The organism is Anaeromassilibacillus sp. Marseille-P3371 (assembly GCF_900169665.1).
GTDB lineage: Bacteria > Bacillota > Clostridia > Oscillospirales > Acutalibacteraceae > Anaeromassilibacillus.
The window spans coordinates 1,572,424-1,619,412 of record NZ_LT835157.1; the positions used below are offsets into that span (position 1 = coordinate 1,572,424).

41 protein-coding genes and 1 other RNA gene (1 of these 42 only partly in view) are annotated in these 46,989 nt (G+C 47.6%); 30 read left to right on the plus strand and 12 right to left on the minus strand.

Annotated elements, in window-relative coordinates:
- The 6 genes from cbiB to B9Y59_RS05990 all read left to right on the plus strand — a co-directional run.
- On the plus strand, window positions 1-834 hold the 3' portion of the coding sequence (cbiB, locus tag B9Y59_RS05965) for an adenosylcobinamide-phosphate synthase CbiB (RefSeq protein WP_085532361.1). It extends 150 nt beyond the left edge of the window; the window shows 834 of its 984 coding nt (coding positions 151-984); its start codon lies beyond the left edge, outside the window; its stop codon occupies window positions 832-834.
- Window positions 831-1,892, plus strand: coding sequence for a threonine-phosphate decarboxylase CobD (gene cobD, locus B9Y59_RS05970; protein WP_085532363.1), 1,062 nt, complete (start codon window positions 831-833; stop codon window positions 1,890-1,892). The genes cbiB and cobD overlap by 4 nt, the downstream gene beginning before the upstream one ends.
- A 2-nt stretch (window positions 1,893-1,894) precedes the next feature.
- Window positions 1,895-3,421 carry a cobyric acid synthase gene (locus B9Y59_RS05975; RefSeq protein ID WP_085532365.1) on the plus strand — a complete coding sequence of 509 codons (1,527 nt, stop codon included), beginning with the start codon at window positions 1,895-1,897 and terminating at the stop codon, window positions 3,419-3,421.
- A complete protein-coding gene (locus B9Y59_RS05980) occupies window positions 3,414-4,046 on the plus strand; it encodes a precorrin-8X methylmutase (RefSeq protein ID WP_085532367.1) in 633 nt (210 codons plus the stop codon). The genes B9Y59_RS05975 and B9Y59_RS05980 overlap by 8 nt, the downstream gene beginning before the upstream one ends.
- Window positions 4,043-4,885 (plus strand): sirohydrochlorin cobaltochelatase, encoded by an 843-nt coding sequence (locus tag B9Y59_RS05985; RefSeq protein ID WP_242967265.1) that lies wholly within the window; start codon window positions 4,043-4,045, stop codon window positions 4,883-4,885. Before B9Y59_RS05980 ends, B9Y59_RS05985 begins: the two co-directional genes overlap by 4 nt.
- Window positions 4,886-5,026: 141 nt before the next feature.
- Window positions 5,027-5,809: an alpha/beta hydrolase gene (locus tag B9Y59_RS05990; RefSeq protein ID WP_085532369.1), complete on the plus strand. Its 783-nt coding sequence runs from the start codon at window positions 5,027-5,029 to the stop codon at window positions 5,807-5,809.
- A gap of 267 nt (window positions 5,810-6,076) precedes the next feature.
- Here the strand turns inward: B9Y59_RS05990 and B9Y59_RS05995 are convergent, their stop codons facing one another.
- Window positions 6,077-6,799, minus strand: coding sequence for an MBL fold metallo-hydrolase (locus tag B9Y59_RS05995; protein ID WP_085532371.1), 723 nt, complete (start codon window positions 6,797-6,799; stop codon window positions 6,077-6,079).
- A 139-nt stretch (window positions 6,800-6,938) separates the two neighbouring features.
- Here B9Y59_RS05995 and B9Y59_RS06000 point away from each other — a divergent pair, with 139 nt between their 5' ends.
- On the plus strand, window positions 6,939-7,667 hold the full coding sequence (locus tag B9Y59_RS06000; protein ID WP_158088957.1) for a M48 family metallopeptidase: 729 nt from the start codon (window positions 6,939-6,941) through the stop codon (window positions 7,665-7,667).
- Here the strand turns inward: B9Y59_RS06000 and B9Y59_RS06005 are convergent.
- From B9Y59_RS06005 to B9Y59_RS06020, 4 genes are all read right to left on the minus strand, one after another.
- Window positions 7,645-8,970, minus strand: a complete 1,326-nt coding sequence (locus tag B9Y59_RS06005; protein WP_085532375.1) for an MATE family efflux transporter — start codon at window positions 8,968-8,970, stop codon at window positions 7,645-7,647. The genes B9Y59_RS06000 and B9Y59_RS06005 overlap by 23 nt on opposite strands.
- The gene (locus B9Y59_RS06010; RefSeq protein WP_054323171.1) at window positions 8,957-9,406 is read right to left on the minus strand and encodes a MarR family winged helix-turn-helix transcriptional regulator; all 450 of its coding nucleotides are present in this window, start codon (window positions 9,404-9,406) and stop codon (window positions 8,957-8,959) included. The genes B9Y59_RS06005 and B9Y59_RS06010 overlap by 14 nt, the downstream gene beginning before the upstream one ends.
- 177 nt (window positions 9,407-9,583) lie before the next feature.
- Window positions 9,584-10,918 carry a H2O-forming NADH oxidase gene (nox, locus tag B9Y59_RS06015; protein ID WP_085532377.1) on the minus strand — a complete coding sequence of 445 codons (1,335 nt, stop codon included), beginning with the start codon at window positions 10,916-10,918 and terminating at the stop codon, window positions 9,584-9,586.
- Window positions 10,919-11,007: 89 nt separating this feature from the next.
- Window positions 11,008-11,418 carry a hypothetical protein gene (locus B9Y59_RS06020; RefSeq protein ID WP_085532379.1) on the minus strand — a complete coding sequence of 137 codons (411 nt, stop codon included), beginning with the start codon at window positions 11,416-11,418 and terminating at the stop codon, window positions 11,008-11,010.
- A 394-nt stretch (window positions 11,419-11,812) separates the two neighbouring features.
- Between B9Y59_RS06020 and B9Y59_RS06030 the strand changes: the two genes are divergently transcribed.
- The 4 genes from B9Y59_RS06030 (at window position 11,813) to B9Y59_RS06045 (ending at window position 13,680) form a co-directional block, all read left to right on the plus strand.
- Window positions 11,813-12,475, plus strand: a complete 663-nt coding sequence (locus tag B9Y59_RS06030) for a polysaccharide deacetylase family protein (protein ID WP_158088958.1) — start codon at window positions 11,813-11,815, stop codon at window positions 12,473-12,475.
- A 16-nt stretch (window positions 12,476-12,491) separates the two neighbouring features.
- Window positions 12,492-12,728: a hypothetical protein gene (locus B9Y59_RS06035; protein WP_085532385.1), complete on the plus strand. Its 237-nt coding sequence runs from the start codon at window positions 12,492-12,494 to the stop codon at window positions 12,726-12,728.
- Between the two features lie 106 nt (window positions 12,729-12,834).
- On the plus strand, window positions 12,835-13,377 hold the full coding sequence (locus B9Y59_RS06040) for a hypothetical protein (protein WP_085532387.1): 543 nt from the start codon (window positions 12,835-12,837) through the stop codon (window positions 13,375-13,377).
- Window positions 13,378-13,482: 105 nt separating this feature from the next.
- Window positions 13,483-13,680: an alpha/beta-type small acid-soluble spore protein gene (locus B9Y59_RS06045; RefSeq protein ID WP_054323039.1), complete on the plus strand. Its 198-nt coding sequence runs from the start codon at window positions 13,483-13,485 to the stop codon at window positions 13,678-13,680.
- An 82-nt stretch (window positions 13,681-13,762) separates the two neighbouring features.
- On the opposite strand, the gene B9Y59_RS06050 is transcribed toward B9Y59_RS06045, so the two are convergent.
- Window positions 13,763-14,143: a hypothetical protein gene (locus B9Y59_RS06050; RefSeq protein WP_054323038.1), complete on the minus strand. Its 381-nt coding sequence runs from the start codon at window positions 14,141-14,143 to the stop codon at window positions 13,763-13,765.
- 108 nt (window positions 14,144-14,251) lie between these two features.
- Here B9Y59_RS06050 and B9Y59_RS06055 point away from each other — a divergent pair, with 108 nt between their 5' ends.
- The 5 genes from B9Y59_RS06055 to glgB all read left to right on the plus strand — a co-directional run bounded on the left by B9Y59_RS06055 (window position 14,252) and on the right by glgB (window position 22,601).
- Window positions 14,252-16,624: a PBP1A family penicillin-binding protein gene (locus B9Y59_RS06055; protein WP_054323037.1), complete on the plus strand. Its 2,373-nt coding sequence runs from the start codon at window positions 14,252-14,254 to the stop codon at window positions 16,622-16,624.
- 332 nt (window positions 16,625-16,956) lie between these two features.
- Window positions 16,957-18,201, plus strand: a complete 1,245-nt coding sequence (locus B9Y59_RS06060; protein ID WP_085532389.1) for a homoserine dehydrogenase — start codon at window positions 16,957-16,959, stop codon at window positions 18,199-18,201.
- Window positions 18,202-18,230: 29 nt separating this feature from the next.
- Window positions 18,231-19,127: a homoserine kinase gene (thrB, locus tag B9Y59_RS06065; RefSeq protein ID WP_085532391.1), complete on the plus strand. Its 897-nt coding sequence runs from the start codon at window positions 18,231-18,233 to the stop codon at window positions 19,125-19,127.
- A 127-nt stretch (window positions 19,128-19,254) separates the two neighbouring features.
- Complete coding sequence (locus tag B9Y59_RS06070) at window positions 19,255-20,475, plus strand: aspartate kinase (RefSeq protein WP_054323036.1); 1,221 nt, start codon at window positions 19,255-19,257, stop codon at window positions 20,473-20,475.
- Window positions 20,476-20,672: 197 nt separating this feature from the next.
- Window positions 20,673-22,601 carry a 1,4-alpha-glucan branching protein GlgB gene (gene glgB, locus B9Y59_RS06075; protein ID WP_085532393.1) on the plus strand — a complete coding sequence of 643 codons (1,929 nt, stop codon included), beginning with the start codon at window positions 20,673-20,675 and terminating at the stop codon, window positions 22,599-22,601.
- 172 nt (window positions 22,602-22,773) lie between these two features.
- Here the strand turns inward: glgB and asnA are convergent, their stop codons facing one another.
- Window positions 22,774-23,781 carry an aspartate--ammonia ligase gene (gene asnA / locus B9Y59_RS06080; protein WP_442856177.1) on the minus strand — a complete coding sequence of 336 codons (1,008 nt, stop codon included), beginning with the start codon at window positions 23,779-23,781 and terminating at the stop codon, window positions 22,774-22,776.
- A 137-nt stretch (window positions 23,782-23,918) separates the two neighbouring features.
- Window positions 23,919-24,086, minus strand: coding sequence for a hypothetical protein (locus tag B9Y59_RS15675; protein WP_153802338.1), 168 nt, complete (start codon window positions 24,084-24,086; stop codon window positions 23,919-23,921).
- A 338-nt stretch (window positions 24,087-24,424) separates the two neighbouring features.
- Between B9Y59_RS15675 and B9Y59_RS06085 the strand changes: the two genes are divergently transcribed.
- The 7 genes from B9Y59_RS06085 to B9Y59_RS06115 all read left to right on the plus strand — a co-directional run bounded on the left by B9Y59_RS06085 (window position 24,425) and on the right by B9Y59_RS06115 (window position 31,305).
- Window positions 24,425-25,612: an acetyl-CoA C-acetyltransferase gene (locus tag B9Y59_RS06085; protein ID WP_054323035.1), complete on the plus strand. Its 1,188-nt coding sequence runs from the start codon at window positions 24,425-24,427 to the stop codon at window positions 25,610-25,612.
- A gap of 21 nt (window positions 25,613-25,633) precedes the next feature.
- Window positions 25,634-26,410 carry an enoyl-CoA hydratase-related protein gene (locus B9Y59_RS06090; protein WP_085532397.1) on the plus strand — a complete coding sequence of 259 codons (777 nt, stop codon included), beginning with the start codon at window positions 25,634-25,636 and terminating at the stop codon, window positions 26,408-26,410.
- Window positions 26,411-26,503: 93 nt separating this feature from the next.
- Window positions 26,504-27,343 carry a 3-hydroxyacyl-CoA dehydrogenase family protein gene (locus B9Y59_RS06095; protein ID WP_054323034.1) on the plus strand — a complete coding sequence of 280 codons (840 nt, stop codon included), beginning with the start codon at window positions 26,504-26,506 and terminating at the stop codon, window positions 27,341-27,343.
- 39 nt (window positions 27,344-27,382) lie between these two features.
- On the plus strand, window positions 27,383-28,522 hold the full coding sequence (locus B9Y59_RS06100; RefSeq protein WP_054323033.1) for an acyl-CoA dehydrogenase: 1,140 nt from the start codon (window positions 27,383-27,385) through the stop codon (window positions 28,520-28,522).
- Between the two features lie 29 nt (window positions 28,523-28,551).
- Entirely contained in the window at window positions 28,552-29,334 is a 783-nt protein-coding gene (locus B9Y59_RS06105) for an electron transfer flavoprotein subunit beta/FixA family protein (RefSeq protein WP_085532399.1), read from the plus strand.
- Window positions 29,335-29,384: 50 nt separating this feature from the next.
- Window positions 29,385-30,401 (plus strand): electron transfer flavoprotein subunit alpha/FixB family protein, encoded by a 1,017-nt coding sequence (locus B9Y59_RS06110; RefSeq protein ID WP_054323170.1) that lies wholly within the window; start codon window positions 29,385-29,387, stop codon window positions 30,399-30,401.
- A 313-nt stretch (window positions 30,402-30,714) separates the two neighbouring features.
- Window positions 30,715-31,305, plus strand: a complete 591-nt coding sequence (locus tag B9Y59_RS06115; RefSeq protein ID WP_158088959.1) for a GNAT family N-acetyltransferase — start codon at window positions 30,715-30,717, stop codon at window positions 31,303-31,305.
- On the opposite strand, the gene B9Y59_RS06120 is transcribed toward B9Y59_RS06115, so the two are convergent.
- Together B9Y59_RS06120 and B9Y59_RS06125 are read right to left on the minus strand one after the other, a co-directional pair.
- Window positions 31,302-33,032, minus strand: coding sequence for a sensor histidine kinase (locus B9Y59_RS06120; protein ID WP_158088960.1), 1,731 nt, complete (start codon window positions 33,030-33,032; stop codon window positions 31,302-31,304). The genes B9Y59_RS06115 and B9Y59_RS06120 overlap by 4 nt on opposite strands.
- A gap of 1 nt (window position 33,033) precedes the next feature.
- Window positions 33,034-34,542, minus strand: coding sequence for a response regulator (locus tag B9Y59_RS06125; RefSeq protein WP_085532403.1), 1,509 nt, complete (start codon window positions 34,540-34,542; stop codon window positions 33,034-33,036).
- A 180-nt stretch (window positions 34,543-34,722) separates the two neighbouring features.
- On the opposite strand from B9Y59_RS06125, the gene B9Y59_RS06130 reads away from it, so the two are divergent.
- The gene (locus B9Y59_RS06130; RefSeq protein ID WP_158088961.1) at window positions 34,723-36,411 is read left to right on the plus strand and encodes an extracellular solute-binding protein; all 1,689 of its coding nucleotides are present in this window, start codon (window positions 34,723-34,725) and stop codon (window positions 36,409-36,411) included.
- A gap of 322 nt (window positions 36,412-36,733) precedes the next feature.
- The gene (locus B9Y59_RS06135) at window positions 36,734-40,120 is read left to right on the plus strand and encodes an alpha-amylase family glycosyl hydrolase (protein ID WP_085532407.1); all 3,387 of its coding nucleotides are present in this window, start codon (window positions 36,734-36,736) and stop codon (window positions 40,118-40,120) included.
- A gap of 277 nt (window positions 40,121-40,397) precedes the next feature.
- Here B9Y59_RS06135 and B9Y59_RS06140 read toward each other — a convergent pair whose 3' ends face one another.
- Window positions 40,398-40,649: an AbrB/MazE/SpoVT family DNA-binding domain-containing protein gene (locus B9Y59_RS06140; RefSeq protein ID WP_054323025.1), complete on the minus strand. Its 252-nt coding sequence runs from the start codon at window positions 40,647-40,649 to the stop codon at window positions 40,398-40,400.
- A 167-nt stretch (window positions 40,650-40,816) separates the two neighbouring features.
- Between B9Y59_RS06140 and B9Y59_RS06145 the strand changes: the two genes are divergently transcribed.
- From B9Y59_RS06145 to feoB, 3 genes are read left to right on the plus strand one after another with little or no spacing between them, the layout of a single operon-like run.
- Complete coding sequence (locus B9Y59_RS06145; protein WP_054323024.1) at window positions 40,817-41,398, plus strand: nucleoside recognition domain-containing protein; 582 nt, start codon at window positions 40,817-40,819, stop codon at window positions 41,396-41,398.
- The gene (locus B9Y59_RS06150; RefSeq protein WP_143255245.1) at window positions 41,391-41,915 is read left to right on the plus strand and encodes a spore maturation protein; all 525 of its coding nucleotides are present in this window, start codon (window positions 41,391-41,393) and stop codon (window positions 41,913-41,915) included. The genes B9Y59_RS06145 and B9Y59_RS06150 overlap by 8 nt, the downstream gene beginning before the upstream one ends.
- A gap of 15 nt (window positions 41,916-41,930) precedes the next feature.
- The gene (gene feoB / locus B9Y59_RS06155; protein WP_085532409.1) at window positions 41,931-43,787 is read left to right on the plus strand and encodes a ferrous iron transport protein B; all 1,857 of its coding nucleotides are present in this window, start codon (window positions 41,931-41,933) and stop codon (window positions 43,785-43,787) included.
- A 60-nt stretch (window positions 43,788-43,847) separates the two neighbouring features.
- Here the strand turns inward: feoB and B9Y59_RS06160 are convergent, their stop codons facing one another.
- Window positions 43,848-44,633 carry a YhfC family intramembrane metalloprotease gene (locus tag B9Y59_RS06160; RefSeq protein ID WP_054323021.1) on the minus strand — a complete coding sequence of 262 codons (786 nt, stop codon included), beginning with the start codon at window positions 44,631-44,633 and terminating at the stop codon, window positions 43,848-43,850.
- Window positions 44,634-44,921: 288 nt separating this feature from the next.
- Here B9Y59_RS06160 and ffs point away from each other — a divergent pair.
- Window positions 44,922-45,020, plus strand: an RNA gene (ffs, locus tag B9Y59_RS06165) — signal recognition particle sRNA small type.
- A 197-nt stretch (window positions 45,021-45,217) separates the two neighbouring features.
- Complete coding sequence (gene dnaX, locus B9Y59_RS06170; protein ID WP_054323019.1) at window positions 45,218-46,852, plus strand: DNA polymerase III subunit gamma/tau; 1,635 nt, start codon at window positions 45,218-45,220, stop codon at window positions 46,850-46,852.
- The last annotated feature ends 137 nt before the right edge of the window (window positions 46,853-46,989 follow it).

The window sequence follows — 46,989 nt, forward strand, 5'->3', positions numbered from 1 at the left end:
ACGCCGCAGGGAGAACGAATAGCGGGAATATTTTTGGCGGTTGGAGTACCTCTTATATCCTGTGGAGTGGGCTGTTTGCTCTTATGGGGGGCCTATCTGTTGCATCCTGGCCTCTGGCTTGCGCTGGAAACGCTCTTGTGCTATCAGATGCTGGCGGCAAAGGCGCTTCGGGTAGAAAGCGGCAAGGTCTATGACCGTTTGTGTGCCCACGACTTAGCGGGAGCACGACGTGCCGTTTCGATGATTGTAGGGAGGGATACACAGGCGCTAACAGAGGAAGGGGTGACAAAAGCAGCGGTTGAGACAGTGGCGGAAAACACATCGGATGGCGAGATTGCTCCTCTTTTGTGTTTGGCCTTGGGGGGCGCGCCGCTGGGATTGTTTTATAAAGCGGTCAATACCATGGATTCTATGGTTGGATATAAAAACGACACGTATCTCTATTTTGGATGGGCAGCGGCCAAGTTGGATGATGTGCTTAATTGGATTCCCGCGCGTTTATCGGCCTGGCTGATGATTGTGTCCACCTTTTTTCTCGGCCTGGATGTACGAAATGCGGTCCGCATTTATAAAAGAGATTGCCGCAAGCACGCCAGCCCGAATAGTGCCCATACAGAGGCGGCTTGTGCCGGAGCGCTGCGCGTGGAACTGGCTGGCGATGCCTATTATTTTGGAAAACTGTATAAAAAACCGGCCATTGGTGATCGGTTGCGTCCGATTTGCCCGGAGGACATTCGGCGGGCAAATCGGATGCTTTATGCCTCATCCGTTTTGGCCTTGGCAATCGGTATGGGAATCCGCATAGGACTCGGCGGGCTGGGAGGTTGGATATGAATATCGTACACGGCGGGGACATCTACTCCGTCCGCCAGAAAGTGGGAGAAGAACCGCTTGACTTTTCTGCAAACATCAACCCTTTGGGAATGCCGCCGAAGGCCGTTCGGGCGGCGATGGATGCGATGCAGCAGTGTACGCATTATCCAGATCCTCTTTGCAGGGACTTGCGTAAGGCGCTTTCCCAGTATGAAGGGATTCCTGAAGGACAGATCGTCTGTGGGAATGGGGCCGCAGATCTCATTTTTCGAATTGTGACAGCTTTTAATCCGCAAAAGGCGCTACTTTTGGCGCCTACATTTGCAGAATATGAGCAAGCTCTCCGCGCGGGAAATTGTTCCATAGCGTTTTTTCCGTTGCAAGAAGAAGAGCAATTTGTTTTAAACAATACGTTTTTGCAGAGTTTGACGCCTGACATCGATCTACTGTTTCTCTGTAATCCCAACAATCCAACAGGACGTACGATCCCCCAAAGATTGCTGGATTCCATTTGGAGGCGCTGTGATGAATTGGGAATTCTTTTGGTTGTAGATGAATGCTTCAATGACTTTTTGGAATACCCAGAACAGCATACTCTCAAAGGAGCCGTTCGAGAAGGGGGAACTCTGATTTTGCTCAAAGCGTTTACAAAGAGTTTCGCTATGCCCGGATTGCGCTTGGGATATTGTTTGTGCGGTGACAGCCAGCTGGCAGAGCAGCTTTTTTCCAGTGGACAACCTTGGGGCGTATCCATTCCGGCGCAGGCGGCAGGGATCGCAGCCTTGCAGGAAACAGGATATTTGGAACGGACGCGTTCTGTGATCTGCAGGGAACGACAATGGCTTTCCCAACAGCTTGCCGCACGAGGATTGCAGGTGTTTCCAGGGGAGGCCAATTATCTGCTCTTTCGCACGAAAGGAGAATTGCCGTTACAGCAGCGTTTGGAGAGGCGGGGAGTACTTCTCCGTCCCTGCGGCAATTATCGGGGGCTGGACAACCGTTTTTATCGAATTGCAGTGCGCAGCCGTGAGGAAAATGGGCGGCTGCTTACCGCACTGACAGGTGCTTTGGAGGAATAGAGATGGCAAAAGCGATTATGATACAGGGGACCATGTCCAATGCGGGAAAGAGCTTTTTAGTGGCGGGGCTATGTCGGATTTTCCGGCAGGACGGCTACCGGGTAGCACCTTTTAAATCACAGAATATGGCGCTCAATTCCTATATTACAACCGAGGGATTGGAGATGGGACGGGCGCAGGTGATGCAGGCGGAAGCGGCCGGCACAGAACCAAGCGTGCGGATGAATCCCATTCTACTCAAGCCCACGAATGATACGGGCTCCCAGGTGATTGTCAACGGCGTACCCATTGGCAATATGGATGCATCGGTCTATTACCAATACAAAAGGCAGTTGGTTCGGCCCATCCTGGATGCCTACCATTCTCTGGAAAAAGAGAACGATATTATCGTATTGGAAGGGGCGGGAAGCCCTGCGGAGATCAACCTCAAACAGGAGGACATTGTCAACATGGGGATGGCAAAACTGGCGCATGCCCCCGTCCTTTTGGCAGGGGATATTGACCGCGGCGGCGTTTTTGCTTCTTTATATGGAACGATGGCACTGCTGGAAGAATCGGAGCGCGCAATGGTCAAGGGAATGATTATCAATAAGTTCCGCGGCGATGTAGAATTATTAAAACCTGGTCTCCGGATGCTGGAGGAAAAAACTCATGTGCCATTTGTAGGGGTGGTTCCCTACCTCTCTGTTGAACTGGATGATGAGGATAGCCTGTCGGAATCCTTATCCCGTACGCCGCGCGAAGGATTGTTGGATTTGGCAGTCATCCGTTGGCCCAAAGTTTCCAATTTTACCGATTTTCAGCCGCTGGCACGGGTTCCCGGCGTCACCTTGCGGTATGTGGGGCGGCCGGAGCAGTTTGGAAAGCCCGATCTGGTGTTGTTGCCCGGAACAAAGAATGTAATGGGCGATCTTGCTTGGATGCGAGACAATGGCTTGGAGGCGTGCATCCAGCGATATGCCGCGGAGGGTGGCCCTGTGTTGGGAATCTGTGGGGGCTATCAGATGCTTGGGATGACCATACGTGACCCAGAAGGGGTGGAGGGCGGTGGCGCCATGGAAGGCATGGGGCTGTTGCCGGTGGATACTGTATATGCTACAGAAAAGGTGCGGACTCGTGTTCGGGGGATGGTTCAACCCGTGGAAGGCGCTTTGAGAGAGCTAGCGGGGGTACCATTTATCGGATATGAGATTCATATGGGGCGCACCATCCGCCGGGATGGTATTTCCCCTTTTGCGGTTCTTACCGAGTTAAATGGCATGGAGAAAGAGGACGGTGCGGTATTCGGCAATATTTACGGTACATATGCGCACGGCTTTTTTGATGCAGAGCCGGCCAGCGCCTTGATACGGATTCTGCTCCGCCGAAAGGGAATCAAGGGGGATATTTTGCAATCAATCGATCTACATGCTTTTAAAGAGCAACAGTATAACCTCCTAGCGGATGCACTGCGAGAACATTTGGATATGAATCGAATCTACTCTATTTTGGAACAGGGTCTGTCGGAAGGAGGGCGAGCAGATGTTTGAGACGGTTTTACCAGAAGAAATCGAAAAGCGCAGTTTTTCGATCATAGAGAAGGAGCTGGGTACACGGCGCCTTGATCCAGAGCAAGCCCCGGTCATCAAACGAGTGATCCATACTACAGCGGACTTCGACTATGTAGATAATCTGTGTTTTTCGCCGGATGCGGTACAAAAGGGCGTCGAAGCTTTACAGAAAGGCGCCTATATTGTGACCGATACAGAAATGGTTCGTTCCGGCATTCATAAAAAAAGCCTCGCTCCTTTTGGCGGGGAGGCTATTTGTTTTATGTCGGATGAACTTGTCGCGCGTGAGGCTAAAGCGCGAGGAGTGACCCGGGCCTTTGTCAGTATGGAGCGTGCAGCTGCTTTGGATAGGCCGCTGTTGTTTGCTATTGGCAATGCGCCTACAGCTTTGGTTCGTTTGTATGAATTGATCGGCGAAGGAATTCTTCATCCAGAGTTGGTGATCGGCGTTCCGGTTGGATTTGTCAATGTGGTAGAGGCAAAAGAGTTGTTTTTGCACAGTGATATTCCCCATATTGTAGCGCACGGCCGAAAGGGCGGCAGCAATGTAGCTGCTGCAATTTGTAACGCTATGCTTTATTTGGCGGAGGGGCGAAGCTTATGAGCGTTTTCAATACAGTCACAACAATCGATGCAGCAACCGTTGAAAGGAGCGATACCATGAGCAGAAATGCGATTTTGGCAGTAAGCTTTGGTACTATTTATGCAGAAACCCGTGAGAAGACCATCGGTGCGATTGAACAGACGATGCGGGAAACATTTCCCGGATGGGACGTAAAACGCGCTCTTACAAGTCCAACAATTTTGCGAAAACTGGCAGCGGCAGGGGAACCGATGCAGAATGTCTGGCAAGCATTGGGGCAGCTTCGAGAGGAAGGGGTTTCTCGCGTAGTGTGTCAGTCTACCTATGTGGTTAATGGCGAAGAACAAGAGGCCATGGTACGTGAAACGGAAAAATATGCGCATTGGTTTGACCAGATTGTCTGTGGCGCCCCCCTTTTGACTGCGCAGGAAGACTTTGAGGCAGTCGCTGATGCCATTGAAACGGAGTTTACCACGCTTTCCCCCGAAGAAGTGTTGGTTTTGATGGGACATGGAACCAAGCACAGTGCCAATACTGCCTATGCGGCGTTGGATTATGTCTTTAAGGACCATGGTGCACACAATATTTTTGTAGGTACGGTGGATACTTATCCAAGTATTCTATCGGTACTCCGGCGAGTAGAGTCCATTCAGCCTAAGAAAATAATTCTTGCACCGCTGATGGTAGTAGCGGGCGATCATGCCCGGAACGACATGGCGGGGGATAAAAATTCCTGGAAGGCTGCATTTGAGGAGCGGGGATACCCTGTACAGACGGTTTTAAAAGGTTTGGGTGAGTATCCTGGAATTCGTGCTGTTTATGCAGCACATGCACAGCGTGCAGCGGAACGTCTCATTTAAAGAGAGCCATAAGCTGGACATTTCGCTAGGATGGACCGCGTCTTTTTCTACCGCTGGGCCGCTTTTATACCTGAAATACATTTTCAAATGAAAACATTTTTCTCCCTTCTTTGGTGAGAGTTCATGAAGGAGTGAGTTCCATTGATTTTACGGGGAACGGTTTTTTCCAAAACTCTGGAAAAGGATACAGGAATTACGATTGTAACCCCCAGTGATTTGAAACAGAATGGACCATATCGAGTGGCCTATCTTTTGCATGGACTGTGTGGAGATAGTGCGACCTGGGTGGACAATTCGATGCTTCCGGTCTATGCACGAGAAGGGCATACGATTTATATCCTTCCCGATGCAGTACGGAGTTTTTATACCGATATGCGGTATGGCTCGCGCTATTTTACATATGTGACAGAAGAATTGCCGGTGCTCTGCAAACAGGTTTTTCAGATTTCTGCCCGGCGAGAGGATACGGCGGTTCTAGGGGCTTCAATGGGCGGCTATGGCGCTTTAAAATGTGCATTGTCCCGCCCAGAACAGTATGGAATGTGCGGTGCATTTTCTTCCGCTTGTTTGGATATCAAAGAGGGGCTGGAAGAACTGCGGAAGAATGGAAAGACAAAATCGTTTGTCGACCACTATGGCGAACAGCTATTCCACGATTTTCTTTCCATTTTTGGAGAGGACTTGGAATGGAAGCCGGAGTATGATCTTTTGGAATTGGCGAGAGGCTTACAAAAGGCCACTGTCAAACCAGCAATCTATATGACTTGTGGCAGTTATGATGCGTTCCGTTCCTCCCACATCCAATTTCAGGAGCAAATCGAATCGTTCGGTTTTGCCTTCCAATATGAAGAGTGGCAGGGAGGGCATGACTTTTTCTTTTTTGATCGATCGCTACAACGTGCGATTCGCCATTTTAACCTGTGATAGAAAAAGGCCACTTCGTGTGGAATCCTTAGAGAACACAGACGGGAGGATTTATTCACCCGTTTGTGACGGTGCGCCATAGGGAAAATGGAATTGACACCGAAACTGTAAAAATGAGGAAGAGGATGTCCTAAAACTACGAATTTTTCGATTCATAGGAAAGGAGCATCCTCTTTCTATTTGGAAAAGTATTTGAGTTTCGAAAAAACAAGGGTATCCCTTCCGTCATTTTATGACTTTTGGGACACCCTCTTTATATTGGACGGTTTATTCAGAAATTTGTAAAAGCTGTCCACGGTGGGAAATATGCAAAACTCGGTTGCGATAGGGAAACGTGCGGGGATCGTGATCCATTCGGTCAAAAATGGTATACTGTGAACCGAAGTGCATGGGGACAATCCAACGAGCGCCTACTTTTTTCATAAAGTATTCCAATCCCAAAAGCGAATTCTCTTCTTGGCGTGGGTCCACAGGGATAAAAGCGCAGTCTATGGATTCTCCCTGCAAAGAATCAATCTGTTCTTGGTAACGGCGGGCCATATCTTGATTGGCCTGTTCCGGTTCATCGTTCCAATGCCACCAGTTGAGATCGCCTGCGTGATAAAGACAGAGTCCATCTGTTTTTATGAGAAACGCGACCCCCAGATCGGTAGAATCCAACGTGCGGACCTGAAGATCACCCAAATCATATGTCCGAGAGGGGGAAACCGAGAGAACCTCCTCTTTTGTTGGTATTTCCTCCGCAAGAATGTAGCGAATGTTCGAATGACCCTTACGCCACTCAAAAATGACGGGATTATAATGATCCGCATGGCTGTGGGATACAAAAACAACCACATTGCGCTTTTGCAGCATGGAGGGATCAATTACTCCTTGTTCGGGACTGCCACCATGCGGCGTGTCCAAATAATAATCAAAGATCAAAAAATGTGAGGCGGTTTCCACCGCAAAACCGCTGTTGTAAAGATACCGAATGGAAATGGGCTGCATGGACAATCTCTCCTATTCTTTTCTCAAATATATTCTGTATGCATTTCCTACGAATGTTCCGCTTTGATTGCATCTGCGAGTGCGTTTGATTATAATAGCTTCAAAAAGAACTGTCAATAAAAGGATGAGATATTGTAAAATGGAGCGAACTGTCCTATGGAACGGAGAATCCGTACCATATCAATTGCATTATAAGAAAGTAAAAAATGTGAATATTCGAATCACCGCAGGAGGAATCGTACATGTCTCTGCAAACCGCAGTGTAAAAGCAGAGGAAGTAGATCACATCATTCAAAAGAAAGCTGCCTGGATTGTTCGGGCAAAGGCGGCCTATATTGCATGTCAGAAGGAAACACAAATGCCCCGTATCTATGTTACAGGAGAACCCGTTTGCTTTTTAGGACACATCTATCATCTCTGTGTGGAAATGTCCGACCGAGAACAAGTTTCCATTCAGGAACAAAATGTTGTCCTTCAACTCAGGGATCCTGCAGATGAAACAAAGCGAAAGAAGCTGTTTGATACTTGGTACCATTCTCTATGTTATGACATGTTTGAAAGGATGATCAAACGGGTATTTCCACTTTTTAAAGCATATCGGATTCCTTTGCCGTCATTTCGAATTCGTAAAATGAAAACCCGCTGGGGAAGCTGCTCCCCACAAAAATGTGCCATTACCTTGAATCTATATTTGGCGCAAGCGCCTGCAGCTTGTGTCGAATATGTGATTGCACATGAATTGGCTCATCTGGTCCAACCCAACCACTCGTGGAAATTTTACAAAGTGCTGGACGACGTCATGCCAACCCATCGAGAGCGAAAACAACTTTTGCGAGAACAGAAAATCAATTGTTATGAGATTCCATAACGGGTGTGACCTGCGCCATTTGGTGATCCTTCCAAACCATAAAAAGGCCTAGGAGGGATAGGGCAATCTGAGAAATGGGGATGACAAGCCAAGTTCCTAGGATTCCGATGGTTTGTGGGAGGATCAGCAACAGAAGCAATAAGAGGAGAGGTTCTCCATAAATGAGCAGATATGCCTGTAGGTTTTCGCTGATGGCATAGAAAAAGGCAGTTGTGACTCTGGAAATGCTGATAAATAAATAGCCACAAAGGAAAATCGGCAGAATTTTTGCAACCTCTTGTGTGACTTGCGGAGAGGCCCCGAACAATTCTGCTGCATGTCCTCGTACAGCAAATAAGACAGCCACACAAATTGCCGATATTAGAACCGAAAACTGATAAGCGAAGTTGCGAATTGCCTTTGCACGTGGAATATTCCCTTCTCCATAGGCGAGACTGACCAGCGGTTGGCTGCCATCGCTGATTCCCTGTAGCAACAGTATTACCACAGAGGAAACATAACTGATGGATGCATAGCAGGTTACCGCCATTGTACCGCCAAACAACGCTGCGCTTTTGTTCACGAGAATCAATGTGATATTCGGAGAAAAGGTCAAGCCAAAGGGGGACAGGGCAACCCCTAAAATATGCTTTATGAAAAACCCCCTCTTCGCTTGAAATGCAAAGGACGGTTTTTGCTTTTTAGCGGCAAAGAAAGCAACACATACCAGAAAGGTCATCGCCTGACCAATTACGGTTGCGATGGCCGCGCCCATCATTCCCCAAGGTAAAACCCAAACAAACCAATAATCAAGGACAATATTTGTTAAGAATCCAGTGACCATAGCAACCATAGCGATGACAGAGCCGCCCATGTTTCGAATGAAGGGAACCAGGCCGGTACCCAACACTTGGAAAAGAGCTCCATAGCTGATATAGAGCAAATATTCTTCTCCCAACAGTTGAATTTTTCCGGAAGCGCCAAAAAGATGCAGGATGGACGGCGCTCCCCATAGAAACAGACCGGTCAAAAGAATACCAGAAAACATCAAAAGAAGGAGAGACATTCCAAAATACTGTTGTCCAAGGTGATCGTTTTGGTTTCCTTTACTGATTGCGTAACGGATAGCACCGCCCATGCCAATTCCGGTTCCAACCGCCTGTAAAAAAGCGGTCAAAGGATAGGCCACATTGATTGCGGCGAGGGCATTATCTCCCAGGGCGTTTCCTACAAAGAAACCATCCGCAATGGCGTAGATCCCGGATAGAGCAAACGCCAACATGGAAGGAATGACATAGTGAAAAAAGTCCTTATGTATTCTCATCAATTCCTGCCTCCCGGAAGAATTGATTATAGCGCTTGGTATTTTCGATCAGGGTATCGGCCCGATCTTTACCAAGTCGTTCCCAGACAATTTCTTCACAGTGCTGTAGTGCACTGGCAACCGCTTCAAAAGTTTCCTTGCCCGTTATGGTCAAATGAATCACCTTATTCCGATGATCTTCTTTGCAGGGGGCCAGTTCGACCCATCTATGTACAAGAAATTTTTTAAGAATGGTATTGACAGTTTGTTTTGGGAGTTGCCAGAGCTGGCAAATATCTTTTTGCTTACATGTATCCTGATTTTCAACTAAGGATAAAATCACAAGCAATTCGCAGTAAGACCAGCCACGCTGTTTTGCCCATTCCTCATAGATTGCGTTTGTTTCCCGCCAAAGGGCGTTATAAAGGGCATGGTATCGCTTTAATTGTTCGATCATTTCCAATAAGATTCTTCCTCTCTAAATTAGTCTGTTAACAGACTAATTTTACCATTGAAATATCGTCCCGTCAAGTGTGACTTGCGTGAATTCTACCTTTAAACAATCGAAGAATGGAAAAGGCGATCGGGGTATCTCTCAAAAAGAGAAGAAAACCCCGTCGCCTTTTCTGTTCTTTCATTCGGCTCCCAAAGCAGCCATTGTAATATAATTATAAGGTTGGTTAAAGTGTGGCAAAAAGAAAAGATCCAGCAGTTTGAGCCGGTCAATGGTTACCCGCTCCTGAATTGCCAAGGAGAACAGGTGGATTCCCATGGACATGTCGTAGCGAGAAGCCATCTGAGCGCCAACGATTACCCGATTATCCCGGCGGTAAACGATCCGAATTTTAACGGATTCATTATGCTTCATAAACTGGGGTTTCTGATAATCTTCAAAATCAGCGGAACAGACATCCATTCCATATCGCCGGGCTTTTTCGAGCGTAAGACCAGTAGAGACCATATTATATCCCCATATGCTGATGCCATTGGAGCCTTGGACACCTTCTGTCTCCATGTGACCGCCGCATGCGTTCATAGCAGCGACAATACCTGAGCGTACGGCATTGCTGGCGAGCGCTATATAATTGACCTCTCCAATCGCATTATCGAAGACAGTTGCACAATCACCGATGGCGTAAACATCCGGAAGGTTTGTACGCTGTTGCCGGTTGACCCGATAGGCGCCGTTGCGAAAGCGTTCTAAGTGTTCTTCACCAAGTTTTGCATTTGGCTGGAATCCAACCGCAAGAACCGCCATATCGGCCGCATATTCCTTTTTATCTGTAATGATTTTTTCGACCCTGCTTTTTCCGGCAATTTTGGTGACACGCTCACCAAAGGCCAGCTGGACTCCATTTTTTTCGAGTACATCCGACATATGATCTGTAAAATCACGATCATAGTAACCCGATAGACAGGTGGGGGCACAGTCGATTAAGACAACCTCTTTTCCGTTGCGTTTAAAAGCCTCTGCCAATTCTACGCCGATGTACCCAGCTCCAATAACAGCCACTTTTTGAACGCAGTTGGAGTGAAGTTTTTGGATGACCTCTTCCGCGTCTTGATAGCGTTTGACCAGCTGTACATTTTCGAGGTCTTTTCCTGGAATGTCCGGAACGATGGGTTGGGAACCGGTTGCTAAAATGAGTTTTTCATATGGTTCCTCATACCGTGTATGGTCGCCGCCCTCTGCATAGACGATCTTGCGGTCAAAATCGATCTTTGTTACAGTCGTCAACATGTGAACCATAGCACCCTTTTGCTGCAAAAGCTTTTGTGAGGAATAAAATAGTCCTTCTGGGCCGGAAATTTGGCCTCCAATCCAAAGGGCCATTCCGCAGCCCAGAAAACTGATGTTGGAATTAGCGTCAAATACAACCACTTGGTGTTGGTCGGGCGCTGTATCCAAAATAGTATTGACTGCGGCTGTTCCAGCATGATTGGCCCCGATCACAACGATTTTACTCATAACAGTATCCCTACTTTCCTGTTTGTCCCCTGAAATACAGGGAAGAATCACACTGTAGTATGTGCGAATTTTACAGGAAAATCCTCTGCTTATAGGGAAAGCTCCGTGTCGTCCTGTGTGACCAGAAGTCCAAAGCGGATCATCCCCGCAATTAGAACCAGAAGATTGGCGGTATGGTTAAGGGAACTGTTGTGTACTTGTCTAGGATTGCACTGCCGTTTGGCCTGTCGCAGGCTTTCTCCAGAGAGTCCTACATAAAAGAAGAGCGCTAAAAGGATCATAATGTTGGAGAGCGCTTGGATCGGCATCACTTTTGGTAGACACTGGCAGAGCTCTGGATCGGTTGCCGTACACACCAATTTTTGCTTAATAATTCCGACTGAATAATAGGACAACAGGATTGCACAGACTGTAACAATGATATACCATTGAGACTTTGATAAAATGCCCAGCTGCTGGCAGAGTTCTTTGGAAAAAGCGCCTGTTTTGTTTTCAGGCATCGCGTTTCACCTCCATTTTTGATAAAATAAGAGAGGTCTTTCCATCTTATGCGGCGTACAGAGAAGCGGCAGCATATTCCCACGTTCCCCTTGCATATCTATTGTTCAGGCATATGCAGAACCAATCCAATTTGGCCCTGCGGTGTGCTGAAAGCAATTGAAGGGGTGGCATGGATGATGAAGGACAGAATGGAAAAACCGGTGTCTAAAAAGGAACAGGAACGGAGAATATTCGTACGCCGGGCGGCATTGGGGATGGAACGTTTCTTCCAGAAAAAAGGACAAACTCCCACGCCATTTCGGTGAGAGAATCCGTTCTTAAAGTCCAGAAATGCGATTCATTGGTTTTTTACACAAACGGTTGCTTTCTCTATTTTGTATAGCAGCTGCTGTTTTGGCTGTCTTGTTTTGGATTGTGCCGCCAGTTGTTCTTTCGACACTGGCAGATACGCCGCGATTCCAGGAACCGGTCTGCCGTGTAGATACAAAAGAAAAACAGATTGCCCTTACATTTGACGTAGAATGGACGGACGTACAGACCGATGAATTGCTGAATATCTTAAAAAAGTATCAAGCGACCGCAACTTTTTTTGTTGTGGGACACTGGGCAGAAACCCATGATGAATCGGTGCTTCGGATTACCATGGCGGGATGTGAACTGGGGACCCACTCGATGACACATGTCCGCATGGATCAGCTTTCGCACGGGAAACAAAAGGAAGAACTACAAGCCAGCAGCCGGACTTTGGAGCAGATTACAGGAAAACAGCCCCGTCTCTTTCGTGCTCCATACGGGGCTTATAGCCCCGAACTACTATCCACAGTGCGAGAAGAAGGGATGGTTTCCATTCAGTGGGAGATCGACTCGCTCGACTGGAAAAACATTTCTCCAGAACGCATCTGTGATCATATTGTACAGCAGGTCCGGCCAGGGGCGATTGTGCGGTTTCAGAGTAGTGCCCTGAATACACCCACGGCATTGGAAAAAGTATTGGAGGTTCTTTGCGAGCAGGGATATACCTTTGTGACCGTTACAGAACTAATGGATAAAGGATAGGAGCGGAGGAAATAAAATGGCAAGAATTACCCATATCCGTAAATGTAGCCGGCCGATTCGGGTAGAAAGTCGTACAGTGATGGATATAAATACCAATCCGACGTATTTTTCCATGTGGGTACATGCAGCAGGACAGGAGATGGGCACAGAACTGCGGCCCCTGAGCATTCAGTTGGACCACAACATGGCACAGCAACTGAGGGATTATTTAGAGGACTTTCTATCAGAAGAGAAAAGGAAAGAGAATCCATAATTTTGCTCGCCTTTTTACATATTCTTTGAAGAAACGGTACATACTGCACTTGTGTCGTCCCGGTTTCAGAATGTTCGGCTATAGCCGGTTTGGAGCGTGCAAGTGAATGACCGATATTCTTCTCTGTGGAAAAAGTACGGATCAGTCCATTGTCAGGGCTTTGCTGCCAGCTTTGGCGAGATACGGTGGCGTCCGATATGTCCATCCGGATTTACTCCGGAAGATCGGAGAGGATGAACCTCGTTTTTTAGTCTGCGATTGTGAACGAATTCCGAAGGTAGAGGGAAACAGCGGCATTCTGTTTTTTAAAAACAGTTTTGATTCGGATTCTCCAATCTCTATTCCCGATGGCTTTCTGTGTGCTTTTGAACCGCAGAATCAGCGCGCTGCAGCGTTGTTGCGAGCTGCAGGGGCAGCGGCTGTGACTTGCGGCATGTGTGCTAAGGATACGCTTTCCATATCCAGCCTGGATTATGGCGCCGCAGCGCTCAGCCTCCAACGAAGCATTACAACGTTGGATGGCGACGTAGTAGAACCCCGCGATATTACGGTAGAACTCCATTCGACCGTCAGCCCACGTCAGATGCTTGCGGTCTGTATGGTCCTGTTAATGGCGGGAGTGGACTCTTCCCGCGGTTATGTTATTTAAAATGCTACAAAAAATTGACAATCATAAAACGACACCGGATACGCAAAATAGGAAAGCAAACGCAAAACAAATTCAAAAACAAAATTTTTTAAGGAGTGTTTTATGATGTCTAGATCTAATAACAAGAATGTTGTTCCGGAAGCACGTGCGGCCCTCGATAAGTTTAAGATGGAAGCAGCAGCAGAGGTTGGCGTGAACCTGAAGCAGGGTTACAACGGCGACTTGACTTCCCGTGAGGCCGGTTCCGTCGGTGGCCAGATGGTCAAGACGATGATTCAGCGTTATGAGGAAAACATGAAATAAAACCATTCCCATTTTATAAAAACGCCACGCCAAACGGTGTGGCGTTTTTGCATATAAAGAGTTAACGCCGTTTGATCCGGCGTCAACTCTCATAATCTTCAATTAAACGGTTCAAACGGTCTCGGTCCGTCACGCGAATGCCCTCTCGCAAAAGGATCTGATCGGCTTCCGGAAGAAGGTCAAGATCGACATCCAATTCTTCAAAAGGAGATTCACTTTCATTCAAAAAGATACCGATATGACCTTTGTATGCACGCACTGTATATACGGCGACATTGCTCGCCATAGCGTAGGTGCCGCTGCTTTCTTGACTTGACGGTGCCTCGGGGGTATAATACATTATATTTGAGCTGGATGATTCCTCCAATGGTTCCGTTTGGAACCACCGTTGCGGATACCCCATCAGGAGGAGTGCAAGGACAACAATGTCCAAGCAGGCCAGCACAAGTATCAGTTTTTTCACAGATCATCACCTCATGGGTATTATTTGGAAATTTCGGTAAAATATACAGGTCACCAGCACTTTCTGAACATGTGCGGGGCTTGTGGAGAGCGTGAAAGGAGGCGCGGAATGCGAAAAACGGACATCAGTAAGTTCAGCAATACCGGTCCTGTGCAGGACAACAGTGCATCCGATACAGCGCGGTCGATCGGAAAAATCTTGGCAAAGGCACTGCTTACGCTGCTGGCCATTCTCATAATCACAGGAATGATTGTGGGCGCTTTTTTGGTTTCCTTCGTTTGGAGTATGAAGGATGAAACCATGAGTTACGACCTCAACAAACTCAAGCTCAATTACACAAGCTTTATTTATGTGTACGACGAGAATGGAAATCCGGTGGAATATCAGAGCCTTTACAGCAACGAAAATCGTATTTGGGTGGATTATGACCAGATCCCCCAGGCGATGAAAGATGCAATTGTTGCCATTGAGGACAAACGCTTTTGGGAGCACAATGGGGTGGACTGGCGCAGAACCTTTGGAGCAGTGACACAGCTGTTTTCAAACGGCAGCAGCTATGGCGGCTCCACCATCACGCAGCAGTTGATCAAAAATGTGACGGGGGATAAGGATGTCAGCCTGACCCGAAAGGTCAAGGAGATTTTCCGTGCATTAAACCTGAATAAAGCGTACAGCCGAGAGCAAATCCTGGAAGCGTATCTCAATGTGGTGAATTTTGGCAGCGGCACCAATGGGGTGCAGGCTGCTGCAAACCTCTATTTTGGGAAGGACATCCAGGACTGTGACATTGCGGAATGTGCTGCAATTGCAGGAATCACACAAAATCCATCCCGTTATACGCCTTTGGTGCATCCAGAAAATAATATGAAGCGTCAACAGACTGTGCTTTCGGAAATGTATGACCAGGGAAAAATCACGAAGGCAGAATACGATCAGGCGATGGAAGAATCCCGTCATATGACTTTTGTCGGAAAAAAACAAGAGAACGGCGGGGGCAGTACGGAAATTTGGAACTGGTACGTGGAGACCATGTTCGAGGATGTCAAAGAAGATCTGATGGAGTTATATAGCTGTACCAGCGCAAAAGCGGAGGATATGATCTACCACGACGGCTTGAAGATTTATTGTGCGATGGATCAGGAAATGCAAAGTCTGGCGGAGTCTGTGGTAAATAATGCGGATAACTTGCCGGCAAATCAAAAGATCGATCTTGGATATATCGCTATGGATTACGATGGGCGCGTGTTAGCAGTGGTAGGCGCTCGCGAAAAAACAAGGAACCGTCCGCTGAATCTTGCGACCGACGCGCAGCGACAGCCTGGTTCTACGATCAAACCGATTGGTGTATATGCTCCTGCCATTGAGTTGGGGACAATCAATTATTCCACGATTGTGGAGGATGCCCCAATGGAAAATTGGAATGGGAATAAGCCGGGGCCTAACAATTTTGATAATCGTTATCTGGGGAATATGACCGTGGAATTTGCCCTGGAGAATTCCAGAAATGCGCCTGCGGCCCGTATCTGCAAGGAGATTACGCCGGAAGTTGGCTATACGTTCCTAAAGGACAAACTCAATTTTACGAGCTTGCAGCCTGCGGATAACAATATTGCGCCAATTGCAGTGGGTGGTATGAGCGAAGGCGTTACAGTCCGAGAGATGACCGCAGCATTCCAAATCTTTGCAAACGGCGGTGTGTTTACAGAGCCGTACACGTACTACTACGTAGAAGATCACGATGGGAACGTCATTTTGGACAATCGAAATCAAGAGAAGGTACAAGCGATTTCGTCCACGACCGCTTCTGTGATGCATCATCTGCTCAATCGCGTAATTACTGGTTCGGAAGGCAGTGGCAGGAGAGCCGCCATTTCCGGCTGGGAGGTATTCGGAAAGACTGGTACGACCAATGACCAAAAGGACAGTTGGTTTATTGGTGGCACTCCCTATGCGCTTGCAGGTATTTGGACGGGTTATCGCGATACGCCGACTGCGATGAGCAATGCAGAGACGAAATATGCCATCTCCATTTGGCAGAAAATTATGGCGCAGTACTTGGAAAATAAAGAGCCGCTGAAGTTCACATATGACGAAAATGTGATTTCCGCGACATTTTGCCAGCAGAGCGGAAAACTGGCAAATGCCACTTGTCCAAAGACAGGCACAGGCTGGTACAAGAAGGACGAATTACCCGATCGATGTGATCTGGCACATGAAACCGAAGGGGAGGGAACTTCATCGGCTGGGGAAGAAGGACCCACACCTGAAGTGGAAACGCCGTCCGATCCCACGACTTCTTCTCAGCAGGCGAGTGAACATCCAATGGAGTCCAATGCATCCAGTGAGAACACATCGGTTCCAGAGGCGCCGCCTTCCCAACCAGAAGTTCCCTCACAGGAACCGGAGGAGAATCCAGACGACAATATTGTAGTAGTACCTGGAGAACAGGATCTGCCCCCGGGAATTGTCCCGGTGGGATGAACGAATTCTTTTTACAGATTGTGGGGATGCGAAAACGCGTCCCCTTTCTTTTTGGATTTTGACAACAGTTTCATAAATTAATCTGTTAAAGCAAAGAATGTTGTGCTTTTTGATATTGAATGTCCGATTAAAAAATGGTAAACTGTAGACATGTTTCTCATCTTCTGAACGGAGAAATCCTGTTTTATGGGCGTTCAAATTGTTAAATATGGCAAAGTTTTAGCCATGCCCTGTGCAAAACTGGCGAGGGCGAAGGGAAAACAGCCTGTCCATATGCCGGGAAGGTATCTTAGGACAGGAGTGACTAATATATATAGGGAGTGCTGGTGAAAATGGTTCAGATAGCGGTTATGGGCTATGGGGTTGTCGGTTCGGGCGTGGTGGAAGTTCTCACAACGCATACGGATCACATCGCAAAGCGTGCAAAAGAAGAAATTGGTATCAAGTATATTCTTGATTTAAGAGAGTTTCCTGACAGCCCTTTTGCGGATAAATTTACAAAGTCCTTTGACGACATTGTCAACGACCCAGAAGTCCGTGTGGTGGTGGAAGTGATGGGGGGCTTGCATCCAGCGTTTGAGTATACAATGCGTTGCATCGAAGCGGGAAAAAGCGTCGTAACATCCAATAAAGAACTGGTGGCGACCAAGGGTGCAGAGATCCTCAAGTTGGCACAGGAAAAAAATGTGAACTTCCTGTTCGAAGCCAGTGTGGGTGGAGGTATCCCAATTATCCGGCCGATTAGCCAGTGCCTGGCGGCAAATGATGTGATCGAAATTGCGGGAATCTTAAATGGTACTACGAATTTTATTTTGACAAAAATGATTCACGAGTCAATGGATTTCCAGGATGCGTTGTCCTTAGCACAGAAGCTGGGGTATGCAGAGCGGAATCCTGCAGCCGACGTAGAGGGCGACGACGCCTGCCGGAAGATTTGTATTCTGGCCTCTCTGGCGTTTGGCCGGCATGTTTATCCGGAACAAGTTCATACGGAGGGGATCACAAAGATCTCTTTGGCCGATGTAGAATATGCAGAGCAGTGGGGCGGCGTAGTAAAGCTGATCGGCCGTGTCAAACAGATGGAGAGCGGAAAGCTTCAGATCATTGTCTGCCCGATGTTTATTCCCCGTGAGAGCCAGCTGGCCAATGTGGACGATGTATTCAATGGAATCATGGTTCGTGGCGACTCAACCGGCGACGTAGTGTTCTATGGAAAGGGCGCTGGTAAGCTGCCGACCGCCAGTGCGGTGGTAGCCGATGTGATCGATTGTGTCAAACATTTTAAGGCCAGGAAGTATCTCTATTGGGGAGAGGGAAGCCCGGATTATATTGAGGATTATCTGGATGATAAGGTGAGCATGTATGTGCGCGCTAGTACGGATAACGAGGCGCTTGCCCTTGGCAACGCCGGTCACCTGTTGGGGAAAATTAACCATTTGACGCGCAAGAATGCACCGGCCGGCGAAATCGCCTTTGTCACAGAGGCGATGCCGGAACGTTTGATTGTTGCCAATTTAAAAAAGCTTTCTGAATTGGGAGTCACCATTGAAAATACCATTCGTATCGGAGAGCTGTGAGTGATATAGATATAGGAGAGAAGTAGAGCATGATAAGAATACAGATTCCGGCGACCAGCGCCAATTTGGGTTCTGGTTTTGATTCCTTGGGAATCGCTTTGACCATGTATAACCAGGTTTGGATGGAGGAGTCCGATACATTGGATATTTCCTCCAAAGATGATGTTAAGATTCCTACTGATGAAAATAACCTCATTTTTTGGGCCGCAAAACAGGTCTACGAGAAATGTGGCCGGAAGTTACCGGGGCTAAAACTGATTCAGCAGAATGATATTCCCATGGCGCGTGGGCTGGGCAGCAGTTCGGCTTGTATTGTGGCTGGCATTCTGGGCGCCAACCGTTTGCTGGGCAGTCCTTTGAGTACGACGGAACTGATTAATTTAGCGGCAGAAATTGAAGGCCATCCGGACAATACAACCCCCGCAATTGAGGGCGGTTTGGTGGCTTCTGCAATTGAAGCAGGCCGTGTTTACAGTGTTAGTGTACCGGTTTCAGAAAAGATTCGCTTTGCCCTGTTTATCCCCCCGTTTGAGTTAAAAACGGAGAAAGCCCGTTCCGTGTTGCCAGAGTCATATGCCCGAGCAGATGCAGTGTATAACTTGTCGCGTTCGGCACTGATGACCGCATCCTTGTTCTCAGGAAAGTTGGAAAACCTGCGTGTGGCGGTACAGGATAAGATCCACCAACCGTACCGTTCCGGATTGATCGACAACCTGGACAATGTGTTCCGCCTGAGCTATGAGCTCGGTTCACTCGGTACTTATGTCAGTGGCGCCGGCCCAACGATTATTTCGATGATCGACGTAGCGGATACAGATAATTTTGTCAAGTATGCTGCGGGACATTTAGAAGAGAAGGGCATTGCCGGCTGGCAGATCCGAATTTTGAAGGCGGATTCCAACGGCGCACAAATCTCCATTGCCTGAGGATGAGCTGACAAAGTGGGATAGACCGGTTTTCCGGTTTTGATAGGCGAGGTCTCTGCTTCCAGGATCGTGGTTCGGAAGCGGCGCTTTGCGTATTTTTATTGATTGAGAGATGGAGGATGAACCAATGAGCCTTATCGTTCAAAAATTCGGCGGCAGTTCTGTTGCAAATGCCGAACGCCTGTTCAACGTGGCCAACATCGTCACCCAAACATATAAGGAGGGCAATGATGTGGTCGTAGTGGTTTCCGCTCAGGGCGATACCACGGACGATCTGATTGCCAAGGCAAATGAAATCAACCCGAATGCATCAAAACGTGAAATGGATATGCTATTGACTTCTGGCGAACAGATTTCTGCTTCCCTCTTGGCGATGGCAATTGAAAAACTGGGCTTTCCGGTGGTTTCCCTGTTGGGGTGGCAGGCTGGCTTTTACACCAGTTCCGCCTATGGTGCGGCACGTATCAAGCGTGTAACGCCGGACCGCATCAAAAAGGAGATTGACAAGAAAAATATCGTGGTGGTGACTGGCTTTCAAGGGGTAAACCGTTACGACGATATGACCACATTAGGGCGCGGCGGTTCAGATACCAGTGCGGTTGCTATCGCAGCGGTTTTAAATGCAGACCTGTGTCAGATCTACACCGATGTGGAAGGGGTATTCACGGCCGACCCACGCAAAGTAAAAAATGCACGCAAATTGAGTGTGATCTCTTATGATGAGATGTTGGAATTGGCGTCTTTGGGGGCGCAGGTTTTAAACAATCGTTCTGTAGAGATGGCGAAAAAGTATAACATAGAGCTTGAGGTACTTTCCAGCCTGACCAAAGCGAAGGGCACCATTGTGAAGGAGGCAACAAAAGTGGAAAAAATGGTAATCAGCGGAATTGCAAAAGATGAGGATGTCGCACGCGTTTCCATCATTGGCGTGCCGGACCGTCCTGGTCTAGCATTTAAGATTTTCTCAAAACTGGCAGCGAAGAATATCAATGTCGATATTATTCTCCAGTCCATCGGAAGAAATGGGACAAAGGACATCAGCTTCACCGTCAGCCATGACAATTTGAAGGCGACCATTGATTTGTTGAATCCTTATGTGGATTTGATTGGTGCGACTAGCGTAGTTTACGATGAAAATGTAGCCAAAGTTTCTGCGGTTGGCGCAGGGATGGAAACCCACCCGGGCATCGCGGCGGAAATGTTTGAATCTCTTTATGAAGCCAATATCAATATCAAGATGATCTCCACCAGTGAGATCAAGATCTCTGTTTTGATCGATAGCAAGGACGCCGATAAAGCGGTTGCTGCCGTTCACGATAAATTCTTTGGCAGTGCATTGGATGCTTAATGATCGAACCTGGTTGTTGTTTGGGTCCCCTGAATGGGGACCCATTTTTTATTAGATCGATAAAGCAGAATGGTTTGCTTATAAAATTGTAATGATATAGATTTTTTTTGTGAAATATGTTATATTATGAACGATAAGAATTTTTGATCTGGCTATAAAAAAGAAACAGATCGTTTCTAGAGAGAGGGGAGTCTTGGATGGATTTCAGAAGGATTGATGCTTATCTCCAAGGGGCATCTCTGGATGGCTATCAGGATTTTGGCGCACATTTTAGCCATGAATACGATCAAGATGGCGCGCGCTTTACGGTGTATGCGCCGAATGCTTCTCGCGTCATGTTGATTGGTTCGTTTAATGGTTGGACCGGTTACGATATGGAGCGGATGCCTTCCGGTGTTTGGACCATTTTTGTTCAAGGAATTCAGGAAATGGATATGTACAAATACCGGATCTTTACGGCGAAGGGGGAGGTGTATGATCGGGCGGACCCGTTTGCCTTTTACAGTGAGTTGCGGCCAAACACCGCCTCGTATGTGTACAACCTGAATCATTTTCCTTGGACAGATGGAAGATGGATGACCACCCGTGATAAGAACTACAATAAACCGTTGAATATCTACGAAGTACATGCCGGTTCTTGGAAGGTCAAAGACGCCCCTGAGGATGCACGTTTTTATCGCTATGATGAATTGGCTGAGCTGTTGATTCCTTATGTCAAAAAGATGGGATATACCCACATAGAGTTACTTCCTTTGACAGAACATCCTTTTGACGGGTCCTGGGGGTATCAAGTGACGGGATATTTTAGCGCTACCAGCCGGTATGGAACCCCAAAACAGCTAATGCATTTTGTAAACCAATGCCATGAGCAGGGAATCGGCGTCATTATGGACTTTGTCCCTACTCATTTTGTCTCTGACTTTTATGCGCTGCATCAATTTGACGGCGGATTCGTCTATGAGAGCGAATATGAGGATCAACGGTACAGCGAGTGGGGAACAGTCCTCTTCGATTATTCAAAGCCCCATGTGATTAGTTTTTTACGTTCAGCAATCGACTTTTGGCTCACATATTACCACTTTGACGGAGTACGGTATGATGCGGTTGCAAACCTAATTTATCACAAGGGCAATCCCAATGACGCAGTCAATGAAACAGGGATTTGGTTTTTAAAAACCTGTAATTATGCGATTCAAAAACGTCATCCCAACGTGATGTTAATTGCAGAAGATTCCTCCAATTATTTGAAGGTCACGGCGCCGGTGGAATACGGGGGATTGGGGTTTGACTACAAATGGGACCTTGGCTGGATGAATGATACGCTCGACTACTTGGCGGTTCCTCCGGTACAGCGATCCGGCGTACACACAAAAATCAGCTTCTCCATGAGCTATTTTTACAATGATATTTTTTTGTTGCCGTTTTCACATGACGAGGTCGTACATGGAAAAAAGACGATTATTGATAAAATTGCAGGAAATTACGAAGAAAAATTCCATCAACTTCGCACGTTGTATCTTTATATGTTTACCCATCCTGGGAAAAAACTCAATTTTATGGGAAACGAATTGGCGGAGTTTAAGGAATGGGACGAGCAAAAGGAACTTGGTTGGAATTTGTTGACCTATCCTGCCCATGACGCATTCTGGAATTATCTCCAGACATTGCAACATCTCTACCTAGAAGAGAGCGCCCTTTATCAAGAGGAATATCATGCAAAGAGCTTTCAATGGTTGGATGTGAACGATGCAAGCCGCTGTGTGTTTGCGTACAAGCGGAGTGATTTAGCAAAGGAAGAGCTGTACATTGCCTTGAACTTTTCCAATCGCATGCATATGCATTATCCGCTGATGGTGGACCATTATGGGATATATGCGGAGATGCTGAATACGGATGAACTGCATTTTGGTGGAAAAGGAAAGACGAATGAGGGGGAATTGCGCACACAGCTCCAGAGCGGAAAATATTATCTGGACATCAACCTGGCGCCATTTGCCTCGTGTATCATCAAACGGATTGATACCACCGTACCTCGGATGCAGCCGGTTAAACCAATTGGCCGAACACATCAAAGTGCGCAAAAGGAAAAACAGCCAACAGAAGAATTACCTGAGGGAAGGGAATAAGGACAAAAAGAGGATGCCCCAAAACTACGAATCGTTCGATTCATAGGAAAGGGGCATCCTTTTTCTGTCTGGAAAAATATCTGGATTTCTAAAAAACGAGGGTATCCTGAAGTCATTTCATTACTTTTGGGACACCCTCCCTTGATCGATCTGTAAAGTTCTTCGTAACTTTTTATAGCAAATGAATGGCATACCCTTCGCAGGCATTCCGCATGCTATCCGGCCAGACAGAGGCCTGTACTTCGCCGATATGTGCCTTTTCCAATAGCGCCATGCATATGCGGGACTGCCCGATGCCGCCCCCCATGGTGAGTGGCAACCGCCCTTCCAATAACATGCTGTGGAAGGGCAACTGGGCGCGTTCTTCACAGCCTGCTGCGGCAAGCTGATGGCGCAGGGCTTCTGCATCCACGCGAATCCCCATGGAAGAGAGCTCCAGGGCGCGATTCAAAACCGGATACCAAATGATGATGTCGCCATTGAGAGACCAATCGTCGTAGTCCGGCGCGCGGCCATCATGTGGCTTGCCGGATTTCAATGCTCCCCCGATTTGGGAGATAAATACTGCGCCATATTCCCTTGCCGCGGCATCTTCCCGCTGCTTTGGGGTCAGATCTGGATAACGGTCTTCCAGCTCCTGGCTGGTTACAAATGTGATTTCCTCGGGAATATAGGAATCTAAAATGGGAAAACGCTCGGTAAGAACCGCCTGCGTTTTATGTAAGACACCCATAATGGATCGAACAGCGTTTTGTAATGTTTCCATGTTGCGTTCCTCAGCCGTGATGACGCGCTCCCAATCCCACTGATCGACATAGACAGAGTGGAGGTTGTCGAGTTCCTCGTCCCGGCGAATCGCATTCATATCCGTATAGAGACCCGTGTCTGCACGGAACCCATAGCGGGCAAGGGCCATCCGTTTCCACTTGGCAAGAGAGTGGACGATTTGAACATCGGCATGGATGTCTGCAACATCAAATTGGACAGGGCGTTCCACACCGTTTAAGTCGTCATTTAAGCCGGTTTCCGGGCGTACAAAGAGGGGGGCAGACACGCGGGTGAGAGAGAGGGCTGCGGCCAGCTCACGCTCAAAGGTATCCTTTGCAAGCTTAATTGCGACTTCGGTCTCTATAATATCGAGCTTTGATGTATAATCCTTAGGTAAAATCAGGTTGCTCAAATCCATGCTTGGTTCATCCTTTCTCAAATGACAGCGCGGAAGACCAGTATAAGAGGGATACCGCTGCTGAACGTGCAAAATTTACGCCTTATTATAAACCAAAATGGGATTTTTTGCAATCCTAAAGGGAAGAAGTTTCATTTTTCTGGTTCTAACAGGAGATTTATATAGGATACATAGGCTTTCGTCTGCGGCGTAGTGGGGCTGCTTCCCGTCATAGCGTCTTGCAGAGGCCCCGGCAGTGACATAAAGAAACGTTGTACCTCCTGATGCTCCCTTAAAAAGTCGTAAAGCTGATCCTCCATGTGCGGCGCCTTCCTTTCTCGAAATTGGTGTGTATAGGGAAAGAATCCTTCATCTGATCCTATCTTTTACAAAACCGCCTTCTTTCATACAAAAGAAGCATGGAAAGGGTATTTCTGAGAACAGCCGATTTCGGCAATTTGAACGAAGCTGAGCAACGGAAATACAGAAAGTGGCGAATTTGTAACAAGAATGATAAATTTCCTCGAAATCGTATTAGAATCCCTTGCATATTCGATTTGATTGTGATATATTTAACATGCAATAAATTATTAGAAGATTGACCTGTGAAACTTTTGGTGGATCGGGTTAGTGAATTATGAAATGGAGGAACAAAATCATGTCTAAGAAAATCGTATTAGCAGGTGCTGTGCGTACTGCAATCGGTAAGATGGGCGGTGCACTGGCAAATGTTCCGGCTGCCACACTTGGCTCCATCGTGATCAAAGAGGCTCTCAAGAGAGCAAACGTTGCTCCCGACCAGGTTGATGAGGTTTTGATGGGCTGCGTTCTGCAGGCTGCTCTGGGCCAGAACGTTGCGCGTCAGGCTGCTGTCAATGCAGGTATCCCGATCGAGGTTCCGGCTTTGACGTTGAACAACGTTTGCGGTTCCGGCCTGAAGTGTGTGAACATGGCTGCTGCGATGATCGAAGCTGGCGAGGCAGACATCGTGGTCGCTGGTGGTATGGAGAACATGTCCTCCGCTCCGTATGCGTTGACCAAGGCTCGTTTTGGCTATCGCATGAACAATGCTACCATGATCGACACCATGGTGAACGATGCACTGTGGGATGCATTCAACGGTTATCACATGGGCATCACTGCTGAGAATGTTGCGGAAAAGTACGGCCTGACCCGCGAGATGCAGGACGAATTTGCTGCTTGCAGCCAGCAGAAGTGCGAAAAGGCACAGGCAGAAGGCCGTTTTGACGATGAGATTGTTCCGGTTCCGGTAAAGGTTAAGAAGGAAACCGTTATGTTTGCAAAGGATGAGGGTCCGCGTGCAGGCGTTACCGCTGAGGGCATTGCAAAGCTTCGCCCGGCATTTAAGCCCGATGGCGGCACGGTTACGGCGGCAAATGCTTCCGGCATTAACGATGGCGCAGCTGCAATCGTTGTGATGAGCGAAGAGAAGGCGAAGGAGCTGGGTGTCACCCCGATGGCTGAGTGGGTTACCGGCGCTTCCGCAGGTGTTGAGCCGTCCATCATGGGTATTGGCCCGGTTGCTGCTACAAAGAAGGCAATGGCAAAGGCAAACCTCAAGGTGGAGGATATGGACCTGATCGAGGCAAACGAGGCATTTGCAGCGCAGTCTTTGGCCGTTGCAAAGGACCTCAACTTCGATATGGCGAAGGTCAACGTCAACGGCGGTGCAATTGCTCTGGGCCATCCGGTTGGCGCTTCTGGCTGCCGTATCCTGGTTACCCTGCTGCATGAGATGCAGAAGAGAGGTTCCAACTATGGCCTCGCTACGCTGTGCGTCGGCGGCGGTATGGGCGTTGCCTCCATTGTGAAGAACTACAAATAAGAAGCTGGGAGCGTTAAGACGATGAGCTATATTAAATATGAGCAGAATGGCTTCGTCGGCGTGCTGACGATCGACCGTGAGAAGGCTTTGAATGCATTGAATTCCGAAGTTTTGGCGGATCTCGACGCTGCTTTGGATGCAATTGATCTGGATTCCACCCGCTGCCTGATTATTACAGGCGCTGGTCAGAAGTCTTTTGTCGCCGGTGCAGACATCGGTGAGATGAGCACGTTGACCAAAGCAGAAGGAGAGGCCTTCGGCAAAAAGGGCAACGATGTGTTCCGTAAAATTGAAACCCTGCCGATCCCGGTGATCGCCGCAGTAAACGGCTTTGCACTCGGCGGAGGCTGTGAGCTTTCCCTGAGCTGCGACATCCGTTTGGCAGCGGAAAATGCTGTTTTTGCACAGCCGGAGACAGGCCTGGGCATTACCCCTGGTTTTGGTGGCACACAGCGTCTGGCCCGTACCATCAACGTGGGTAAGGCAAAGGAAATGATCTATGCTGGCACAAAGGTCAAGGCGCCGGAAGCTCTCAGCCTGGGTCTAGTCAATGCCGTGTATCCGGCAGAGGAACTTATGCCTGCTGCAATGAAGCTGGCGGAGAGAATTGCTGCCAATGCGCCGATCGCTGTCCGTGCTTGTAAGAAGGCGGTCAACGATGGCCTGCAGGTCAACATGGATGAGGCAATTGTCATCGAAGAGAAGTTGTTCGGCAGCTGCTTCGAGACGCAGGATCAGAAAAACGGCATGACGGCGTTTGTTGAGAAGCGCAAGCCCGAGCCGTTTGTCAATAAATAATTTGTATTTACATTCCGCACCGGCATCGCGTTCAAAAGGAAGGCGATACCGGTGCGGGCCAACATAATAAAGATTTAACAGGAGGTTTCTACTATGAAAATTGGTGTTATCGGCGCAGGAACCATGGGCTCCGGCATCGCACAGGCGTTTGCTCAGACAGAAGGCTATGAAGTAATGCTCTGCGACGTGAAGGCAGAGTGGGCTGAAAACGGCAAGGCAAAGATTGCAAAGGGACTCAATAAGAGAGTTGCAAAAGGCAAGATGGAGCAGGCTGCTGCGGATGCAATCCTGGCAAAGATCACCACTGGCACGAATGAAATCGTAGCAGATTGCGACCTCGTTGTAGAGGCTGCTTTGGAGAAGATGGAACTGAAGAAGGAGATCTTCAAGCAGCTGGAAGGCATCTGCAAGAAGGATTGCATCTTTGCAACCAATACTTCCTCCCTCTCTATCACAGAAATCTCCAATGGCCTTGATAGAGCCGTTGTCGGCATGCATTTCTTCAATCCGGCTCCGGTTATGAAGCTGGTTGAGGTCATTGCAGGCGAGACCACTTGCCCCGAGACCGTGAAGAAAGTCATCGAGGTTTCCGAGTCCATCGGCAAGACCCCGGTTCAGGTCAATGAGGCTGCTGGTTTTGTTGTCAACCGTATTTTGATTCCGATGATTAATGAAGCAGTCGGCATCTATGCTGACGGCGTTGCTTCCGTAGAAGGCATTGACACCGCCATGAAGCTCGGCGCAAATCATCCGATGGGACCGCTCGCTTTGGGCGACCTGATTGGTTTGGACGTTTGCTTGGCCATTATGGAAGTTTTGCAGTCTGAAACGGGCGATCCGAAGTACCGTCCGCATCCGCTGCTCAGAAAGATGGTCCGTGCTGGCAAGCTCGGCCAGAAAACTGGTAAGGGATTCTACGATTACACCAAATAAGATACGATTTGGCGTAAATTTTAATTTGGAGGAACAGGTATGGATTTCGTACTGAGCAAAGAACAAGAAATGGCCCGTACGCTCTTTAAGGAGTTTGCGGAGAATGAAGTAAAACCTCTTGCACAGGAAGTTGACGAAACGGAACATTTCCCGAGAGCAACCGTTGAAAAGATGCAGAAGCTCGGTTTCATGGGAATTCCGCAGCCGAAGGAATTCGGCGGCCAGGGCTGTGACACACTCACTTATGTGCTGTGCGTCGAAGAACTCTCCAAGGTTTGTGCAACCACGGGTGTTATCGTTTCCGCTCATACTTCTCTGGGCACAGACCCGATTAAGAAGTTTGGTACTCCGGCACAGAAGGAAAAGTATCTGCGTCCGTTGGCTTCCGGCGAGTTGTTGGGTGCATTCGGTTTGACCGAGCCCGGCGCAGGCACGGATGCTTCCGGCCAGCAGACGAAGGCTGTCCTGGAGGGTGACCACTATGTCCTCAACGGCAGCAAGATTTTCATCACAAATGGTGGCGAGGCAGATATATATATCATCTTTGCAATGACGGATAAGAGCAAAGGCACCAAGGGTATCTCTGCGTTTATCGTTGAGAAGGATTTCCCGGGCTTCCGCATTGGTACAAAAGAGAAGAAGATGGGCATCCGTGGTTCTGCTACCACAGAGCTGATCTTTGAGAACTGCATCGTTCCAAAAGAAAACCTCCTTGGCCAGGAAGGCAAGGGCTTTGGAATTGCAATGACCACACTGGATGGCGGTCGTATCGGCATCGCGGCACAGGCGCTGGGCATTGCTGAGGGCGCGTTGGAGGAAACGATTGCCTATGTGAAGGAAAGAAAGCAGTTCGGCCGTCCGATTGCGAAGTTCCAGAATACGCAGTTCCAGATCGCCGACATGGCGACCAAGGTAGAGGCTGCTCGTTATCTGGTTTATCGCGCAGCGATTGCGAAGGATACAAAGAAGCGCTTCTCCGTCGAGGCAGCAATGGCAAAGTTGTACGCTGCAGAAGTCGCGATGGAAGTGACCACCAAGGCGGTACAGCTCCACGGCGGCTATGGTTACACGAGAGAGTACCCGGTCGAGCGCATGATGCGTGACGCTAAGATCACGGAAATTTATGAAGGCACCAGCGAAGTACAGCGCATGGTCATCTCCTCTAATGTAATTAAATAGTCGATAAAGGCCAGAAGGAGTGAAAATCTTTGAATATCGTAGTTTGCATTAAGCAAGTTCCAAATACCAACGAAGTGAAACTTGACCCGGTGACCGGTACCCTGATTCGTGAAGGTGTACCGAGCATCATCAACCCGGACGATAAAGCAGGTCTCGAAGCTGCTCTCCGTTTGAAGGATTCCATTGGTGCACATGTGACTGTGCTTTCCATGGGCCCAGCACAGGCGGATGCTGCTTTGCGCGAAGCACTGGCAATGGGCGCGGACGAGGCAATCTTGGTTTCCGACAGAGCTTTCGGTGGCGCTGACACTTGGGCAACCTCCACAACAATTGCCGCGGCGATCAAGAATCTCGATTATGATCTCATCATTACGGGCCGTCAGGCCATTGATGGCGATACGGCTCAGGTTGGACCGCAGATCTCTGAGCATCTCGGCATCCCGAACATCAGCTATGCAGAGGACATCCAGGTCGAGGGCGATTCCGTGATCGTTAAGCGCCAGTATGAAGATCGTTATCATACCGTAAAGGCAAAGATGCCCTGCCTGATCACCGCACTGAGCGAGATGAACAAGCCGCGCTATATGACGCCCGGCGGTATCTTTGATGCATACAGAGAGAAAGAAGTCAAGGTTTGGGGCCTGAAAGACATCACAGTTGACCAGGCGAATATCGGCCTGAAGGGCTCACCCACCAGAGTGTTCCAGACGTTCACGAAGAGCTTGAAGGCAGCTGGCACAGTTGTCCAGCTGGACCCGGAAGAGTCTGCCAACTACATGATCGAGAAGCTCAAGGAAAAGTTCATTATTTAATTTTGTAGTTTGTGATGACAACTGAGAATATTGAAAGTGGTGAGCAAAAAATGAATTTACAGGATTATCAGGGCGTATTTGTATTCGTCCAGCAGGTGGATCATAAAATCACTGGTGTTTCTTATGAGTTGCTCGGCAAAGGAAAGGAGCTTGCCGCAGACTTGGGTACAGAGGTTACCGCTGTTCTGCTTGGCTATCAGGTAGAAGATCTTTGCCCGAAGCTTGCCCGTTATGGTGCGGATAAGATCATTCTGGTGGATAATGAGGCATTGGAGCCCTACACTACAGAGCCTTATGCACATGCAATGTACAATGTGATTGAAAAGTACAAGCCCGCTGTGGTACTTTATGGCGCAACAGCAATCGGCCGTGACTTGGCACCGCGTGTGTCCGCTCGTGTACACACTGGCCTGACTGCAGACTGCACGAAGTTGGAAATCGATCCGGATACGAAGAATCTGAAGATGACTCGCCCGGCATTCGGCGGCAACATCATGGCGACCATCCTTTGCCCGGAGCATCGTCCGCAGATGGCAACGGTTCGTCCCGGCGTTATGCAGAAGATTAAGCCGATCGACGGTGCAGAGGCTTCGGTCGAGAAGTATGATTTGGCGTTCGAGAAGAACAACAAGTATGTTGAAGTGCTTAACGTTGTCAAGAAGGTCAGCGATAAGATCGACATCCAGGATGCCAAGATTTTGGTTTCCGGTGGCCGTGGTATGGGTTGCCCGGAGAACTTCAAACTTCTGCGTGATTTGGCAGATGTTCTCGGCGGTGAAGTAAGTGCGTCCAGAGCTTGTGTGGACGCAGGCTGGGCAGAGAAGGATGTACAGGTTGGCCAGACTGGTAAGACGGTTCGCCCGAACCTTTACATCGCTTGCGGCATCTCCGGTGCTATCCAGCACTTGGCCGGCATGGAGGATTCCGATGTGATCGTTGCGATCAACAAGGATGAGAATGCGCCGATCTTTGAAGTGGCGGATTATGGCATTGTTGGCGATGTCACCAAGATTCTGCCGATCTTCACGGAGAAGCTCAAGGAAGAGTTGGCTCTGCGCAACGCATAAGTAGTTTTTTCTTGAAAAAGCGGAGGGTGTCCCAAAAGTCATGAAATGACTTCAGGATACCCTCGTTTTTTTAGAAACGCAGATATTTTTCCAAACAGAAAGAGGATGCCCTTTCCTATGAATCGAAAAATTCGTAGTTTTGGGACACCCTCTTTTTGTATCATGCAACACGAAACTAGACGAGAGGAGAGATACGATGTTATCATCCGAGTGTGCGGCTCATTTTTTAGAAAGGGATCAGCTGCTTCATATTGACATGTTGGAATGTATCCGGCGCGGAAACGCAACGTGTTTGTATGTGGGGGAAAGAGGTGTGCTACTTCGAGATGAGCCGTCGGGTACATTTATGCTCAGTGCAGAAACGAAAGCGGTTGTTGAAGAGTGCCTTCCTCTCATGCAGGGCGCGGAACTGTTGGTTTGTCACCAAGAGTTTTATGAAGAATTTGTATCGGAAGAATTGGGTCTGTCCCTAGGGGAACGTTGTCACCAAGCCGCCTATTTTAAGCAGACTTTTTTGCCGGAGACCGAACAGAAAGGGCAAGTTCGTCCATTGGATGAATCCTATCAACTTTTTGTACAGGAGCATTACCAGATGGTAACGGATGAGGACTATATCAAAGGACGCCTGCGTTCTGGAACCATGTATGGCATGTTTATCGATGGAAAACCGGCTGGATTTATCGGTATGCATGCGGAAGGGTCCTTGGGCCTTTTGGAGATTCTGCCAGAATATCGTCGTTGCGGATTGGCTTTTGCATTGGAGTCGTATGCAATCAACCGGATGTTGGAAAAAGGATGGACCCCATATGGGCAAATTATTCTGGGGAATGCTGCTTCTACGAGTCTACAGCAAAAGTTAGGGCTATCGATTTCAAAGCAAACTTGTTATTGGTTGAGTCGTTAATTGTGACATTCTTTTGGACAAGCGGGAATCGTAAGGGTAACACGTGTGCCAACATTTTGTTTGCTTTCCAACTGTAGTCCATACTCCTTGCCATAATAGAGTTGAACACGTTCATGTACATTTTTGATACCGTACCCATCGGAATCCTGTGTCAATAGATTTGGAAGGATCTGCGGATCGATCCCTACACCATTGTCTTCTACGGTAAAGACGATGGTGTCTTTTTTTTGTGTTGCAGTAATTCGGACGGTTCCTCCGCCTTCAGGGCGTTGGTCCACTCCATGGATAATTGCGTTTTCGACCAATGGCTGTAAAAGAAGGTTGAGCATCCAATCGGAATAGAGGCTTTCCTCAATGTCATAGATTGCATGGAATTGATTACTATGCATAATCCGTTGAATATCGATATAAGAACGTGTGTTTTTGAGTTCATCGGCGACCGTAGTGACCTTTTTTCCTTTGTTGAGTGTTGTCCGATAGAACGTAGAGAGCAGTTGTGCCATCTCACTGATATCCGGGGCGTTTGCGCGTATGGCTCGCCAATTGATGAGGGAAAGGCAGTTATATAGAAAATGTGGATTGATCTGGGCCTGAAGAGCGCGTATTTCGGCTTCTTTTTGGGCCAACTTTCCTGTGTATACTTCATTGATTAATGCATTGATTTCATGTAGCATTCTTTGAAAGCTGCGAATGAGGTCTCCCACTTCATCGTGGGACTCGCTTGTGATGGTCACTTCCAGATTGCCAGCCTCCACCTTTTGCATGGCCTTACGAAGTTTTTCAATGCGATTGACTACAGCGTAAGAGAGCAGCCAACCGATTAGAACAACCAGAACTAAACAAATCAGAATAATCAATAGAACCGTCAAGACAATAGGGGTAGCCGCATCTGTAATCAGGTGAATGGGCTTGTACAAATAGACATTCCAATTGCAGGAGGGAATCTTTGAAGAGATGACACTATACTCCATGCGATTCCAGTGGACAGATGATGAGGGCGTTCCTAGAATAATCTCTACTGGAGGAATATTGGCTGTGTCCAGACCTGAAAAATCCTGCGCGTAGATTGTTTGTCCTGCTGAATCGACAAGATAGATCCCGCATGCGTTTTTAGAGAGTTCTTGTAGAGGGGAAAAGAGTTTTTCCGATTGAATGCCAATGTACAGAAGATTTTCGATAGAATTTCCACGGTAATAGGGGTCCGGCATACGACGGACAGAACAAATGGTACCTTTCGTGGGGAAGAACCAGTTGATTGTAGAAGAATGGATACTCACATCATACCAGAGTTCCGATCTAGCTTCTGCGAGAGGTATGACCATATCGCCATGTTTTTCCATGTTGGTTCCAGAATATAGGGTAATACGTTCGACTCCATCGTGTAAATTCTTCATAGAAAGGAACAAGGGAGAAATCGTCTCTGTATAAACGTCGTAGAGTTCCATATAATTGCTGTAAACTCGATTAGCTGCATCGTTTAAATCGGTATCGAAAGCTAAATAATCGGAAAGATTGTTATAAATTTGAATTTGGTTATCCAACGAGGCTGCAGCTTGTTGGAGAGAAGTCTGTAGATTGGCTTCCTCCTGTGCGACGAGAAGATCTTTTGTCTGTTGATAGCAAAAAGCTCCCAGAATGGTCACCGGGATGATACTCACCAGTAAAGAACACATCAATATCTTTTTACGAAATGTTAAATCTTTCAATAATTGGATGGGGGATTTCATATTAATCTTCCTTTTGTCGGAATTTCTCGGGACTACTTCCAAAATACTCTCGAAAACTCTGAATGAAATAGGAAACATTGGTGTAGCCAACGGCGTCACAGATAGCAACAACCTTCATATGCGTGTGTTCCAAAAGGTCTCTGGCCTTTTCCATACGAAATGCTTTAATATATTTGTTTAAGCCGCAACCCGTTTCTTTTTTGAAGATGGAACTCAAATAGCGAGGTGATAGATAGACAATTTCTGCCAGACTCTCCAAATTGAGTTCCTGATCGTAATGCTTACTGATGTATCGCTTTACAGTCTCAACGTAGTTGGAGGAAGTAGGGAAGCTCTGCGGAGATTCGTCCAAGCTTTTATCCAATATATTTTCGATTTCGTGATAGCTGTTGCTGCGGTAAATTGCCTCTACCTTTTTAAAAAGTACCTCTTCTGGAAAATGTGCCCAGGAAAGGGAGATGTCCCGCAACAGATTAGAAAAGAGGAATTTTACATACAGATGAGAAAAATTGGTCTGCCCCGCGTACTTTTCACAAAGGGTATGAATGTTTTGACGAACCAGGTCCAGATGATGTTCCTGCAGCGCTTGCTCGATGGATTCAAAGAGAGTAGATTCATCCTGTAAAAAAGCCTCCGAGCGAGGCGAAGCTACAGATGTTGAAAAGATATAGGTATTGGGCAGGAAAAAGCGCTTTTCCATTGCCTGTTCCAATGATTCGAATATGGTAGGAATTGCAGACGGCTCTGAGAAATCCTCACTGTAAGCTAGATAACAGTCTGCCTGATAGCGACGGCGAATGGCCCTTCGTAAATCCGCAGCTAAAGAGGGCCAGTCCGTTCTTCCAGCCGCATGAGGGAAAAACAATAGGCTTTGGCAGGGATTCAAATTGAGATAGTCAAATGGGATTGTCAATTGCTGCTTGAGTTCTTCAACAATACCAATACCTGCGTGTTCGAAGAAATCGCGGTTGAATTCCAAAAGTAGCATATTGGTATACTGAAACAAAAAAGAGAGATCGAATAGCGCTCCTGCGTCCGCCATGAGCGTGTGGAAGGGAATACCATTGACAAGTGAGTAAAGGAGATGTTCTCTCGCATAAGCTAGCCTCTGACTATCGCGTTCCTTTTCCATGCGGCGGGAGAGAACTTCTTCACAAACACGCTGGATGACTGTACAAAATTCTTGAATATTGACTGGCTTTAATATGTATTCCCGTACGCCTAACGACATAGCCGTTTTGGCGTATTCAAATTCACTGAATCCGCTGAAGAGAATGATGCGGATTTCTGGCTGTATGGTGAGGGCCTCTTTGGCAAGAGTCAATCCATCCATAAAGGGCATTCGGACATCTGTAAATAAAATATCCACAGGATGTTCCTGGAGATACTCTAGGGCAATTTTTCCATTGGGAGCCTGTGTGGTTGAAATGTCAAATTGGTATTTTTGTAACAGAAACAGGATCCCTTCTCGTTCTTCCAATTCATCATCAACGATCAACATCTGTAGCATTACAAAAACCTCCTTTTGGAAAAATAGATCTATTTTTCAAGATGATTTCAATGGGTTTAATCGAACAAACATCCACGGCGGAGGAAAGAAATTTTGTAAAATTTCGCAGAGGTAGTTTTTGGCCTTCGGTCCCCTTATATAATAAATATCATGATATGTGGAGAAAAAGGGGGATATTGCATGAAACGATCAAACCATAGATGCAGGATATGTGCGTGGTTGATGCTTTTAATGCTGGGGGTACTGGTTGGATGCGATCCAGCAGAACAACCTCAAAAAGAATCTATACATCCTCCTGTAGCAGAAGAGCAAGAGGGGGAGCTCTCTTGGGAGACAGCGCAGCATACTCCATTTGGAAAATATCCGGAGCCAGTGGCCTGCACAGTTGGACGAAAAAGGAATGGCTATACTTTGGAACAGGCGGTCCGTGAAGATGTATGGACTTATCAGCGTTTTTTAGCAGACTTTTTGAACATCCAGTTTACCAACGCGTTTGACGTTCGTAACGAGGAGGATTTTCAACAAAAGGTCTCTATGGCCATTGTAAGCGGCGAAATACCGGATATTATGACGGTCAACGAACAACAACTTTTGCGATTGTATGAAACCGGACAGATCGCAGATTTAACAGAGGCTTATGAGGATTGTGCCAGCGATCCTATCAAGGAGATTTATGCGTCTTATGGCGGCAAGTGTTTGGAAGCAGCCACATTTGATGGGCGGTTAATGGCTCTACCCACGACAGAAATGTCGCACGGCCCTGGGATTTTGTGGTTGCGTAAGGATTGGATGGAAAAACTTGGTTTGGCAGCTCCAGTGACAATGGAAGATATTGAAGAGATCCTTCGACGCTTTGTTGAAGAAGATCCTGGTGGAAATGGAGCCGGCAAAACCGTAGGACTTTTATGTAGTCCGGAAATTGCTGGAGATTCCGGCGGATTGTATATGTTAAATAGTGTTTTTACCCTTTATGGAGCTTTTCCGAAACAATGGATCGAGCGAACCGATGGCAGTGTGGTCTACGGTTCTATTCAGCCAGAGATGAAAGATGCCTTGGAAGAAGTGACCAAATTGTACCAGGAAGGTCTTTTGGACCAGCAGTTTCTCTTACGTACAGAGGAAGACTGTCAAGAACTGTTGACAAATGGAATCTGTGGTGCATTCTTTGGCAATTATTGGAGTAGTGAAATCCTTCCCGATTCCTTATTGAAAAATCCACAGGCGGATTGGACACCCTATATCGTCCCGAAAAATACGGAAGGGGAGGTGACGATGTTTGAAGGGAATCCAAACAGTAGTTATATCGTCGTGCGCAAAGGGTATTCTCATCCAGAAATAGCAGTTAAGATGGCAAGCGTTCAGTTTGATTATGTACAGGATAAGGAGCCGGAATTCACTGAACAGCTCAATAAAGATGGGATGCTGTTGAATATGCATATTGGCTATGACGATTCCTTTATTCGCTCCGGAGCTGTATTAGAAAAAGCGCTCAAAGGAGAAATACGTGAAGATGAGATGAGCGCTGGGCAAAAGGCAACTTTGCGGAAGGTTACTGCCTATCTTCAAGCCGTCCAAGAGGGGAATGTTCCTTCTCCAGAAGATTGGGAAACTTATAAATCCCGCGTGGAGGCGTATCAACTTCTCTTAGAAACCCCACTTGTAACGATCAGCCCCGTATTTGTCCGTCAGACAGACAGTATACAGAAAAACCTGCCAGAGCTAGAGGAACTGGAACAGCAGACAATGTTGCGGATTGTTACAGGGGAAAGGCCGCTGGATACCTTCGATATATTTGTAGAAGAATGGCTGTCATCTGGCGGCGAGCAGATCACAGAGGAGGTCAATCGATATAAAACACAAAATGAATAAGTTGTTTTCCCCTAGGAGCATACCATCGATTGGTATGCTCCTACTTTACTTATTTATCATAACACGAAAGACTTTATAAAAAAAGCGCGACATATAAAATGCATGAAAATCTAATATATATTGGATTTTTTTTATATTTACTGGTGAACTCCTTCAATTTATAATAAAATCACCGAATAACAGATGAATTCGTTGAACAAAAAGCGATAACGAATTCGAAAGGTAAGGCCACCGGGCTTATGAAAAAATGGAATTTGAAAGAGAAGGAGGGTAGCTTCCGGGTGGGCTTACTGAGAAAACATGTGATAAGGAGGGGTTAAAAATGTCAAAAATGAGTAAAAAGATAATCGCCCTGTTGCTGGCTGTTATGATGGCATCTTCCACTTGTTCCGTTGGAATGGCTGCACAGGAGCAGGTAGAGGGGATCGGGACAACCGTTTCCACTTCCACAGAAGAGGTTGTCACAGTAACATTTGATTCCCAAGGAGGTTCTGAACTGGCGCCGGTTCAGACAACCGTTGGAGAAACGGTTCTTCTTCCGGAGAATCCATCAAAACCCGGTTATGCGTTTCGAGGGTGGTATACAAAACCCAACGGGGAGGGGAGTCTCTTCTATATTGACACGCCGGTCACTGAGAATCTTACCGTCTATGCAAACTGGGTGGAAATCCCGACCGATGGAATTGACGAACAACCTTCAGATAATTTTTATGAGATCTTTGTACGTGCCTTCTGCGATTCCGATGGCGACGGGATCGGCGATTTCAATGGTCTTGCCAGTAAGATGGATTATTTGCAGGATTTGGGGATCACCGGTATTTGGTTGATGCCAGTTACGGAGTCCGGCAGTTACCACGGCTATGATACAGTCGATTATTATAGTGTGGAACAGGACTATGGCACGATGGAAGACTTTGAGAACATGTTGGATGTAGCACATGAGCATGGAATCAAAGTTATTATGGACTTGGTAGTCAACCACTGTGGGCGAAATAATCCGTGGTTTATTGATGCAATCAGCAATCCGGAGACGAGTCCATATCGAGACTACTTTAAGATTGAAAAGAGCACAGACTACGATGAGGACAAGGACAATAATGCGACGGATGACGCCCATTCCGGGAACAAACGCGTCTGGCAAAAGTCCGATTTAGCCCCTGGTTACCGTTATCTAGGGATCTTTGGCGGTGGTATGCCGGATCTGAATTACGACAACCCAGCTGTACATGAAGAAATGATCCAGGCTGGCCAGTTCTGGCTGGAAAAGGGCGTGGATGGATTCCGATTGGATGCCGCCCGCCATATCTATGGCGACTATCTCGACACAATGTATACTCCGGCGATTGCAGACAAGAATGCTGCCTGGTGGAAAGAATTCCGCGCAGGAATGGAAGAAGTCAATCCGGATGTTTTCCTGGTGGGAGAAGTCTGGGAAGAGAATACGGACCGCATGGTTCCATTTGTACAAGAAGGTGCTCTGCAAAATACTTTTGATTTCAGTTTAGCGAGCGAGCTGTTAGAGGCCGCGCAAAACGAAGAAAACGGCGACTTTGTGGCTGAGCTTTGCGAGGTGTTTGATAAGTTTGGTTTTGCCTCCAATGGGGAGTTCGAGGATTGTACCTTCCTGACCAACCATGACCAGAACCGCACCATGAGCGTGATGGAAGGCAATAAAGACCATGCTAAGACAGCGGCTTCTCTGTACTTGACATTGCCAGGAAACACCTTTATTTACTATGGCGAAGAAGTTGGCTTGGAGGGCATGAAACCCGACCAGAATATACGTGAGCCTATGCCGTGGTATGAGAGCAATGAAGGAGAAGGTTTGACGGATTGGCTCAATGGGGAAAACAAGTACAGCTTGGGTGGAGAAACCTCTGTAGAAGCGCAGGTCGATCAACCTGACTCCATGCTGAACCACTATAAAGAACTGTTGAGTTGGCGCAATGAGATTCGTGCTTTAAAGGATGGCGACGTGGCGGAATATAAGACCGGCAACGACGGAGTGGCCGCCTACATCCGCATGACGCAGGATGATAGTGTTTTGGTAGCTACCAATTTAACCGGAGAAACCGTGACAGTTACGGTGAACCCCGACGAGGTATTTGGCTCGTTTAGCCATCTCTTGAAGAAGTTCCGTGTGGATACAGTGTCAGAGCTAAAAGATGGCCAGTTGACAATCGCACCATACAGCACGGTGGTCCTTTCCGGAGACGTGAAGCCCGGTCAGTACAGCGTGGTATATAGCAACAATGTGACATTGTCTGTTGACGGCGAAGAACAAAAACTTGCGGATCTGGTTGGCAGGTATACGGCAGACGTTGAGGATCGGGATGTTTCACTGGAATTCAAGCCACTTGTAAAGGGCAAAGAGATCGCTGGCGTCCAAGTCGATGGCGAGGACATGACCTTTGATGACAGTGCAGTTTATACTTATGAATTGAATCCAAGTGAAAAAATGCATTCGATTTTTGCTTTTAACGTAGTGGATAAGCGCATCCTTCGGACAACCCTAGAGATCGCACAGAAGGCATTGAAAGAAGCAGATAAAGATGCAATCGTGCCGGCAGTCCTGGAAGCGCTCGAGAAGGCCATTGCACAAGCGCAGGAAATCGATCAGAATTTAACCGTCACACAGACACAAATCGACCAAGCGTGGAGTGAATTGCTGGATGCTTTGCACTGCATTGATTTTGTCAAGGGAGATAAAAAGTACCTCGAAGAATTGGTGAAGATTGCAGAACGGATTGATCTCAACGAGTTTACTTCCGCCTATAATAAGGAATTCCGTATTGCCCTCACAGATGCACAGGATGTTTTAGAAGATGAAAACGCTATGGAGGACGAGATCGTAGAAGTAGCGGATGCTTTGGAACAGGCGATGCTCGCTTTGGTGCGCAGAGCAGATATTTCTGAATTGGAAACAGTCATCGCTACGGCAAAAGGCCTGAATCTGGATGATTTTATTGAAGAGGGAAAGGCAGAACTGGCCCAGGCATTGAAATCTGCACAAGACGTGGCAAAGGACCGGGATGCAACCCAAGAAGCAGTGGATCAAGCGGCTACTGCGTTGGTTGAAGCTTTATCCGCTATGCGCAAAGTGGCCAATAAGGACGCTCTTCGTGCATTGATTACTTCTATGGAAAATATCGACTTAAACCGCTTTACCGCACAAAGCGTGGCGGCGTTCCGTAGTGTACTCGAAGCTGCAAAAGCGATGGTGAATGACCCGGATCTGAGCGAGGACGACCAGGCTGCAGTGGACGCGATGGAAGAAGAACTACAGAATGCATACGATCGCTTGGAAAAAAAGGACACGACGGTTCATCATGGTTCCCATTCTAGTGGTTCCAATTCAAAAGACCGGTATGAGAATTCAGCAACCGCTACAGCGGTGGCAATTCCCTCCACGATACAGGGTACAACCACATCGACTGTACGTTCGGTTGTTTCTGATACCACTCTACCATTCTCATTGAAGCGTGGCAATGCCTATTGCTTCAAGATGACGGTGACCAATGGCAGCACGGCTGTACCTTCCTTTACGGTAGGCGATGGAACGGTATTTCAGACACAGTTCGTGGCCAAAGTAGGAAATGACTACTATTTCCGTATTTGGTCAGTCGGGGCTCCTGGACAAAGCGCAGGAATCTATACACAGATGCCCGGTGAAATGCCGCAGCGCCATTGCGTGGTGACGGTTGCCTGACATATGGCTATAAAGTAAAAGTTTGTACTTAGCTGTAATGGAAATTTTATAGGTTTACCATCCGATTTCTTTCTCCTGTCCTAAGTTCATAGGATACACAGACACATCGTTACTGCTATCGGAAAAACGAATCCCTACAGCGGAGAGATACTCATCGACCGCTGTAGGGATTTCAGGTATTTTAATGACAGAATTTTTAATAAGTCAATCAAAACAGCGCAGTCTAGAGGGCCGCGCTGTTTTTGGTCTATAAACCCGAACGAGGGCCTCATCCAGATCAATCCTGCGAAAGACTTGCGAGCTTCTTCAGGCAGTTTTGACAGATGTTGTGTCCGCGATAGGTGGTAATGTTGACGAGACTGTTACAGAAAATACATGCTGGCTGATATTTCCGCAGAATGATGTCAGAATCCTCAACAAAAATCTCCAAAGGGTCCTTTTCTTGAATATTTAAAGTACTGCGCAGTTCTTTTGGCAGCACAATTCGCCCAAGCTCGTCAACTTTACGGACAATTCCTGTCGATTTCAAAATAGAAAGTCCTCCTTTATGGATGATTTTGGAAGTTTTGTCACTTCCTGTAAAGATGGTAACATTTTTTACCATTTTTGTCAATCTATTCAAGGCAAAAAATATACTATACGTTATTAAATTCGAATACAGATTGGAATAGAACGCGATGGGTTGGAGGGGAAAGAATGCTAAACAAAGTATGGGCAGCTATGATTGCAGTGAGTGTCTTATGTGCTTGTGCAACAGGTCGCATGCAACAATTGTCAGAAGCTGTGCTAGCGGGAGCGGGAAATGCCGTACAGTTGATCTTGGGCATGATGGGTATGATGTGTGCCTGGACGGGCCTGATGAAGATTGCAGATGCAGGCGGCCTCACTGCTATCCTATCCCATGTATTGGGCCCCGTGCTTCGGCGGCTGTTTCCAGCGTATCCGCCGGAAAGCCCAGCGGCGAAGGCAATCTGTATGAACATTACAGCGAATCTATTGGGGCTGGGAAACGCCGCAACACCTATGGGATTGGCCGCTATGAAGGAGATGGCAGCGCAAAACCACGGTTCCAAGGTGGCGAATAATTCGATGGTGATGTTTGTGGTTTTGAATACGGCGTCGCTGCAACTAATCCCGACTTTTATGGGGACATTACGGGCGCAGTATGGTTCCACGACGCCATTTGATATTCTACCGGCAGTTTGGGTGGTTTCCGCTATTGCGTTGGCTGCAGGCCTTTTGGCGGCAAAACTGATGGAGGGTTTTTCCATTGGATAAATTGGGAATTTATGTAGTGCCAATGGCCGTTTTGTTGATGGTTTTGTTTGGGGTGATACGTCGCGTACCCGTATTCGATACTTTTGTAGAAGGCGCAAAAGAAGGTTTGCACTCCTGTTTTTCGATTCTCCCGACACTGGTGGGACTGATCATGGCGGTTACGATGTTGAGCGCCTCAGGAGCGTTGGATCTCTTCTCCTCGTTTTTAGCTCCTGTGGCAAAATTCTTGGGCATTCCAGCAAATGTATTGCCTCTAGCGCTGATTAAACCGATTTCGGGAAGTGGTGCTACGGCCCTTCTGACCCAGATCTTTGGGGAAAGTGGTCCAGATAGCTTTGCTGGGCGAGTTGCATCCGTGATGGCTGGCTCCACGGAGACAACTTTCTATTGTATTGCGGTCTACTACGGAGCCGCTCAGATCCAGAAGACGAGACACACCATACCGGCTGCATTGGTTGCTGATTTAACGGCCTTTCTGGTCGCTGGATTGGTTGTGCGTGCGTTCTTTGGGACGTAATAGGGGGAAAAGAGGATGCAGGAAAAACAAAACTCTATCCGCGTATTATTGGCAGGAAATCCAAATTGTGGAAAAACAACACTCTTTAACCGTTTAACCGGAGATAACCAATATGTAGGAAATTGGCCTGGTGTTACGGTCGAGAAAAGGACGGGGCAATGTCTGACCGGAGATCGTCTTTTGATGATCACGGATTTACCTGGCGTTTATTCCTTATATCCCTATTCGCCAGAGGAGGCGATTGCGGACCGTTTTTTGCATGAAAAAGAAGCAGAAGTGGTTATCGATGTAGTAGATGCTACCAATCCAGAACGAAATCTGTACCTAACGATGCAGCTTTTGGAACGAAAGCTGCCTGTGATTGTTGCACTCAATATGATGGATGAATTGCAGAAACATGGGGACAGGGTGGATTGTGGGATATTGGAAAAAGTTCTGGGGGTTCCTGTAGTCCCCATTTCAGCAGCGACAGGCTTGGGAATGGACAGCCTTCTTTCAGAAATACTCCGCTATGCAGATCAACCTCAAGCGCAAACCGCATGCCCCTATATATTGCCGTCGCCGGACATGCCCGACTATGATGTGCTTTTGGCCAAAAAACGTTATGATGCTGCTGAAAGTGCCGTGAAACAGGGATTTTGGCGGGCACCGCGGCCGGAAAAAAGTTTAAGTGACCGAATTGATGCCCTTGCGACACACCGACTTTTGGCAATTCCATTGTTCTTTCTTCTGCTCACCCTGATTTTCGTACTAACATTTGGAAGTGTTGGGTCTTTTTTGTCCAACGGACTTTCCAAAGGCTTTGATGTCTGTTCTGCTTGGATGGAACGGATGCTTCTATCAGCGGGCGCATCGGATTGGGTACGCAGTCTCGTAATGGATGGAATCTTTTCCGGCTTGAGCGCAGTAGCAACGTTTTTGCCGCAGATTATCCTGCTCTTTTTTTTACTATCTCTTTTGGAGGATAGTGGTTATATGGCGCGGGCGGCATTCATTATGGATGCGCCGATGCGAAAGCTTGGATTGTCTGGAAAAGCTTTTGTACCACTTTTGATGGGGTTCGGATGTACGGTTCCAGCAGTGATGGGAACCCGGATCTTGGAACAACAAAAGGACCGGTGTCTTACCATTTTGACCTTACCTTTTATGTCGTGTAGTGCCAAAATGCCGGTTTATGCACTATTCATCGCTGCTTTTTTCGCAGACTATGGCCCGTGGGCAATTTTGGCAATTTATCTGCTGGGGGTTGTCCTGGGAGCATTGTCAGCATTGTTTTTCAAATCGACGGTTTTACGTGGAGAATATGCGCCTTTTGTAATGGAGTTACCCCCTTACCGATTGCCAACTTGGAAAAGCCTTCGCATTCATGTCTGGGAACGGGTAAAAGACTTTTTTTTGCGAGCAGGAACCATTTTGCTCTGTGCGACCATCCTTGTTTGGTTCCTACGTTCATTTTCCCCTCAGTTTCAATTCGTGACCGATCAATCGCAGAGCATCTTGGCTGTGATCGGAAAAACGATTGCACCGGCTTTCCAGCTCTGTGGATTCGCGGATTGGCGGGCTTGCGTTTCTTTGTTGACAGGGCTGGTAGCCAAAGAGAGTGTCGTCAGCACCATGGGGATACTTTATGGTGGAGAGATGGAACTCTCTTGTGCATTAGCAGCGGCCTTTACGCCTCTTTCTGCATGTTCTTTTTTGCTGTTTGTATTGCTTTATACGCCGTGTGTTGCTGCGCTATCCGCAATTTACCGGGAGATGAAAAGCATCCGATGGACAGCGGTATGCGTCATTTGGCAGTTATGTGTGGCCTGGTACACGTCTGCCTTGTTTTATCAGACAGCCTCCCTCTTGACAAAGTTTTTCTGTACATAAGTATATTAGGATAACAGCCCTGCGGATTTATTCCGCAGGGCTGTTTGGAATTGTTCCATTTCATATCGACGGCGCTCCGTTCGAAAAATTTTTCCGAGTACGTAGAACATAGAACAGTGCGCACAATCCTAAAAGAAGTAAAACGCCTTCACAGATCCAGACATTGCTGTATTGAGCCAGAATGACCGCGACTAAGTTAAACACTGTGTGGGAGAGAACGGCGAGCAACCAATAACTTCCAGCATGCCCACGGTTGACGCCTTGGAAAATTAAAACGGTAGCGAAAATATGGAAGAGGACCGCCGAAACGCGCTCCACAATTCCCAGATAAATACTGGTTGTGGATACTGCAGCCAAGGCTGTGGTGACTTGCTGCAACAAATCTGGGGAATCAGCAAAAGCCGCCTCCATGGAGCCATTTTGAAGCATGACACAGTAGAGCAGGTTGCCAACAGAACTCATTCCTACCAGCAGGATGACCTCACACAGGCCGTGGCCTAAGCCGAAAGAAAACGCATCCCGATAGCTGCGCTGTTCTTTACAAAAGCATTTGACCCCGATGAGGCGGGCCGATTCTTCGAACAATCCAGCTGTGGAGCTAAGTAGTACAAGATATAGGATCATCTGCTGCTGTGCGAAAGAAAGAAACCAACTCTGCGTGGAAAGCACATTGAGGATTGGAACGCGGAGTAAAATCTGTGAGACAAAAAAGGCCAACATACCGATCAGCAGAGGGCGTGGGGCTATTTTTTGCTTTGCCACCAAAACGATCATAAGTATGATGGGAAAGAGAAGGGTGAAGAAGGAAGAGATACCAAAGGCAATTATAGTTTCAACAGGAATCATATGAGCTCATCTCCTTTAGACCCTTATTGTAGCACAGGTCTTTTCAAAAACATAGAGGAGCCCCCTTTGAAAGTAAAAAATTTTTTCATAGCTTTCTTGGCCGACAGAAGTTTCCCGTATGAATAAAGATGGACGTAAGCGCTCTTTAACAGAGGGAAAAGTTGTGAACTTTTGCAAAAGGATATAAGGAAGGCCTTGCGTTTTTGCGTAGAATAAGCTATAATATCTCAAGTCAGGGACAATCCCTGGAGAAGCAAGGCAGGAATGCGTGTAACAGGATATGCAGGCGGGCGGGCTCTGTGCGACGGAGCGCCGTGAACCATGTCAGGCGGGGAACCGAGCAGCATTAAGCGGAAGGGCCCGTGCGATGCAGGTGGTCTGTTCGTCTGCATATCCCGTTACACGATACCGTCGCAAGGCGGCTGTCCTTGCTTTCCGTTTGTTTACGGACTGTCTTGAGATGCGGGAGAATAATTGTGTTTTTCAAGAGAATGCGAGTATTCCATGGAAGAAAGCAGATGAACAGAAATACAATTATTTGAAAGGAAACTCCCATTCGCGATCATTCAGAGGGAGGTGCGCATATGTATAAGGTTTTGTACCGAAAGTGGCGGCCCCAGGTTTTTGCAGATGTGGTGGGACAGCCGCAGGTCACCATAACGCTCAAAAATGAGTTGATGGCAGGCCGAATTGCACATGCGTATCTGTTTACTGGGTCGCGTGGAACAGGAAAGACCACCTGCGCAAAAATACTAGCAAAAGCAGTCAACTGCCTTGATCTGCACGACGGCGACCCGTGTGGGAACTGTGAGATATGCCGCGGAATCGAAAGTGGTTCTGTGATGGATATTGTGGAGATCGATGCGGCCAGTAACAACGGTGTGGACAATATCCGTATGCTGCGAGAAGAGGCCAATTTTACTCCTGCCGCAGCCAAATATCGCGTTTATATCATCGACGAAGTGCACATGCTTTCTACGGGTGCATTTAATGCGCTTTTAAAGACGTTGGAGGAACCGCCAGAGCATGTTATCTTCATTTTAGCAACTACGGAAGTACACAAGCTCCCTGCGACCATCTTGTCCCGGTGCCAGCGGTTTGACTTCCGGCGCATTCCCCCACAGGAAATTGCTGGACGTTTGACCTATGTAGCGGAGCAGGAAAACGCGGTTTTGGAAGAACAAGCGGGACTCTTGCTTGCCCGTTTAGCGGATGGCGCTTTGCGGGATGCGCTTTCGCTCTTAGATCAATGTCTGGGACGAAGCAAACAGGTCACCTTGGAGGTCGTTCAGGAGACGGTGGGGCTGGTTGGCAGAGATCACCTCTTTGCACTGTCTGAGGCTGTGCGTGGACACGACTCTTCTTCCGCCTTGGAGACGATTGACCGACTGTACAACGCGTCCAAGGATATGGCCCGCCTTTGTGAGGAGCTTTCTGCGCACTACCGCGGGTTAATGCTGATTAAAACGATGAAGGATGCGCGGGGAATTCTTGCCGTGCCGGATGACGAATTTGCTCGGATGACAAAGCAGGCGCTTTCAACTCCTCTCCCGGAGATTTTGCACAGTTTGGACACCTTACAGGGTGCGTTGGACAAGATGTATCGTGGCGGTGACCGCCGTGTCGAAATGGAAATGGCTTTGATTAAGCTGTGTTCCCCAGAGTTGGATGATTCGAATGCAGCGTTGGTTCGGCGCATTGAAGCACTAGAACGCGGAATTCATCGGCCGGGTGTTTCAGCCCTAAAGCAGGCAATACCGGTTGCGGAGGAACCGACCGAGCCAGTCCTGAAAGAAACTTCCGAGGAAAGTTCTTTGCAGGAAGTGGTTTCGGAACAGGTTGCGCAAGCTTCTATCGCTCCACCGGAGATTTCCCAAACCAAAAAGCCGTTGGAAGAGGGCGCAAAGCGTTTGGCAGAATGGCCGGAAATTCTGCGAATCTTAAAGGAGTATTCCGTAGCAATTTCTGCGGCGTTTACTGGGTCTTCTGCTTATGTAAATGGGGATTATGTGTTGATCGACGCCAAGGAGATGGCTTTTGAGTTGCTTCGAAAATCCGCACAGCGCGATAAGATGCGCGAAGCAATCCAACAGGTGACGGGACGGGTGTACAAGCTCGGTCCTTATCGCGCCAGAAAAGAGGAAGAGGCTGAAGTCGATCCCCTGCTGAAATTAGCTGGTGAAGCTGAAGAGGCGGGAATTCCAGTGACACGGACATAAATCGTGTAAGTAGACGGAACAAACAAAGCAGTTCTCATGAATTTGATGTTATAGAAAGCCTGCAAGGGCAAAGAATATTTTGAAAAGGAGTTTTGACTTATGAAGGCAAGATTACCACAGGGATACGGCGGGGGGGG

Excerpts from the sequence above, each read along its gene's own strand:
- B9Y59_RS06120 (WP_158088960.1), bottom strand. The coding sequence starts at position 33,032 with ATGAAATCCCCCATCCAATTATTGAAAGATTTAACATTTCGTAAAAAG.
- B9Y59_RS06145 (WP_054323024.1), top strand. The coding sequence starts at position 40,817 with ATGCTAAACAAAGTATGGGCAGCTATGATTGCAGTGAGTGTCTTATGT.
- nox (WP_085532377.1), bottom strand. The coding sequence starts at position 10,918 with ATGAGTAAAATCGTTGTGATCGGGGCCAATCATGCTGGAACAGCCGCA.
- B9Y59_RS06085 (WP_054323035.1), top strand. The coding sequence starts at position 24,425 with ATGTCTAAGAAAATCGTATTAGCAGGTGCTGTGCGTACTGCAATCGGT.
- B9Y59_RS06125 (WP_085532403.1), bottom strand. The coding sequence starts at position 34,542 with ATGCTACAGATGTTGATCGTTGATGATGAATTGGAAGAACGAGAAGGG.
- B9Y59_RS06110 (WP_054323170.1), top strand. The coding sequence starts at position 29,385 with ATGAATTTACAGGATTATCAGGGCGTATTTGTATTCGTCCAGCAGGTG.
- B9Y59_RS06060 (WP_085532389.1), top strand. The coding sequence starts at position 16,957 with ATGGTTCAGATAGCGGTTATGGGCTATGGGGTTGTCGGTTCGGGCGTG.
- B9Y59_RS05980 (WP_085532367.1), top strand. The coding sequence starts at position 3,414 with ATGTTTGAGACGGTTTTACCAGAAGAAATCGAAAAGCGCAGTTTTTCG.
- B9Y59_RS06070 (WP_054323036.1), top strand. The coding sequence starts at position 19,255 with ATGAGCCTTATCGTTCAAAAATTCGGCGGCAGTTCTGTTGCAAATGCC.
- B9Y59_RS06010 (WP_054323171.1), bottom strand. The coding sequence starts at position 9,406 with ATGATCGAACAATTAAAGCGATACCATGCCCTTTATAACGCCCTTTGG.
- glgB (WP_085532393.1), top strand. The coding sequence starts at position 20,673 with ATGGATTTCAGAAGGATTGATGCTTATCTCCAAGGGGCATCTCTGGAT.
- B9Y59_RS06095 (WP_054323034.1), top strand. The coding sequence starts at position 26,504 with ATGAAAATTGGTGTTATCGGCGCAGGAACCATGGGCTCCGGCATCGCA.
- cobD (WP_085532363.1), top strand. The coding sequence starts at position 831 with ATGAATATCGTACACGGCGGGGACATCTACTCCGTCCGCCAGAAAGTG.
- B9Y59_RS06130 (WP_158088961.1), top strand. The coding sequence starts at position 34,723 with ATGAAACGATCAAACCATAGATGCAGGATATGTGCGTGGTTGATGCTT.
- B9Y59_RS15675 (WP_153802338.1), bottom strand. The coding sequence starts at position 24,086 with ATGGAGGATCAGCTTTACGACTTTTTAAGGGAGCATCAGGAGGTACAA.
- B9Y59_RS06090 (WP_085532397.1), top strand. The coding sequence starts at position 25,634 with ATGAGCTATATTAAATATGAGCAGAATGGCTTCGTCGGCGTGCTGACG.
- B9Y59_RS06005 (WP_085532375.1), bottom strand. The coding sequence starts at position 8,970 with ATGAGAATACATAAGGACTTTTTTCACTATGTCATTCCTTCCATGTTG.
- B9Y59_RS06135 (WP_085532407.1), top strand. The coding sequence starts at position 36,734 with ATGTCAAAAATGAGTAAAAAGATAATCGCCCTGTTGCTGGCTGTTATG.
- B9Y59_RS05995 (WP_085532371.1), bottom strand. The coding sequence starts at position 6,799 with ATGCAGCCCATTTCCATTCGGTATCTTTACAACAGCGGTTTTGCGGTG.
- B9Y59_RS06100 (WP_054323033.1), top strand. The coding sequence starts at position 27,383 with ATGGATTTCGTACTGAGCAAAGAACAAGAAATGGCCCGTACGCTCTTT.
- B9Y59_RS06160 (WP_054323021.1), bottom strand. The coding sequence starts at position 44,633 with ATGATTCCTGTTGAAACTATAATTGCCTTTGGTATCTCTTCCTTCTTC.
- dnaX (WP_054323019.1), top strand. The coding sequence starts at position 45,218 with ATGTATAAGGTTTTGTACCGAAAGTGGCGGCCCCAGGTTTTTGCAGAT.
- B9Y59_RS06040 (WP_085532387.1), top strand. The coding sequence starts at position 12,835 with ATGACCGATATTCTTCTCTGTGGAAAAAGTACGGATCAGTCCATTGTC.
- B9Y59_RS05985 (WP_242967265.1), top strand. The coding sequence starts at position 4,043 with ATGAGCGTTTTCAATACAGTCACAACAATCGATGCAGCAACCGTTGAA.
- feoB (WP_085532409.1), top strand. The coding sequence starts at position 41,931 with ATGCAGGAAAAACAAAACTCTATCCGCGTATTATTGGCAGGAAATCCA.
- B9Y59_RS06045 (WP_054323039.1), top strand. The coding sequence starts at position 13,483 with ATGTCTAGATCTAATAACAAGAATGTTGTTCCGGAAGCACGTGCGGCC.
- B9Y59_RS06020 (WP_085532379.1), bottom strand. The coding sequence starts at position 11,418 with ATGCCTGAAAACAAAACAGGCGCTTTTTCCAAAGAACTCTGCCAGCAG.
- B9Y59_RS06035 (WP_085532385.1), top strand. The coding sequence starts at position 12,492 with ATGGCAAGAATTACCCATATCCGTAAATGTAGCCGGCCGATTCGGGTA.
- thrB (WP_085532391.1), top strand. The coding sequence starts at position 18,231 with ATGATAAGAATACAGATTCCGGCGACCAGCGCCAATTTGGGTTCTGGT.
- B9Y59_RS06000 (WP_158088957.1), top strand. The coding sequence starts at position 6,939 with ATGGAGCGAACTGTCCTATGGAACGGAGAATCCGTACCATATCAATTG.
- B9Y59_RS05975 (WP_085532365.1), top strand. The coding sequence starts at position 1,895 with ATGGCAAAAGCGATTATGATACAGGGGACCATGTCCAATGCGGGAAAG.
- B9Y59_RS06055 (WP_054323037.1), top strand. The coding sequence starts at position 14,252 with ATGCGAAAAACGGACATCAGTAAGTTCAGCAATACCGGTCCTGTGCAG.